At 63.2% G+C, this 57068-nt stretch carries 49 protein-coding genes and 2 pseudogenes (1 of these 51 running past the window's edge); 13 read left to right on the plus strand and 38 right to left on the minus strand.

Annotated elements, in window-relative coordinates; genetic code table 11:
- Nucleotides 1-40: 40 nt before the first annotated feature.
- From ASG79_RS08160 to ASG79_RS08190, 7 genes and pseudogenes are all read right to left on the minus strand, one after another.
- Nucleotides 41-1279: pseudogene (locus ASG79_RS08160) on the minus strand (aldehyde dehydrogenase family protein); the annotation flags it as partial.
- 52 nt (nucleotides 1280-1331) lie between these two features.
- A pseudogene (locus ASG79_RS08165) lies at nucleotides 1332-1590 on the minus strand (aldehyde dehydrogenase family protein); the annotation flags it as partial.
- A 52-nt stretch (nucleotides 1591-1642) separates the two neighbouring features.
- The gene (locus ASG79_RS08170) at nucleotides 1643-2983 is read right to left on the minus strand and encodes an aspartate aminotransferase family protein (RefSeq protein WP_056390039.1); all 1341 of its coding nucleotides are present in this window, start codon (nucleotides 2981-2983) and stop codon (nucleotides 1643-1645) included.
- A 95-nt stretch (nucleotides 2984-3078) separates the two neighbouring features.
- Nucleotides 3079-3477, minus strand: a complete 399-nt coding sequence (locus ASG79_RS08175) for a GlcG/HbpS family heme-binding protein (protein WP_018771074.1) — start codon at nucleotides 3475-3477, stop codon at nucleotides 3079-3081.
- A 95-nt stretch (nucleotides 3478-3572) separates the two neighbouring features.
- The gene (locus ASG79_RS08180) at nucleotides 3573-4526 is read right to left on the minus strand and encodes a phosphotransferase (protein ID WP_056390041.1); all 954 of its coding nucleotides are present in this window, start codon (nucleotides 4524-4526) and stop codon (nucleotides 3573-3575) included.
- A 142-nt stretch (nucleotides 4527-4668) separates the two neighbouring features.
- Nucleotides 4669-5796 (minus strand): N-methyl-L-tryptophan oxidase, encoded by a 1128-nt coding sequence (gene solA / locus ASG79_RS08185; RefSeq protein WP_082581700.1) that lies wholly within the window; start codon nucleotides 5794-5796, stop codon nucleotides 4669-4671.
- Nucleotides 5797-5833: 37 nt separating this feature from the next.
- Nucleotides 5834-6448, minus strand: a complete 615-nt coding sequence (locus ASG79_RS08190) for a TetR/AcrR family transcriptional regulator (protein ID WP_056390044.1) — start codon at nucleotides 6446-6448, stop codon at nucleotides 5834-5836.
- 218 nt (nucleotides 6449-6666) lie between these two features.
- On the opposite strand from ASG79_RS08190, the gene ASG79_RS08195 reads away from it, so the two are divergent.
- From ASG79_RS08195 to ASG79_RS08205, 3 genes are all read left to right on the plus strand, one after another.
- Entirely contained in the window at nucleotides 6667-7464 is a 798-nt protein-coding gene (locus ASG79_RS08195; RefSeq protein ID WP_081620239.1) for a tyrosine-protein phosphatase, read from the plus strand.
- A 49-nt stretch (nucleotides 7465-7513) separates the two neighbouring features.
- Nucleotides 7514-8965, plus strand: a complete 1452-nt coding sequence (locus ASG79_RS08200; RefSeq protein WP_018771069.1) for an APC family permease — start codon at nucleotides 7514-7516, stop codon at nucleotides 8963-8965.
- A gap of 188 nt (nucleotides 8966-9153) precedes the next feature.
- Nucleotides 9154-9996 (plus strand): SDR family NAD(P)-dependent oxidoreductase, encoded by an 843-nt coding sequence (locus ASG79_RS08205; RefSeq protein WP_051081424.1) that lies wholly within the window; start codon nucleotides 9154-9156, stop codon nucleotides 9994-9996.
- Between the two features lie 309 nt (nucleotides 9997-10305).
- Here the strand turns inward: ASG79_RS08205 and ASG79_RS08210 are convergent, their stop codons facing one another.
- The 20 genes from ASG79_RS08210 to ASG79_RS08305 form a co-directional block, all read right to left on the minus strand.
- The gene (locus ASG79_RS08210; RefSeq protein WP_056390047.1) at nucleotides 10306-11208 is read right to left on the minus strand and encodes a carbohydrate ABC transporter permease; all 903 of its coding nucleotides are present in this window, start codon (nucleotides 11206-11208) and stop codon (nucleotides 10306-10308) included.
- A gap of 8 nt (nucleotides 11209-11216) precedes the next feature.
- Entirely contained in the window at nucleotides 11217-12146 is a 930-nt protein-coding gene (locus ASG79_RS08215; RefSeq protein WP_056390049.1) for a carbohydrate ABC transporter permease, read from the minus strand.
- The gene (locus tag ASG79_RS08220; RefSeq protein WP_056390051.1) at nucleotides 12143-13603 is read right to left on the minus strand and encodes an extracellular solute-binding protein; all 1461 of its coding nucleotides are present in this window, start codon (nucleotides 13601-13603) and stop codon (nucleotides 12143-12145) included. The genes ASG79_RS08215 and ASG79_RS08220 overlap by 4 nt, the downstream gene beginning before the upstream one ends.
- Before the next feature lie 64 nt (nucleotides 13604-13667).
- Complete coding sequence (locus ASG79_RS08225; RefSeq protein ID WP_056390053.1) at nucleotides 13668-14639, minus strand: PfkB family carbohydrate kinase; 972 nt, start codon at nucleotides 14637-14639, stop codon at nucleotides 13668-13670.
- A gap of 34 nt (nucleotides 14640-14673) precedes the next feature.
- Complete coding sequence (locus ASG79_RS08230; protein WP_235509765.1) at nucleotides 14674-16269, minus strand: glycoside hydrolase family 32 protein; 1596 nt, start codon at nucleotides 16267-16269, stop codon at nucleotides 14674-14676.
- A gap of 75 nt (nucleotides 16270-16344) precedes the next feature.
- Entirely contained in the window at nucleotides 16345-17418 is a 1074-nt protein-coding gene (locus tag ASG79_RS08235) for an ABC transporter ATP-binding protein (protein ID WP_056390054.1), read from the minus strand.
- Nucleotides 17415-18368, minus strand: a complete 954-nt coding sequence (locus tag ASG79_RS08240; RefSeq protein WP_056390055.1) for an ABC transporter ATP-binding protein — start codon at nucleotides 18366-18368, stop codon at nucleotides 17415-17417. Before ASG79_RS08240 ends, ASG79_RS08235 begins: the two co-directional genes overlap by 4 nt.
- On the minus strand, nucleotides 18365-19291 hold the full coding sequence (locus ASG79_RS08245) for an ABC transporter permease (RefSeq protein WP_056390056.1): 927 nt from the start codon (nucleotides 19289-19291) through the stop codon (nucleotides 18365-18367). The genes ASG79_RS08240 and ASG79_RS08245 overlap by 4 nt, the downstream gene beginning before the upstream one ends.
- Nucleotides 19292-19323: 32 nt before the next feature.
- Nucleotides 19324-20301 carry an ABC transporter permease gene (locus ASG79_RS08250; RefSeq protein ID WP_056390057.1) on the minus strand — a complete coding sequence of 326 codons (978 nt, stop codon included), beginning with the start codon at nucleotides 20299-20301 and terminating at the stop codon, nucleotides 19324-19326.
- A gap of 185 nt (nucleotides 20302-20486) precedes the next feature.
- A complete protein-coding gene (locus ASG79_RS08255; RefSeq protein ID WP_056390060.1) occupies nucleotides 20487-22160 on the minus strand; it encodes an ABC transporter substrate-binding protein in 1674 nt (557 codons plus the stop codon).
- Between the two features lie 79 nt (nucleotides 22161-22239).
- Nucleotides 22240-23310, minus strand: coding sequence for a LacI family DNA-binding transcriptional regulator (locus ASG79_RS08260; protein ID WP_056390062.1), 1071 nt, complete (start codon nucleotides 23308-23310; stop codon nucleotides 22240-22242).
- Between the two features lie 156 nt (nucleotides 23311-23466).
- Nucleotides 23467-24465: an aldo/keto reductase family protein gene (locus tag ASG79_RS08265; RefSeq protein WP_056390064.1), complete on the minus strand. Its 999-nt coding sequence runs from the start codon at nucleotides 24463-24465 to the stop codon at nucleotides 23467-23469.
- Nucleotides 24465-25973, minus strand: coding sequence for a glycoside hydrolase family 32 protein (locus ASG79_RS08270; RefSeq protein WP_056390066.1), 1509 nt, complete (start codon nucleotides 25971-25973; stop codon nucleotides 24465-24467). Before ASG79_RS08270 ends, ASG79_RS08265 begins: the two co-directional genes overlap by 1 nt.
- Nucleotides 25974-26408: 435 nt before the next feature.
- Nucleotides 26409-27344 carry a carbohydrate kinase family protein gene (locus ASG79_RS08275; RefSeq protein WP_056390069.1) on the minus strand — a complete coding sequence of 312 codons (936 nt, stop codon included), beginning with the start codon at nucleotides 27342-27344 and terminating at the stop codon, nucleotides 26409-26411.
- 3 nt (nucleotides 27345-27347) lie between these two features.
- Nucleotides 27348-28841, minus strand: a complete 1494-nt coding sequence (locus tag ASG79_RS08280) for a glycoside hydrolase family 32 protein (protein ID WP_056390077.1) — start codon at nucleotides 28839-28841, stop codon at nucleotides 27348-27350.
- A 93-nt stretch (nucleotides 28842-28934) separates the two neighbouring features.
- Nucleotides 28935-30545 carry an ABC transporter substrate-binding protein gene (locus ASG79_RS08285; protein WP_056390079.1) on the minus strand — a complete coding sequence of 537 codons (1611 nt, stop codon included), beginning with the start codon at nucleotides 30543-30545 and terminating at the stop codon, nucleotides 28935-28937.
- Between the two features lie 81 nt (nucleotides 30546-30626).
- Nucleotides 30627-31607, minus strand: a complete 981-nt coding sequence (locus ASG79_RS08290) for a carbohydrate ABC transporter permease (RefSeq protein ID WP_082581701.1) — start codon at nucleotides 31605-31607, stop codon at nucleotides 30627-30629.
- 7 nt (nucleotides 31608-31614) lie between these two features.
- Complete coding sequence (locus tag ASG79_RS08295; protein ID WP_056390081.1) at nucleotides 31615-32595, minus strand: ABC transporter permease; 981 nt, start codon at nucleotides 32593-32595, stop codon at nucleotides 31615-31617.
- Nucleotides 32592-33635 carry a LacI family DNA-binding transcriptional regulator gene (locus ASG79_RS08300; RefSeq protein ID WP_235509766.1) on the minus strand — a complete coding sequence of 348 codons (1044 nt, stop codon included), beginning with the start codon at nucleotides 33633-33635 and terminating at the stop codon, nucleotides 32592-32594. Before ASG79_RS08300 ends, ASG79_RS08295 begins: the two co-directional genes overlap by 4 nt.
- Before the next feature lie 902 nt (nucleotides 33636-34537).
- Nucleotides 34538-35761: an MFS transporter gene (locus ASG79_RS08305; RefSeq protein WP_235509767.1), complete on the minus strand. Its 1224-nt coding sequence runs from the start codon at nucleotides 35759-35761 to the stop codon at nucleotides 34538-34540.
- A gap of 103 nt (nucleotides 35762-35864) precedes the next feature.
- Between ASG79_RS08305 and ASG79_RS08310 the strand changes: the two genes are divergently transcribed.
- Complete coding sequence (locus ASG79_RS08310) at nucleotides 35865-36434, plus strand: TetR/AcrR family transcriptional regulator (protein ID WP_056390089.1); 570 nt, start codon at nucleotides 35865-35867, stop codon at nucleotides 36432-36434.
- A gap of 783 nt (nucleotides 36435-37217) precedes the next feature.
- Complete coding sequence (locus ASG79_RS08315) at nucleotides 37218-38651, plus strand: DUF2254 domain-containing protein (protein WP_082581702.1); 1434 nt, start codon at nucleotides 37218-37220, stop codon at nucleotides 38649-38651.
- A gap of 364 nt (nucleotides 38652-39015) precedes the next feature.
- Here the strand turns inward: ASG79_RS08315 and ASG79_RS08320 are convergent, their stop codons facing one another.
- On the minus strand, nucleotides 39016-39378 hold the full coding sequence (locus tag ASG79_RS08320; RefSeq protein WP_377204688.1) for an SOS response-associated peptidase: 363 nt from the start codon (nucleotides 39376-39378) through the stop codon (nucleotides 39016-39018).
- A gap of 525 nt (nucleotides 39379-39903) precedes the next feature.
- On the opposite strand from ASG79_RS08320, the gene ASG79_RS08325 reads away from it, so the two are divergent.
- Complete coding sequence (locus ASG79_RS08325; RefSeq protein WP_056390092.1) at nucleotides 39904-41418, plus strand: MGDG synthase family glycosyltransferase; 1515 nt, start codon at nucleotides 39904-39906, stop codon at nucleotides 41416-41418.
- Nucleotides 41419-41646: 228 nt separating this feature from the next.
- Here ASG79_RS08325 and ASG79_RS08330 read toward each other — a convergent pair whose 3' ends face one another.
- Nucleotides 41647-41862 carry a hypothetical protein gene (locus ASG79_RS08330; protein WP_018771053.1) on the minus strand — a complete coding sequence of 72 codons (216 nt, stop codon included), beginning with the start codon at nucleotides 41860-41862 and terminating at the stop codon, nucleotides 41647-41649.
- Nucleotides 41863-42022: 160 nt separating this feature from the next.
- Between ASG79_RS08330 and ASG79_RS24295 the strand changes: the two genes are divergently transcribed.
- The 3 genes from ASG79_RS24295 (at nucleotide 42023) to ASG79_RS23830 (ending at nucleotide 45372) form a co-directional block, all read left to right on the plus strand.
- The gene (locus ASG79_RS24295) at nucleotides 42023-42157 is read left to right on the plus strand and encodes a hypothetical protein (protein WP_261377330.1); all 135 of its coding nucleotides are present in this window, start codon (nucleotides 42023-42025) and stop codon (nucleotides 42155-42157) included.
- Between the two features lie 62 nt (nucleotides 42158-42219).
- The gene (locus tag ASG79_RS08335; RefSeq protein ID WP_056390093.1) at nucleotides 42220-44361 is read left to right on the plus strand and encodes a glycogen debranching N-terminal domain-containing protein; all 2142 of its coding nucleotides are present in this window, start codon (nucleotides 42220-42222) and stop codon (nucleotides 44359-44361) included.
- 252 nt (nucleotides 44362-44613) lie between these two features.
- On the plus strand, nucleotides 44614-45372 hold the full coding sequence (locus tag ASG79_RS23830) for a response regulator transcription factor (RefSeq protein ID WP_056390096.1): 759 nt from the start codon (nucleotides 44614-44616) through the stop codon (nucleotides 45370-45372).
- A 572-nt stretch (nucleotides 45373-45944) separates the two neighbouring features.
- Here the strand turns inward: ASG79_RS23830 and ASG79_RS08345 are convergent.
- The 3 genes from ASG79_RS08345 to ASG79_RS23490 form a co-directional block, all read right to left on the minus strand.
- Nucleotides 45945-46676 (minus strand): helix-turn-helix transcriptional regulator, encoded by a 732-nt coding sequence (locus ASG79_RS08345; protein ID WP_056390097.1) that lies wholly within the window; start codon nucleotides 46674-46676, stop codon nucleotides 45945-45947.
- A 230-nt stretch (nucleotides 46677-46906) separates the two neighbouring features.
- A complete protein-coding gene (locus tag ASG79_RS08350) occupies nucleotides 46907-47110 on the minus strand; it encodes a hypothetical protein (protein WP_056390098.1) in 204 nt (67 codons plus the stop codon).
- A gap of 61 nt (nucleotides 47111-47171) precedes the next feature.
- Entirely contained in the window at nucleotides 47172-47336 is a 165-nt protein-coding gene (locus tag ASG79_RS23490) for a hypothetical protein (protein ID WP_156400189.1), read from the minus strand.
- Between the two features lie 103 nt (nucleotides 47337-47439).
- On the opposite strand from ASG79_RS23490, the gene ASG79_RS24300 reads away from it, so the two are divergent.
- Complete coding sequence (locus ASG79_RS24300; protein WP_261377355.1) at nucleotides 47440-47559, plus strand: MepB family protein; 120 nt, start codon at nucleotides 47440-47442, stop codon at nucleotides 47557-47559.
- 437 nt (nucleotides 47560-47996) lie between these two features.
- Here ASG79_RS24300 and ASG79_RS08355 read toward each other — a convergent pair whose 3' ends face one another.
- The gene (locus tag ASG79_RS08355) at nucleotides 47997-48614 is read right to left on the minus strand and encodes a TetR/AcrR family transcriptional regulator (RefSeq protein WP_056390099.1); all 618 of its coding nucleotides are present in this window, start codon (nucleotides 48612-48614) and stop codon (nucleotides 47997-47999) included.
- Between the two features lie 140 nt (nucleotides 48615-48754).
- Between ASG79_RS08355 and ASG79_RS08360 the strand changes: the two genes are divergently transcribed.
- The 3 genes from ASG79_RS08360 to ASG79_RS08370 are packed head-to-tail and all read left to right on the plus strand — an operon-like array spanning nucleotide 48755 to nucleotide 51216.
- Nucleotides 48755-49726, plus strand: coding sequence for an aldo/keto reductase (locus tag ASG79_RS08360; protein ID WP_056390781.1), 972 nt, complete (start codon nucleotides 48755-48757; stop codon nucleotides 49724-49726).
- Nucleotides 49727-49748: 22 nt separating this feature from the next.
- Nucleotides 49749-50819: an aldo/keto reductase gene (locus ASG79_RS08365; protein WP_082581705.1), complete on the plus strand. Its 1071-nt coding sequence runs from the start codon at nucleotides 49749-49751 to the stop codon at nucleotides 50817-50819.
- A 10-nt stretch (nucleotides 50820-50829) separates the two neighbouring features.
- Nucleotides 50830-51216, plus strand: coding sequence for a nuclear transport factor 2 family protein (locus ASG79_RS08370; RefSeq protein ID WP_056390100.1), 387 nt, complete (start codon nucleotides 50830-50832; stop codon nucleotides 51214-51216).
- A 613-nt stretch (nucleotides 51217-51829) separates the two neighbouring features.
- On the opposite strand, the gene ASG79_RS08375 is transcribed toward ASG79_RS08370, so the two are convergent.
- From ASG79_RS08375 to ASG79_RS08395, 5 genes are all read right to left on the minus strand, one after another.
- A complete protein-coding gene (locus ASG79_RS08375) occupies nucleotides 51830-52891 on the minus strand; it encodes a DUF4862 family protein (RefSeq protein ID WP_162256821.1) in 1062 nt (353 codons plus the stop codon).
- Nucleotides 52892-52913: 22 nt separating this feature from the next.
- Complete coding sequence (locus tag ASG79_RS08380) at nucleotides 52914-53864, minus strand: sugar kinase (protein WP_056390105.1); 951 nt, start codon at nucleotides 53862-53864, stop codon at nucleotides 52914-52916.
- Entirely contained in the window at nucleotides 53861-54547 is a 687-nt protein-coding gene (locus ASG79_RS08385) for a bifunctional 4-hydroxy-2-oxoglutarate aldolase/2-dehydro-3-deoxy-phosphogluconate aldolase (protein WP_082581707.1), read from the minus strand. Before ASG79_RS08385 ends, ASG79_RS08380 begins: the two co-directional genes overlap by 4 nt.
- 77 nt (nucleotides 54548-54624) lie before the next feature.
- A complete protein-coding gene (locus ASG79_RS08390) occupies nucleotides 54625-56019 on the minus strand; it encodes an MFS transporter (protein WP_018771039.1) in 1395 nt (464 codons plus the stop codon).
- A gap of 50 nt (nucleotides 56020-56069) precedes the next feature.
- Nucleotides 56070-57068, minus strand: partial view of an alcohol dehydrogenase catalytic domain-containing protein gene (locus tag ASG79_RS08395; RefSeq protein WP_056390106.1) — the 3' portion only. It continues 54 nt past the right edge of the window; only the last 999 of its 1053 coding nucleotides appear in the window; its start codon lies beyond the right edge, outside the window; its stop codon occupies nucleotides 56070-56072.

Below are 57068 nucleotides of genomic sequence, written 5' to 3' on the forward strand. Positions count from 1 at the left end.
CGGTTCTTCCTGCTGCAGTCCCGGCCCATCACCGCACTGGCTGGATGCGGGCGGCGACGTTGCGGGCTGTTGCCGGGTCTGAGGACCAGACGGAGGCGCCGAGTCCGACGTCGAGGGCGTTTGCTTTCTGGATTGCTTCGTCGATGGTGCTGTAGCGGATGATGGGCAGGGCGGGGCCGAATTGTTCTTCGGCGACGAGTGGGTTGTYGTTGTCGAYGTCGGCCACGAGGGTGGTGGGGTAGAAGTAGCCGGGCTGGTCAGTGTCCGGGTTTCCGCCGAGGAGGACGCGGGCTCCGGAGGCTTTGGCGGCCTCCACGAGGTTCGCGACGATYTCGTATTGTGCCTTGTTCTGCAGCGGTCCGAGGACGTTSTTTTCGTCCAGGCCGTTRCCCATYGGCATGGCCTTGGCCACGTTGGTGAGTTCGTCGCAGACGGCGTCGTAGATGTCGTCGTGGACGTAGAGGCGTTTCAGGGCGGCGCAGGTTTGGCCGGTGTTGATGAAGGCGCCCCAGAACAGGCCTTCGGCGATGGCCTTCGGGTCGGCGTCGGGCAGGAYGATGCCGGCGTCGTTTCCTCCCAGTTCCAGGGTGAGCCGCTTGACGGTGTCCGCGGAGGATTTGATGATCGCTTTGCCGGTGGCGGTGGAGCCGGTGAACATGATCTTCCCGATGGCGGGGTGGGAGGCGAGGGCTTCGCCTACATCGCGTCCGCCGGAGACTACGGTGAGGAGCCCTTCGGGCAGGGCTTCGTTGATGGTTTCAACGAGGGCAAGCACGCTGAGCGGGGTGTGTTCGGAGGGTTTGACCACTACGGCGTTGCCCATTCTCAGGGCGGGGGCGACCTGCCAGACGGTGATCATCATGGGCCAGTTCCACGGCCCGATGGCCCCGACGACGCCGATGGGCCGGTAATGCAGCTCGGCGCGTGTTTCACCGTCATCGACCAGGGTTTCGGCTTCGAGCGGTGTCCCTGCGGCGGCGCGGAGCCAGGCCGCGCAGGCGCCGACTTCGAAGCGGGCGTTGGGGCCGTTCAGCGGTTTGCCCTGCTCGCGGGAAAGCAGCTGGGCGAGTTCTTCGGCGCGGGCTTCGATGGCGTCGGCGGCCTTCAACAGTGCAGCGGACCGTGCCTCGTGGCCGAACTCGGCCCAGCCGGGCTGGGCGGCGACTGCCACGTCGATGGCGTGCTGCAGGTCCGCGACCGTATGCACCGGGGCGTCTCCGACGGGTTCACCGGTGGCGGGATTGAAGATGGTCCGGGCAGCAACGGAGCCCTCGGTCAGGACRGGYGTGGTGCATGCCGGGCGCCTTCCCGGCCGGCCCCGAAAACTTCGNTGCCCTGCTCGCGGGAAAGCAGCTGGGCGAGTTCTTCGGCGCGGGCTTCGATGGCGTCGGCGGCCTTCAACAGTGCAGCGGACCGTGCCTCGTGGCCGARCTCGGCCCAGCCGGGCTGGGCGGCGACTGCCACGTCGATGGCGTGCTGCAGGTCCGCGACCGTATGCACCGGGGCGTCTCCGACGGGTTCACCGGTGGCGGGATTGAAGATGGTCCGGGCAGCAACGGAGCCCTCGGTCAGGACAGGCGTGGTGTTCATGGCATTCTCCTCATTGAGTGGTTAGTTGTTGTTCCGCGTGAATCCGGGATGGTCACCATTGGTTTTGATCAGTAGGGCCGTCGAGTGTTTCCAGTGCCAGACGGAGTTGCTCGATCATGTGTTGGGCGTGTTCGAGTTCGAAGACGAGCGGTGGCCTCATTTTGAGGACGTTTTCGTGGCGACCGATCTTTCCGATGAGAACGCCGCGGGAACGCATCTCTTCTGTGAGTGCCTTGGTGGCGGCGGGGTCCGGCGTCGCATCGTCGGGATTGACGATTTCCAGGCCAAAGAAGAGGCCCCTGCCGCGTACGCCCTTGATCCTGGGGTTGCCCTTAGTAAGGGCTGCGAGTTCGTCAGCGATGAACTTGCCGAGTTGGTGTGCATTTTCAACAAGCCCGTTCTCTTCCATGACCTGGAGCACAGCAAGGCCGGCTGCCGACGAAACGGGGTTTCCAGCAAATGTGTTGAAGTAGGTGTTGTTTTCCCCGAATTCCTCCATCAGTGCGTGCGTGGTGATGACGCCACCTACGGGGTGGCCGTTGCCCATCGGCTTGCCAAGTGTCACCAGATCAGGGGTGGTGCCGAAAGCCTGGTGGCCCCACATGTGGTTGCCGGTCCGTCCGAAGCCTGACTGGACCTCGTCCGCGATGATCAGTCCGCCGGCAGCACGGACCCGGTCGGTGACTGCCTCGATGTAGCCGTCGGGGGTCTGCAGGAGTCCCTCGGTTGAGAACAGCGGGTCATACAGGATGGCTGAGACGCCGTAGCCTTCGGCCTGGAGCGAGGAGATGGCTGCGTCGACGTCGCGCAGCGCTTCCTGGAGGAGGCGCTTTCGTTTAGCCGGTGTCAGCCCTGCTGCGTCCGGAATACGAATGGGGCGTACGTGGGCGCCGAGGGGTTCTTTGACCTGGAGGCCGGTGGTCAGTTCGGCAAGGGTCGTGGTGTTGCCGTGGTAGCTGTGGTCCGAAATAAGGATGCCGGTGTTGCCGGTGTGTTGCCGTGCGATTCGCAGCGCGAGCTCGTTTGCTTCTGATCCGCTATTGGTGAAGAACACCCGCTCCAAGGGGGAATCGAAGAGCGCCAGCAGCTTTTCGGCGTACTCAACGACGCGTGAGTTGAGGTACCTCGTGTGGAGGTTGACGGTCTGCAGCTGGGTTGTGATTGCTTCGCGGACGACGGGGTTGGAGTGTCCGACGTGTGGAACGTTGTTGTAGACATCCAGGTAGGTCTTGCCGGTGGCGTCGTGGACCCACACGCCCTCGCCGGCCACGATTTCCAGGGGAGTGGCATAGAACAGCGGGGAGTGGCGCCCGATGGTGCGTTCGCGGCGGTTAATGAGACCTTCCTGGAGGAGTGCGTCGGGTGCCGGTTCTGTGGCTGTTTCGAGTGTCATTGCTGTCCTTGGCCGTTGGTGCGGATTTGAGTCCGGAACATGAGTCGGTGGGTGTTGCCGGGGTCGGACGGTCGATGGCCGGCCCCGGCAACCGGTTAGAGGGCTTGGGCGCCGGCAGTAGCGACCAGGTGGTCGTTTTCCACGGTGCTGCCGCTGACACCGATGGCGCCGATGGTCACCCCGTCTTTGGTCAGTGGGATGCCTCCGGGAAAGGTGATCAGGCCGCCATTGGACACTTCGATGTTGAACAGCGGTCCGCCGGGCTGCGAGATCGAGCCGATGTCTCCGGTGGGCATGTCGAAGTAACGGGCCGTGCGTGCCTTTTTGATGGCGATGTCGATACTGCCGAGCCACGCACCGTCCATGCGGGTGAAGGCCTTGAGGTTTCCGCCGGCGTCTACAACGGCAATGTTCATCAGAGTTTCCGAGGCCAGGGCTGCCTCTCGTGCCGCTTCAACTATCTTGTGTGCTTCTTGCTGTGTGATGTCGTTCATCTGTTGCTCCGAAATCTTTTTCCTGTTTATGGGCGTAGTTGTATCGACTGGTGTAGAGCCAGCCTTGGTTAGGCGCTAACGCGCGACGGGGGGTGTTAGACGAGAGCTGCCGGTTTTGCGGCTGCCTTTACTAAGTCAGGGAAGTCAGGGGCTGTTATTTCGGTGATCAGCCCTTCCCAGCATGTACGCAGTTCCCCTGCGTAGTCGGCGTCGTCGTTGGGCGCAGCGTTGCCCATTGCGGTGATCCACAGTCCACTGTTGGACCAATGGGCCACCGCCATGAAGAGCCTGGCGCGGGCCATTTTTACTGGGTCAGTGTTGCCGAAATAGGCTTCGAAGAGTGCCTGTGCCCTCTCTTTCCCGAATCCGTTTTGCGCTGCAATAAATCCGATCTCGTAGCACGGGTCCGAGTTGCCGGCGAGGTCCCAGTCGATAATGTTGTAGGTCATCGAGGAGGTGTCCTTGATGATGTTTGCATCCCAAATGTCCAGATGGCAGGGAACAAACTGGGAAGGATCCAGGGCCAGGACGGTCTCCAGGCGGTCCATCAGGGCCTGGATGGCTGACGTTCCGGGCGGCAGCTCGATACCCTGTCTTTTGGCGGCCTCCATCCTTTGTCGGGCCAGGTTGAAGGGGTTGATGTCGTTGAGGAACCGGCGGCCGGAGTGATGAAGCCGGTGAAGGGCAGGGACGAGTCGGGTGACGGAGTCATCGTCCTCGCTTAGCCTCGGGTGGCCTCCCGGAACAAAGTCGAGAGCCAGCGCCAAGGGTTCGTTTGAGACTGTTATGACGGGCGCGCCCACTCCGATCTCGGCGGCAATTCTTGTGTTTTCCAGAACCACGTGGGCGGCGGGCAGAACTCCTACCGTTTCCCAGTAGTTGTTCCAGAGCTTGACGACGCAACGACGGGAACCGTCCTCGACGAGGTAGTTCTTATGGGCCTGGCCGCCGGAGAGGGAATGTGCGGTGACGTGACAGCCAGCCCAGTCTGGGTTCGTCGAAAGCACCGCCTCAATGCTGGTGATTTCGGTATCAGGGACGATGGTCATTAGGATTGGATGTCCTTCGATGTTCGAATGCAGGTGCACTGTGTTGGGGTCGGAGGTTGTCCTGGCTGCACTGTTCGCACTGTTTCACGAGCTCCCACAAGCTCTGTAACGGTGCGGTCAGGACGTCTGCCGGTGTCACTGTTTACGCCTTTGCTATGGCGAAGCGTGAAGGCAGGAACAGGTTTGTTTCGGGGCGGGAAATGCCGTCGACATGATCGGCCAGCATTTCACCAACAACCGCTGCATAGCGGAACCCGCGGCCCATGTCTCCGGTGCCTATGACGACATCGGACGACTCCGGGTGTCCACCGATAACCCAATGGCCGTCCTCCACCTCAGACCACATGCATACGGTGGTCGATACCGGGTTGGTGTCGATGTCCGGGAGCCTGGCGCTGAGCACTTCCTGGATCCGTTCGAGGTCTCCGGGCCTGAGGTCCTGACTAAGGTCCTCGGGGTCGATCCAGTTTCCCTTCCCGGGGACAGAGAACTTCCATTCACCGTTAGGCTCGGAGCAACCGTAAGCCGGTGCCTCGTCCGATCCTGGGGGCTTGGCGAAGTAGATGGCCGGCTTCGGTAGCCCGTCCTGGCGGAAATTGGCCAGCACCTGACGGTCCACCTTGTAGGGCAGATCCAGTTGCGTCAAATGGTTGGCGCGGGCACCCACGGTGACGACGACCTTGTCGGCCGAGTAGTTACCCTGATCGGTGCTCACGACGATGCCCGAAGCGCTCTCATCCCAGCCTTGAACCGCTTCTCCCGTGCGCAGGGTTGCGCCGAGCCGGCGAGCCTCCGACTGCAGGGCCTTGATGGCGGGGTGGACGAGGGCAACGGTGCCGTTTGGCTCCCATACGGCGACTTCGTCGTCACCAATGGTGGCCCAAGGGAACCGCTTCCGTGCCGTCGACGCGTCAAGGGCATCGTACTCAAAATCGGACGCGCTTAGGGAGGCCACCGTTTTGTCGAACCACATTGATCCGGGTTCGCCGACGAACACAGTTCCCGAACGTTCCAACAGCCGGGTCCCGGTTTTCGCGGCCAACTCGTCCCACAACTCAAAGGTCCGCTTTGTGAAGGTGGTGTACTGGGCTCCTGCACTGCTGGATTGCCGGGCCAGCCGTGTGGCGCCTCCGTGCGAACCGTGCATGTGCGGTGGTGCGAACTTATCCAGGCCGAGCACGGACTTGCCGCGGGCTGCCAAGTGCCACGCCGCCGATGAGCCCCAGGGGCCCAATCCAATGACGATGACGTCGTAGTGTTGTGTTGACACAAATTCCTCCGTTAGTGGTTTTCGGACCCTTGGCGGGTCAGACAGTGGCTCGTACTAGAAGTCCGTCCATGAGCAACCGGATAGCCGCGACCGCTGGCCCGGCGTTCGCCGGCTCACGTGCTGCAGCAGCCCCGGCAGCGCGGATCGCCCCGGTTATCGTTGCAGCCAAGGCCTCAGTCGGTGCGTCCTCCGGCAAGGTGCCGCTGTCCTTGGCATCCTTCAGATCCCGCGCAATGAGCTCTTCGAAAGAGCGGGAAGTCGAGCCCATGACGTCCGATAGTGCTGACACCAGGTCCGGTCCCATCACCCCGTAGAACCGGCCCTTGGGCTCCTTTGTCGCCTCCACCAACGCCGTGGCCAGCGCCGTGATTCTTGCGCCGGGGTCCGTCAGGGGATCCCGCAAGCTGATCCCTCGTACGTACACGGCGTCGGCGATCCGCAGATAAACTTCGCGGACAATTTCGTCCCTTCCGCCGGGGAAGTGGGCATAAATGGTGCCCCTCGAAATACCCGCCTGCTGGCTGAGGACCTCGAGCGCGGTAGAGGCGTACCCCTCCGAACTCAGCAGCTCAGCTGCGGTGTCGAGAATGTCGCCGCGGGTTCTCATGCGGTTGCGTTCCCGAAGGGAGAGGGGCTTGTTGGAGGCACTCATTTCTGGTCCTTCGTGTGGGGTGCTGGTGATCTGCTTCACATGATTGCACATCAGATCCTAAAAGTGAACAGTCTGTGCAAACTTTGAAGAAGAGGTACGCGGCCGCTCCGATGCGGTTGAAAACATTGAACACTATGCCTAAGTTCTGAACTAGTCATGCAACAAACATTTAACGTGTTCTATTGCAGTACGAAACATTCAGTGTTTACCTTTTATGTATGAAACAGGTCACACCAGGCTTGGCTGGCCCTAACTCCCTTGAGGGCGTCCGGAACTTCCGAAGCCTCGGGGGACTGCCAGCGCACGGAGGATCCCGTGTGGCTGAAGGCATGGTGTACAGGAGTGGACACTTCGGATACTCGACAGCCCTGGACCGTCAGAGGCTGGAGGCGGCACGCCTGCACTTCATGGATCTGCGAAGTCCTTGGGAATCCGACGCCGAAGACCGTTGCGTGCCTGCGCTAACGGCTGTACAAACGCCACTTCAGGCTCAAGACAGCAGGGACGCGTGCCTGTGGTCTGCGGTTCGCGAAGGTCGCGTGAGCGAGCTTGGCAGGACGCTGACTGCTGCGGAGGCTGAAGAGGTAATGCACCGGCTCTATGCCCGTGACATAGCCGGCAACCCATCGGTATTTGCCAATTTCCTTCAGTCATTGGCTCGAGTTGAGCTGCCTGTCGTCGTCCACTGCTCGGCAGGGAAGGACAGAACCGGATGGGCAATAGCCATCCTTTTGACCATCCTGGGAGTACCTGAAACCGCAATCCTCGAAGACTACGTTCAGAGTTCATTGCCGGAGAACCAATACCTCATCAGAGATTCCGCAGGCAGCGTCGCGCCCATCGACAGGCACCTGCGAACAGTCATCACACCCTTGCTGGAAGCGCGGCAAGGGTACCTCGAAGCCGCATGGCACAGCGTGGAGCACGCCTGGGGATCACGTCACTCCTACTTGGAAGACGGACTCGGCATCACTCCGGCGCTCACAAACAAACTCAAGGCACGGCTCCTCGTCTGAGGAAGCCCGACCACGGCTACGGCCATTATCTGCCCGAAAGAGAAAACCCATGATTGATAATGTCAGCGAGTTGCCGGCAACGACGCCGTCCAGCACACCTGTCCCACCGCAAGCAGGCCATCTCCGCTCAAATAAACTCGGCGTCTTCGCCATCGCCTTTTTCGTCATCGCAGCGGCGGCCCCCATGGCAGCCGTCGTGGGCACCGGTCCCGTGGTCTTTGCTGCGGTTGGACCGGCAGCCCCCTTGATCTACGCGATCGCTGCCCTGCTCATCGCACTCTTCGCCGTCGGATACCTGCGCATGAGCAGGTATGTCACCAACGCCGGCGGCTTCGTCGCCTACATCGCCAAAGGCCTAGGTACACCCTGGGCCACGGCAGGAGCTGGTCTGGCGCTGCTGATGTACCTCAGCTTGCAGGTCGGGCTCTGGTCGCAGTTCGGCGTCTTCGCCGGGCAGTTGCTGGAGAGCATCACGGGACTCTCCGTGCCCCCGCTCGTCTGGATTGTCGCGTTGCTTCTGATCTCCACGGCACTCACTATGCGGGGCGTCGACACGAGCATCCGACTCTTGGCCGTCCTCATCATTGGTGAAACGCTCGTAGTGGCTGCCCTCGTTATCGTGCTCGTTGCCAGCAAGGGGCCAGGAGTCTTCACATTCTCTGGCTTCACGCCAGAAAACCTCTTCAGCCCGGGCCTGGGCATTGCATTGCTGTTCGCCTTCCTGTGCTTCACCAGCTTCGAAGCAACCGTGGTTTTCTCTGAAGAAGCAATCAACCCCCGCAAGACGATCCCGCGGGCCCTCTACGCCGTGATTGCCTTTGTCGGAATTTTTTACACGCTCTCCATCTGGGTTATCGGAGGGGCCATCGGGGTGGACAACATCCAACAGGCGGCAACGGATGACCCTGCGGGATTCATCTTCAACCTCGCCTCCGAAAGTGGAGGGAGCGTCTTGAGCATGGCCATGCAGGTTCTCGTCGTGACCAGTTACCTCGCCATGCTGCTGGGCCTGATGAACATGTTCGCCCGCTACCTTTTCGCCCTCAGCCGTGCCGGAGTCCTGCCGGCCAGGCTGGCCACCGTTTCCAAGGATGGGAGTCCCGCCACCGCAGCCCTGGCCAACGGCGTGGCCGTCGGCATCGTCGTGGTTGCCTTCCTGGTCTTCGGCGCAGATCCGCTGACCGTCGTGTTCGCCTGGTTCAGCGCCTTGGCAACGGCAGCCTTCATCACCATCCTCATCGTGGCGTCCGTATCCATCGTCGTGTTCTTCTTCCGGACCAAAGACAACACCAGTATCTGGGCGACCAAGATCGCACCCACTCTCTCCACCCTGATCCTCTCCTACATCGGCTACGTGACGGTCGAGAACTACGACTCCCTCATTGGGCCTGACAACGCTGCCGCGAAATGGCTGCTCGTCCTCATTCCCGCCGCGATGCTTGGCGGCCTGGTTTTCGGCAGGAGCAGACGCGACATCGACTACGCCAAAGAAGTAATCTGACGCGGATACCTTGCTGCCGCCCCTCTGGCGGCAGCAAGGTATCCGCCATCGTCGATGGGGAAAGCATTTCGGCATTGAAGCCACCAGAATGACGCGCAAAGGTACGCCGCACCCTTGTTTAAGTCGAAGGGTTAGTCCTTCATGAGACGGCAACAGCACACACTCCGAAACAGAACCGGGAGATCCAAATGACCCCCACACCAGTTGCAGTTATTACGGGCGGAGGAACCGGAATCGGAGCCGCCACCGCCGCAGCACTCCGGGGCCAAGGGTGGGAAGTTGTCATCTGTGGACGCCGGCGGGAAGCTATCGCCAAGGTCGCTGAAACAACCGGCGCCCACGCTATTGTCGCAGACGTCGCTTCGGTTTCCGATATGGAACGGCTGGTCGAGGACACCGTGGATCAATTCGGCACCATCAACGGCCTGGTACTGAATGCCGGAATTGTCCGTGCCGGCAGTGCCGGCGAGCTGTCCGATGAAGACTGGAACGCCATGGTCAGCACCAACCTCACCGGGCCCTTCCTACTAGTCCGTGCCGCCTTGCCGCACCTGATCAAAGCCAACGGCTCGATCGTAGGGGTGGCCTCGGCGGCCGCACTTCGGGCTACCGCTGGAATCGCCGGTTACGATGCCACGAAGGCCGGCCTTGCCATGTTGATGCAGTCCGTGGCCGTCGACTACGGACCGCGCGGGGTGCGCGCCAACGCAGTATGCCCTGGCTGGACCCGGACAGAGATGGCCGACATGGAGATGGGCGAATTCGCTGAACACAGCGGCATCGATCGCGAGGAAGCCTATAGCCTCGCCACAGCGTTCGTCCCAAGCCGGCGCCCGGCCGCATCCTCCGAGGTCGCCGATGTCATTGCCTGGCTGCTTTCCGATCAGGCCTCGTACGTCAACGCCGCCACGATCCCGGTGGATGGGGGACTGATCGCAGTCGAGCCCGGCGCCATCGCCTTCGACCCCCGGGTCAGTATCTGCACCACTGGCACCGACGGACCCACCCCGGCGATGCAAGCGATTCCCTGACTAACCACTACAGCCCGTCTTTCACGAGTTAATTGGAAAAGGAGTGTGGACTTTGTCCACACTCCTGGTCCCGGACTATCCCGTACTGCCTCCAAATGCGCCCGTATTTCCGATGTTTTCGCGGGCTCCCAGTGTTTGCAAGGGCGAGAATGTAGTTCGAGTCCCACCTCGGGCACAGCAGATCCCCTCGTCAGAGGGGTTTTTGCTTTAACGTGTTCAGATAGTTTGAGTGTCGTCGCTCTGGTCCGCCTGCGGTGTCCCGAGATGATGCACCCCACTGCGTGGACGTGTTTCTTTCCTAAAGCACCGCTACTTGCTGGCGCCTGCGGTGAGGCCTTCTCGCAGGGTTCGTTGGCCGAAGATGAAGACGACCAGAGCCGGCAGCATGGACAGGATTACGCCGGCGAGGACCACCGAGATGCTGCCGGTGCCGAGATTGCCCTGGAGCGTGACCAGGCCGAGGGGAAGGGTGAAATTCTGTTCGCTGATGGTGAGGATCAGTGGCCGGAAGAACTCGTTCCAATGGAAGTTGAAGGCGAGGATCCCGACGATCGCCATGCCGGGGACCGCCAGGGGGACGTAGACCGAACGGAAGATCCGCCACGGCCCGGCGCCGTCCAGGGCTGCTGCTTCGGCGAAGTCGTTCGGCAGGCCAAGGAAGTACTGGCGCATCAGGAAGGTGCCGAATGCTGTGGGAATGGCCGGAAGGATCAGGGCCAGCAGGGTGTCGGACAGGCCCATTCCACGGATCAGCATGAACACCGGGACGATGGTGACCTGCACCGGGACCATCATGGTGGCCAGCACCAGCGAGAAGATGGCGTTCTTACCGCGGAAGTCCAGGCGGGCGAAGGCGTAGCCGGCCAGGGTGGCCGACGCCATCTGGCCAAGTGCGATCAGGCCGGTCACCAGGGCGCTGTTCAGGACCAGGAGGCCGACGTTGATCTGCTTGAACACTTCCTGGTAGGCCGTGAAGTCAGGGTTGATGGGCAGGAAGGAGGGCGGCAGGTTGAACGATTCCGACGGCGTGCGCAGCGAGGTGGACAAGGTCCACAGGACAGGGCCGAGGGTCAGCGCCGCTGCCACGGCCAAGGCTGCGTATCTGCCGGCAGTGCCGGCTGATGGCAAGCGGCGGGGCGTACGGGTGGCGGGCGGTTCGGCGGTGGAACCGGAAGGCAAGCCGGTCCCGGTGTGCAGGGTCTGGCTGGACATGGCGGACCTCACTGGTAGAAGACGAAGCGGCGGCTAAGGCGGAACTGCAGGGCGGTGACGGCAAGGATCAGCACGGTGAGTACCAGGCCGACGGCGGAGGCTTTGCCGAACTCCAGTTGCTGGAAGGCGGATTCGAAGATGACCATGACGGCGGTCCGGGTGGAGTCGCCGGGGCCGCCGTTGGTCAGGACATAGGGCTGGTCGAAGACCTGCAGGGCGCTGATGATGGCCATGACGGACGCCACGAGCACCGTCGGGCTGATCAGCGGAAGGGTCACATTGCTGAACTGTTTCCAGCCCGTGGCACCATCCAGGTTCGCTGCTTCATGCAGTTCTTTCGGGATATTGGTCAGGGCGCCGAGGAAGAGCAGGAAGGAGAACCCGAAGTTCTGCCACACGTAGACCAGGACGACGACGGCGGCGGACGCCGCAGGGCTTGTCAGCCACGGCACAGCGGGGATCCCGACGAGCGACAGGAGCCAATTCACCACGCCGAATTGTTCGTTGAACATGTACCGCATGAAGATGGACACCGACGCGGCGGAAAGGACCAGAGGAAAGAAGAAGGTGGAACGGAGGAATACCCTCAGCCAGGACGGCATCCTGGCCTGAAGCATGGAGGCCAGGCCAAGGGCGATGCCGAGTTGAAGGACTACCGCCACAATCACAAACCCGATGGTGTTCAGGAAGGACACGCGGACGGTGGGGTCCTGTGCCAGCGAGGCGAAATTGGCGAACCCGACGAACTGTGGTGCCGAAATGATGTCCCAGCGGAAGAAAGCCAGGACCAGCGAAGCAATGATCGGCAAAAAGGTGAAAAGGGCCATCCCGATCACCGTAGGAGCAAGGAAAATCCTTGCAAGCCGCCGCTCGACAAAGGACCGGCGCACGGCCGGTGGCTTCACTGTTGGCCGCGGGACGGTGGACGTGGTGGTCATAAATTCCTCCTCAGGGCCAGTTCGAGGTCACGTTGAAGGTTGCCCATCGCTGTCCGTACATCGGCGGAGCTGCCGCTGACCGCGGTGGAGACGTTCTTCATCAGGGCAGTTTCGACGGCCGCCTGCTGCGGCGGGGCGGGGATCGGACCGGAGGTGGGGAACCTGTCCAAGGTGTCGTAGAAGACTTTCCAGTGCCGCGGCCCGGTGGCGGCGTACAAGGACTCGTTGACCATCGAACGGCGTGTGGGGGTGGTGTTCGGTTTGGGAATAGCCAGCTTCATCGCTTCGCGGCTGGAGCAGAACTTCACCCATTCCCAGGCCGCGTCCTTGTCTTTCGCAGTGCGCATGATCGCGTAGCCGGCAGCACCGAACTGGTGCCGCTGGGTCCGCCAGCGCGGGAAGAACTGCACGTCGAACTGATCGGCGGTCATCCCGGCCTCGTGCAGGCCCTGCGCCCAATAGCCACCGGCCGGCGTCGTGCCGATGCGGTTGTTGCCGAACAGGCCCACCAGGGCGTTGCCGCCCCCGGATTCGGGCCGCACGCCAAGCCCTTCGGCTACCAGTTCACGCAGATAGTCGAAGGTCTCGACCACCCGCCCGTCCTCGGCGTTGGGGGCCAGCCACTGGTACCCGCCGCCGCGGGTCCCACGGGCAGGATCGCTCGGGTAGAAGCGGTCCCAAAGCCAGTCCCCGCCGGGAGCCTTTGTTTCGGACAGGAAGCTGGTGTCATTGGCGTAAAGCCACGGGACAACCCCGCCGAAAAGCCGGTTGGTCCAGTAGTACGGGGTGAAGTCAGCCGGCCGGGCCTTGCGCAGGGCTCGCAGTGTGGCGCTGAAGTCGTCCTTGGTCCAGTCGTCCCTCGGCCGGTCAACGCCGGCCTGCGCGAAGGTGGTGGTATTCAGGTACATGTTCGCCGCGTTCCAGTCCAGGGGAAGCTGGTACAGGCTTCCCTGGTACATGAAGGCTTCCAGCAGGCTCGGATGAACGTCGTTAAAGTAGTCGCTCATCGCCGCGGCGTCCCGGCGGACATATCCATCCAGAGGCTCGGCCAGCTTGTCGGCGAACAACTGGGCGCCTTCGGTGGCGACATAGACCACATCCGGGGGCGTGCCCGCGGCCACCATGGTCAGGATCTTGGAAAAGAAGTCCTTCCAGTCCGCACCCTGAATCGCCTGCAGCCGCACTGGGATGTCGGGATGGGCGGCGGTGAAAGCCTGGATCAGGCCCTGGCGTCCCGCCGCATCCGCTGCCGTTCCCAGAATGGCGATGTTCAGGGCCTTGCTGCCGCGGCCCGGAATGTCAGCGCCGGTAAGTCGGGGCCAGGCCCCCACAGTGGCCCCCGCCACGGCGAGCCCGCCCAGGCCCAGCATGGAACGCCGGGTGAGTTGCGCAAACCTGCTGCTGGACGGCAGCGAATGCGCAGGGGCTTGGTGCCCCGGTGTCTTTTCAGACGTCATTGTTGGCTCCTCCTAACAGGGTAAACGGCGTCCTTTACTTTTGTTGCCCGCAGGGTCGTTTTGTTTATGCCTGGTCGCATGCGAAAGCCCGTGGTACGGAGGCGTGTGCTTCGACAGCAGCTGTGAGTTCGTCAAGGGTGGGCGGGTTAGCCCCGGCGCGCTGCACGGTGATGGCCGCTGCTGCGGCTGCGGTGCGTCCCAGCTGCTCCATGACGGCGGGGGCAAAGCCCTCGGTGCCGCGGGTGAGCAGGCCCAGGATCAGTGCGGCCATGTAGGAGTCGCCGGCGCCGATGGTGTCCGCCACCGTCGCTTTGACGGCGGGAATGGTGATGCTCGCGGACGGCGAGGTGAATTGGGAGCCGGCAGCACCTTTGGTTATCACCGCCAGCCCGGCGCCGAGGCGGAGGATGTGCTCAGCGGTTTCTTCCAGTGTTTTCGCGGGGTAGAGCCACTGGGCGTCCTCGTCGCTGAGTTTAACGACGTTGGTCAGTGCGCCGATTGCTTCGAAGGTTGCCTTCGCTTCGGCGTGGCTGCCAAGCAGGGATGGCCTGATGTTCGGGTCGTAGGTGATGGTGCAATGCTTGTGGGCTTGTTCGAGCAGGGTTTTGACGGCACCGGCGCCGGGGTTGAGGAAGGTGGCGATGGAACCGGTGTGCAGGATTTGGGGGAAACAGGCAGGCGTTGCTCTTGGCAGCTGCCAGCGGATGTCGAAGTCGTATGCGGCGGATCCGTCCGGTCCGAGGGTTGCGGTCGCTGTTGCGGTGCGGGTGAGGGATTTTGATCCTGGCAGAAGTGTCGCCCCTGCCCGGTGGAGGTGGATCTCTATAGTTCTTCCCCGCTCATCGGGTGCAATGGCCGTGAGCAAGCCCGTGGTGACCCCCAGGAGACCGAGGCCATAGGCGACATTGGCAGGCGATCCGCCAGGATGCTCAACCTGGCTGTTCGGGGTGGTGACCACATCGATCAACGCTTCACCGACAACGACGGCGTCAAAAGGCTTTTGGGAGTCTGGGCAGGCTGCTTTGAGGTAATCCATGTTTGTCTCTCGGACAGTGTTGATGGGGGAGCGGCTAGGTCGTCGCGTTGATCTCGTTGATCGTCAGGTCACTGAAGGTGGCCGTTCCATCGTTGGCGTAGAGCCGGATGTTGTTGTCACCTTCCAGGGGAAAAACGCGGTGTGAGTGCACCACCCGTCCGTCTCCGACGAACATTTCGACGCTGGTCCGGTCCACCAGGAGGCGGAGTGTGAGGCGCCCTGCCGAGGGATCGATAGGTGTCTGGCTTTCCCCGCCAGTGGGGTTGATGGTGGGTCGCCTGTTGACGTAGGCGAACGGGCCGCGGAGGAATGCACCGGCCGCGACGTGCCGGCCCCCACCGGATGCACGGCAGAGCTCAAGGCCGATGTTGGACGGAGGGGCCGCCGGGTCCCATACGAGCTCACAGGTCAGGTCATAGGCCAGTGAACTGATATCGAGGTCTTGGGTTCCCGTGACCTTGACGTCCCCGAGGTGGTGGGTGCGTTTGATGTGGTTGGCCAGGCCGGTGGTGGGGGTTGAGGCGAGGTGGTAGCTTCCGCCTGCCTTCTTGAGCCGGATGTCGCGCACGATCATGTCATCACCGTTGTACGCGTCGGTCGCCAGGGTGGGAGTGTTGTGGGGGTAGTCCCAGAAGTTCGCCCAGCCAAGCGCCCTGCGCAGGGTGGCATCCTCCGCGCCGGAGGAGTCGTGATGGGGGTAGGTCACTGCACCGTAGAAGTCATAGCCGTAGTCCAGCCATTCCGGCTCGGCATGGTCGGGAGTAAACGTGATTCCGTTGAAGGCTCCTGTCCAGTAGGCGTATGTTGCTGGCAGTCCACGGCCCTTGCCGTTGGCGCTGGTGCCCAGGATCCAGTGCGAAGTACCGTCGTCGGCGGTCATGCGGAAAAGGTCCGGGCACTCCAGCAACCCCAGGTCCGTCCGGACGAATTCGCCGACCCGCCGCCAGGAACGCAGGTTGGCAGATGTGTAGAAGCCGAGCTTCTGCCCTTCGGCGTTGACCATGAACCACTGCCCGCGGTCGGCGTCCCAGATGACTTTCGGGTCGCGGAAGTCCTGCACGCCTGGGTTTGGAAGTACCGGCGCCGTCCCACCAGGTTTGAACGAACGCCCACGGTCTGTTGAGTACCAGAGGTATTGCGCCTGGCGGCCCTGGGGTGCCTGGGTCACGAGGGCTATGACGGCGTTTTCACCGTAGCCGGCAGTGTTCCGTTCGTCGATGACAAGACAGCCTGACCAGCAGTCGCCGTTATCGTTGCTGAACTTAGGGATGGCAACGCCACGGTCGCGGAACGAGACGTGGTCGGTGGTGGTGGCACGGCGCCACGATGTGCCGCCGCCGCCCTGGAGGTAATCGGCGTTGTAGAGGTAGTAGTAGTGGTATTCGCCGTCAATGTAGATGGGCCGCTGGGGGTCGTTCTTCCAGTTGTCGGGGACGCTGAAGTGATAAGTCGGGCGCATACGGGTTGGTCCTTTGTAGGGCGGCTTGGCCGGTGCGTTGTCGGGGGCGTTCGGGGGTGCCGCTGCCGCTGACTGGGCGAATGGTGTTGAGAGTGCGAGCGATCCGGTGAGGGCAACGGCCCCGCTTCCGGTCAGGAGGGCACGCCGGGATACGGCGGGTGAATCTTCCATCAGTTACCTTTCGGTGGGCAGCGTCGGTGCTGCCAGTGCGTGAATGTTGATGTTTTGGACGTGGGAACGGGAACGTCAGTCTCCAGGCTCCGGTTCTGTCGCCAATGCATGGCCGCCGGCACCGGCGCGCGGGCGGTAGAGGTGGCAGCGGACCCAGTGGCGGTTGAGGGGGTCGCCCACCTGGTGCCGGACGGGTTCCCCGGATGAGCAGCGCTGCTCCGGGTCGTTCTCAAAGGCGCAGCTGGCGGAAGCCATGACGGCTTGCCGGAGCTGGCCGCGGTGGATGGGGTCGTAGGATCCCGCCCGCGCCGGGTCGGGGACGGCTGAGACGAGCAATTGGGTGTAGGGGTGGGCCGGGTTGGCGAGCAGGTCCAGTGATTCACCTTCTTCCACGATTTCGCCGGCGAACATGACTGCCGTCCGGTCCGCCAGGTACCGGGCGGAGGCGAGGTCGTGGGTGATGTAGAGCATGGAAATGCCCTGCTCATCGCGCAGTTTCCGCATCAGGTTCAGCACGCCGATGCGGACCGAAACGTCCAGCATGGAAGTCGGCTCGTCGGCGAGGATGACGTTTGGCTCCACGGCCAGGGCTCGCGCGATCGCGACCCGTTGACGTTGCCCGCCGGAGAGCTCATGGGGGTAGGAGTCGAGCATGTCGGCTTGAAGCCCGACGGTGGTCATGAGCTCCTCTAGACGGCGCCTGGTCTGCTCTTCGGAACCGCGCTGGCGGGTGCCGCCTTTGCCGTGGACGGTGAGGGACCGGCGGAGGAAGTGCTCGATTCGGTGGGCGGGGTTCAGTGAGCCAAAGGGGTCCTGGAAGACCATTTGCAGCTGGGACCGGAACTCCCGTGAGGCCTGGAAACGGTCACGTTTGAGGACGTCGACGCCGTCGACCAGGATGGCCCCTTCGCTGGGTTTTTCGAGCCGGGCGACACAGCGGGCCAGGGTGCTCTTGCCTGAGCCCGATTCGCCGACCAGTGCCACGATTTCTCCACGGCCGATGGTCAGGTCGACGCGGTGGAGCGCCCGGACCGCCTGGCTGGAGAACAGGCCGCCGATGTGGAAGGACTTACCCAGTCCGCGCACCTCCAGGGCCGGCGTCAGGGTCGAAACATCCGGCCGTGTCGGGGAGTGGACGGCGTGGCTCATTGTGCTGCTCCTTCAAGGACGGCGGCTTCGGCGTCGGCATCAAACGGTGCCACGAAGTGGCCGGGCGCAATTTCGGCGAGGTCCGGGATGTTCCGGAACTTCACGCCTTCGGGCAGGCCCTTAAGCGGGATCCGCGGGCCGGTGAGCGGCGGGAACGCGCCCATGAGGGCTTGGGTGTAGGGGTGCCCGGGGGCGGTGTAGATGTCGTGCGCTTTGGCGGTTTCCACGATCCGGCCGCCGTACATGACGGCCATCCGGTGGGAGAGTTCCACCATCAAGGACATGTCGTGCGTGATGAAGAGGACGGAGAAGCCAAGTTCGCGCTGGAGATCCTTGATCTGGGCCATGATCTCCTGTTGCACCACCACGTCCAGTGCGGTGGTGGGCTCGTCAAGGATCAGCAGTGACGGCTTCAGGGCCACAGCCATGGCGATGACGGCGCGTTGCCGCATGCCGCCGGAGAGTTGATGCGGGTACGACTTGAGGCGGGCGGGGTCCATTCTGACCAGTTCCAGCAGCTGTGCGGCGCGTCGAAGGGATTCTTTGCGCGAGTAGCCGGCGTGGGTGGTGAAGATGTCTGCCATCTGTTCCCCGACGGTGAGCACGGGGTTCAGCGAGTTCATGGCGGACTGGAACACCATGGCGACGTCCTGCCAGCGGAAACGGCGCAGCTCGTCCTGGTTCATGGCGAGCACGTCCTTGCCGCCGAAGGAGATGCTGCCGGCGGCGATCTTCGCCGGGTCCTTGAGCAGCCGCATGATGGAGTTGGCGATGGTTGATTTTCCGCAACCGGATTCGCCGGCCAGCCCGAACACCTCGCCGGCGCCGATGCTGAAGGAGACGTCGTTCACGGCCGTGGTCGAGCGGGAGTCGCCGATGTACTTGACGGTGAGGTTCTTGACGTCGAGGACCGGTTCATGGGAGCCGAAGGAGGTTTGGGAGACGGTCACTGTGCGGCGCCCCTTTCGGTGGTGGCGGGTTTGCGGATCTTCCGCAGACGGGGGTTGGTTACTTCGTCAACGGCGTAGTTGATGAGGGCCAGGGCGAACGCGACCAGTGCGATGCAGAGGCCGGAGGGGATGAAGACCCACCAGCTTCCAGTGAGCAGGGCGCCTTCGTTTCCGGCCCAGAAGAGGTTGTTGCCCCAGGAGACGGTGCTGACGTCGCCCAGTCCAAGGAATTCGAGGCCCGCCTGGGCCCCGATACCGTAGATGACGCAGGCGAGCAGCGTTCCCATCACGATCGATGCCATGTTCGGCAGGATTTCGCGGAACATGATGCGGCCGGCGCGCTCACCGGAGACGACGGCGGCAGCGACGAAGTCCTTGGAACGGATGGACAGGGCCTGTGACCGGACAACGCGCGCTGATCCGGCCCATCCCGTGACGGTGAGGACCAGGATGACCGTGCCCAGGCCTGGGGGCAGGAAGGCGGCCAGGATCACAAGCAGCGGCAGGCCGGGAAGGAGGAGGAAGACGTTAGTCAGCAGCGACAGTGCTTCGTCGATGAATTTGCCGAAATAGGCTGATGCCAGGCCGACGAGGATTCCGATGAAAGTGGATGCGAACCCGACGGTAAGCCCTACGAGCAGGGAGCTTCGGGCGCCGTGGATGGTCAAGGCGAGCACGTCCTGGCCCTTGGCGGTGGTTCCGAGCCAGTGTTCGGTGTCTGGTTCCAGTGAGGCCATCCCGGTGATCCGGGAGGGGTCGTCCGGGAACAGTACCGGCGCGGCCAGGGCCAGGACGATGAAGACGAGCATAATGGCCATGCCGGTCATGGCCTTCTTGTTGGTGATGAGTCCGTGGATGAAACCGCGGTTGGTTTTGCGGGCAGCTTTTGCTTCGGTGGGCTGCTGGAGGATAACGCTGGTCATGGTCGGTCCCTTGGTTACTGGGTACGCACTGCTCAGTTGCTGCGCACGCGGGGGTCGAGGCGGACGTAGAGGATGTCCACCAGGAAGTTCGCCAGCAGCACGGCGGCGGTGATGGTCAGGAACAGGCCCTGCATAAGCGGGTAGTCGAGGCCTTGGACGGCGTTGAGGAGCTGGTAGCCGACGCCGGGGTAGGCGAAGACGACCTCGGTCAGGAGGGCGCCGCCGACGACGAAGCCCAGGCCCATGCCGAAGCTGGTCACCGAGGGCAGCATCGCGTTCCGGGCTGCGTAGCGGAGCATGATCCGTCCGGGGCGCAGGCCTTTGGCTTCGGCCATTGTGATGTAGTCCTCGGAGTTCGTGGCAATCATGGTGTTCCGCATGCCCAACATCCAGCCACCGATGGAGACCAGCACGATGGTCAGCGCCGGTAGCACGAGGTGGGCGGCGACGTCACCGATGAACTCGGCAGTGAACGCCGGCTCCAGGCCGTCGGTGAACGCGTGGCGGATGGGGAACCAGCCGAGCACGACGCCGAACAGGTACAGGGCGCCCATTGCCAGCCAGAAGTAGGGGAACGATCCGATAAAGACCAGCACGGGGGGCAGAGCCGAGTCGAGGGCGCTGCCGCGGCGCCAGGCTGCCAGGATGCCCAGCAGGTTGCCCACGACGGCGGCAATCACCAGCGCGGTCCCGCCAAGCAGGAGGGTCCAGCCGATTTGGGATGAGATGACTTCGGTGACGGGGGTGGGGAAGCGTGTAATCGATACCCCCATCTGTCCGGTGAGGATGTTCTGGAGGTAGCCGGCGTACTGCTCCCAGATGGGCCGGTCGTCCACGCCAAGCAGCTTGCGCAGGGCTTCGAGCTGTTCGGGCTGCATTCTGTCCTGGGAGCGGGCAAACATGCGTGATACGGGGTCCCCGGGCATGAAGCGGGGGAGCAGGAAATTCAGGGTAATGGATGCCCAGAAGGCGATCAGGTAGAAACCCAGTCGGCGCAGGATGAAGCGCACGGTTTCCCTCCAATTCGGGAGTGGTCAAGATTGTGGGTACGCCCGACGGCCGGCTGATGGCATAAGCCAGGCCGTCGGGCATAGGTGGCGTGAGATCAGGTGGACCTCAAGCTCGGCGGTGGATGGGCCCACGCCGCCCTGGGTTCCCTGGCCGAAGCGCAGCGAGGTTAGGGCGGCGGTGGGGACTACTTGCGCGGTTCCAGGCTGGTCAGCACGAGAACCGTGGAGGGTGCGCGGACAGAGAGGGTGGCGTACGGGTTGTCCTGGGTGGGCCAGCCGGTGAAGCGGGTGTCGTTGTACGCACCCCATTCCGGGCCGGAGAACAGCGGCACCAGTGGTGCGACGTCGTTGTATTCTTCCTGCAGCTTGTTGGCAATATCTTTTTGCTTGGACTGGTCCGTGGCTGCGGCGAAGTCGCTCAGCAGGGCATCGGCTTTGGGGTCGCCGAAACGGTGGTAGTTGTCGGAGGCCTTAGTGCCCACCGGCTTCACCGATGCAGTGCCCATGGTGGTGTTGAAGTACTTGTAAGGGCTGGGATCGTTGGCGCTCCAGACGATGCCGGAGTCGAAGTCACCCTTTTCGTACCCTGCCACGACGGCAGCCCAGTCCGGGGAGTCCACCTTCGCGGTCACGCCGACCTCCGCCAGGTTCTGGGAGATAACGTTGGCCACGGAGAGCCAGTCGGACGAGGTAGCACCCACGGAAATCTTGAACTCGAACGGTTTGCCGTCCTTGAGCGTGCGCTTGCCGTCGGCGCCCTTGGGGTAGCCCGCCTTGTCCAGCAGGTCGTTTGCCTGCTGGACGTCGTGCTTGGTCCACGTGCAGTTGTCCTTGACCTGGGTGTTCTTCCAGGTCTCGTAGTTGCCGGAGAGGCCGGTGCAGTCGGCCGGCTGCGCGTAGCCGCTCATGCCGATCTTGGTGACCTGGTCCCGGTCCACGGCCATGCTCAGCGCCTTGCGGACATCAACATCGTTGAAGGGCGCCTTGGTGGTGTTGAGCTGCCAGTTGATCATGGCACCGGTCGGAGGGAACCAGTAGTGCCGGTGGTCCTTGTCCTTCGAGACGAAGGTCTTTTCGATATTCGGGATGTACTGGGGCGCCCAGTCCACGTCGCCGTTGGCGGCGGCGAGGTTGGCGCCGTCGTTCCCCGCGAACGCGAGCATCTTGATGCCGGCAATCTTCTGCTTATCCGGCTGCCAGTAGTTGGGGTTCTTCTTCAGCACGAAGGACTGCGCCTGGAAGTTGTCCACCTCGGTGTACGGTCCGGTGCCCACAGGTTTGGCGTTGGCATCCTTTTCCGGATCGGCCAGTGCGGACCAGATGTGCTTGGGCAGAATGCTGAGCTGGCCGACGTCGTACAGGGCGGGGGACCAGGGCTTGTTGAAGTTGAACGTGACCTTGTTGCCTTGGGCCGTGACGCCGTCGAGGTACTCGTAGCCGCCCTTAAGCTTCTTCTGAAGCTCGAAGGTGTACGCGACGTCGTCGGCAACGAAGGGCTGGCCGTCGGACCACTTCACCCCGTCACGCAGGGTGAAGGTGATGGACTTTCCGTCGTCCGCGGCCTTCCAGTCGGTGGCCAGCCACGGCACCGTATTCCCCTTGGCCGCGTTGAAGACCAGGAGGGACTCGTAAATGGACTGCTGGACCATGGGGTTGACGGTCGGCGCGAACGGGTTGAAGTTCTGCACGAACGTTCCCATGTCTTCACGGGGAATGGTGAGGAATGCGCTGGCGTTGGCCGCGGCGTCGGTGCCGCCGGACTTGTTGCCGGTGGCGGCGCAGCCGGTCAGCAGCATCGCGCCTACCGCCAGTCCGGCCGCGGCAATGCGGGCGGACTTGAGGAACTTGGTTTGTGTCATGATGGGGTTATCTCTTCCTGTCTTCATCAGCAAGGTGAAGGGTGGGTTGGGGTTTTGCTCTTCGACGTTGATTTCGCGGTCAGACCGAAGAGCGTTCTAACAGCGGACAGTCGACCAACTGCTGATTGGCAGTGATCGGCTGTCCGGCTGTAAGGGTGGCGAGCGTCTGGACTCCCAGAGCGCCCATCTTTTCGAACGGCAACGCAACAGTAGTCAGCTTGGGCCTGAGGTAGGCCGCGATGAGTTCCTGGTTGTCGAAGCCGATCACGGCGATGTCACCGGGGATGGCCAGGCCACGTTCCTTGATGGCGTCGTAAGCCCCCATGGCCATACGGTCATTGAGGCAAAACAGTGCGGTGGGCCTTTCCTTGGCCGGGTACCGGTCAAGGATCTGACACGCAGCGTCGTAGCCGCCGTCTGCCGTCGCATATCCGGCCGTCACCAGCTCCGGATCAAGCTCCAGGCCGGCGTCGGCCAAGGCCTCCCGGACGCCCTGCAAACGCCCAACAGCTGCCGGGATGCGCGGGTCCAGGTTGATCACACCGATTTTGGTGTGGCCGGCCCTGAGGAGGCGTTCGACGGCGACCCGTCCGCCCGCGCGTTCGTCAGGGACGATTGAGGGCAGCTTCCCGTCCAGGTCGAAGCAGTTGACGAGCACCGTGGGTACTTCGTGCGCGCTGCGGGGCACATGGACGCCGCGGTGGTGTGTTGCGGCGTACAGCAGGCCTTCCACCCGCTGCTCCAGCAGCTTTTCCACAGCAGCATCCTCCATCCCCTGGTTGGGGCCGGCCGCATCACCCTGGTCCGACGGGGCGATCAGGAGGAACCGGCCGTCACTCCAGGCCTGGTCCTGGGCACCTTTGATGATGTCCACGGCGAAGGGGGCGGTGACGATCTCGGTGACGATCCCGTACCAATCGCTGCGCTGGGATGCCAGCGCCCTCGCCCCGGCATTTGGGCGGTAGCCCAAAGCCTGAACCGCCTCAGCGATGCGGACTCGGGTCTCCTCCGAGATGCTGGCGTCTTCACGGTTGTTCAGCACGAATGAAACAGCTGTCCGGGATACTCCGGCATGCTTGGCTACGTCATTCATGGTGACGCCACGCTGCCGGGCAGTGCCGGGTTTGGCGGGGGAGGTGGTCTTCGCCATTGAATGCTCCAGAGGTCTTCATTGAGCTGGGGTTGCCCGTGCTAATACGGAAGCAATTGGGTGAATCTATGTTTAGTAACTCGCGTTACTTTCGGGCTGTGATCTAAGTTACCCGCGTTACTAAACGGTGTCAAGACGTTTCTTCAGCCGCTGCTGTTAGGGGCGCTGCTTGAAGGACTCGACCTTCCCGGGGTCTCTTTCAATGACGGGGCCGAGGATGTCATCGATCCTCAGGAGCATTTCCTGGTCGAGTTTGACTCCTGCGGCCCGGACATTGTCCACGAGCTGCTCGGGCCGGGATGCTCCCACGATGGCTGCCGAGACGTTGGGGTTTTGCAGTACCCATGCGACCGCGAAGGCTGCCATGGACAGTCCGGTCTCTTCGGCCAGGGGCTTCAGTTCCTGGACGCGGGTGAGGATGTCCTCGTTGAGAAAGCGGTGGTCATTCTTCAGCTCGCCGTTGTCGCCTCGGAAGCGGGAGCCGTGTGGGGGCGCCGCGCCGGGGGTGTACTTGCCGGTGAGGACTCCCTGGGCGAGCGGGGACCAGCAGATCTGGCCAATGCCCAGTTCTTCGCTCAGGGGAACGATCTCCTGCTCGATGACGCGCCACAGCATGGAATACTGCGGCTGGTTGGAGATGAGCTGGACCCCAAGGTCCTTGGCAAGGGCAACACCGGCTCGTATCTCGTCCGCCGTCCACTCCGACACCCCTATATAGTGTGCTTTCCCCGCCCGGACAATATCGGCAAAAGCCCGCATGGTCTCTTCCAGTGGGGTCTCGTAGTCATACCTGTGCGCCTGGTACAGGTCGACGTAGTCAGTCTGGAGCCGGCGCAGCGAGGAGTTAATGGACTCCATGACGTGTTTGCGGGACAGGCCGCGGTCGTTCCGGCCGTCCCCGGTGGGGAAGTAGGCCTTGGTAAAGATCTCCACGCTCTCACGGCGTGTTCCCTTGAGCGCCACACCCAAAGCTTCCTCCGCCCGGGTTCCGGCATAGGCATCGGCAGTGTCGAAGGTGGTGATGCCCAACTCCAGTGCCTGTTTGACGCATTCCGTCGCAGCCGCCTGGTCGATCTGCTCGCCGTGGGTGACCCAGTTTCCGTAGGCGATTTCACTGATGTACAGGCCGGAGGTTCCCAGTTTGCGGTATTCCATTAGGCATCATCCTTTTCGAAGTTGGTGAGTTGGAGCACTGCGTCGGCTGTGCCGCCGGTGGAGTAGAGAGTGAGGGAAGTTTGCGCTGGATCCGGGAAGATCAGTTCGGTCACCGAGACGAGCCCATCGTTCGCGAAGACCTCCACTGAGCAGTGGTCGACAAAGATCTGCAGGGTGTAGTTGCCGTCCTTGGCTGCGACAATGGGGGCGCGGCTGGTAGAGGGAAAGGCTTCGTGGAAGTCGGTGTCGCCGGAGTGGGTGCGGTCCACGATCAGGTCGCCGCTGCCGGGGTGGATCCCGATCCGTGTCCCGACCGTGCCGTCCGCTGGCCCTCTGACCACAAGCCCGAAGTCCTCGGCGTCCCCAGGGGAAAAGGTGATGTCAATAAGCTGTACCGCGGTGCCGCCCTCAACAGTTGCGGAGCCGCTCAGGGCCAGCCGCTGCTCGGGACCGGGTGTCGAAGTTGCCCTCACTTCCGGTACGGGGTGCTGCAGGAGCCGGGGTTGCCCGTTCACGGAAACGAGGGACACGTCCCGGACCAGGCTCATGGGGCTGCGCCAGGGCGAGGTGGGGATGTGGTTGGCATACTGCCAGTTGTTCATCCAGCCGATCATCAGCCGCCGGCCATCCGGGACGTTGCTGAACGAGACCGCGGCGTAGTAGTCCCGGCCCCAGTCCAGCCACTGGTAGTCGGGTACGCGCTCAGGGTCCTGCATCCCCTCGGTGAGGGTTGTCTCGGAGCTGAACGTGACGCCGTCGAACTCTCCCACAAAATACTGCCCTGCGGACCCGCCGTTGGGGCCGCCGGGGTTCATGTTCACCGTCAGGACCCATTTCATGGCTGAGGAGTCACCGTCCAGGGGCAGCTCAAAGAGGTCCGGGCATTCCCAGATCCCGCCGGTGGCGTTGGCCGGGCCGAAGGTGCTGAGATATTCCCAGATCTTGAGGTCCTGTGAGCGGTAGAGCAGGACGGTGAAATCATGGGCTTCCACCGCCACCATGACCCAATAGCTGCCCGAAGGGCCGTCGTAGCGGAAGACTTTGGGGTCCCGGAATTCCGGCGAGTTCCGGGTCAGGACCGGGTTGCCGGCGTACTTCGTCCAGGAGTATCCGCCGTCCGTGCTCCACGCGAGGGACTGCGCCTGCGTGCCCTCGTGGAGGGAGCCCGGCTTGTACGCGCTGGTGTAGATGGCCACCAGGGGAGCCTTACCGTCCGCGCCGAATCCGCTGGTGTTTTCGGCGTCCACCACAATGCTGCCGGAGTAGATTTCCTCGACGTCATCGCAGGGAATCGCTACCGGTTGCTCCGTCCAGCTGACCAGGTCAGTAGAAGTCGCATGGCCCCAGGACATGTTGGCGTGGACGTTTCCGAAGGGGTTGTTCTGGTAGTACAGGTGGTAGGTGCCCTCGTGGAAGACAAGCCCGTTCGGATCGTTGAGCCACGTGTCTTTGGCGGCGAAGTGCATTGCCGGCCTGTAGGTCTCAACGGTGGTGGTAACGCTGTTCATTCTTCTCTTTTCATGGCTGGCTGAGGTCCTCGGACCTGTGGAGCGGGCGTGTGTTGGCGTAAAGGGGCCACTGCGAAATCAACTGGCTGCAATTGCAGGAGTCGGGGTGCTCTCAGGTTCATCGCGTGGGGTGAGCGCCTGGCGAAGCAATGCCTGAGTAGTTCCGTGCCCGGCTTTGGGAGGCGGTGTCCGCCATTGGATGCTCCAGAAGTCTTCGTTGAACTGGACGTTGGCTGCTAGTGGTTTACGCTTATCGCTAGTAACTCGCGTTACCTTGTTGCGTGATCTAAGTTACCCGCGTTAGTTGGGTGGTGTCAAAGGTTTTTTAACTCGTCCGCCGTCGCCCACTACATGGAGGGTTTCGTTCAATGACGGGGCTGAGGGCGAGGACGATGCTGGCGGGGACGATTTCCCGGCCCACACGCCGCGCGCAGATCAGCTGGGGATGCTGGCCTGCTGCAGCCGTGCCGACAGTTCGCCGGCGGTAGGCGGAGCTGCGCCTTTTCGGCTGACCGTGATTGCAGCTGCGGCGGCAGCAGTTCGGCCGAGTCTTTCCTGGGCCTGGGGCGTCAGTCCGTGTGTTCCGCGCGCTAGGAGCCCGTAAATGAGGGCGGCCATGTATGAGTCCCCTGCTCCGATGGTGTCGACGACCGGTGAGGGGAATGCCGGTACGTGCACCCTGCCGTGAGGAGTCATCAGGAGTGATCCGTCTGCACCCAGTGTGGTGACCACCATCCCGGGCCCGAGGCGGAGGATTCGCTTGCCAGCCTCCTCTGCCGTCAATTCTGGGTAAAGCCAGGCGGCGTCCTCATGGCTGAGTTTGATGACGTGTGCAAACGCCGCCAGATCCTCGAACGTCGACCGTGCCTCCCATACGGAGCCCAGCAGAGCCGGCCTGATGTTTGGGTCGTAAGTGATAAGACACCGACGATGAGCCTGTGCAACGAGTTCCCTCACCACCGCGGCTCCGGGCGCCAGGAACGAAGCGAGGGATCCCGTGTGCAGGATTTGCGGCAGGATGGGCGCAGCGATCCTTAAGGGGTCCCAGGCGATATCGAACTGGTAGGACGCGGACCCATCGGCGGACAAAGTGGCGGCTGCGGTGGCCGTAGGGCTGTCGCGGTGTGCACCTGGCAGGAGTTCGACGCCGGCGCTGTTCAGGTGGGCGGCGATCGCGCGCCCCCGGGGATCTTGGCCAATCGACGTGTGGAAGCTGGTTTGGATCCCCAGGCGCCCCAGCCCGTAGGCCACGTTTGCCGGTGAGCCGCCCGGGTGTTCGGACACTCCTTCCGGTGAGTTGACGACGTCTATCAGGGCCTCCCCGACCACAAGGACGTCAGGGCCGTGCGGTTGTTTGGAGCATGTGTTCATGTTTCAGGCGAGCGGCGTCAGCTGCAGAGAAGCGGCGGCTGTTCCGCCGGTCGAGTAGAGCGCCAGCGAGGTCGCGGAGGGGTCAGGGAAGATCAGTTCGGTCACCGTCACGAGCCCGTCCTGCGCAAAGATCTCAACGGAGCAGTGGTCGATGAAGATCTGCAGGGAGTAGGTCCCATCGGGGCCCGGCTGGATTGGTGCGGTGCTGACGGAGGGGAAGGCGTCGTGGAATCCAGTGTCGCCGGAGTTGGTGCGGTCCACAAGGAGTTCGCCGGATACCGGACGGATGCCAATCCTGGTAGCGGCACCATCCTCGCCGCCCCTGACCGCAACGCCGTATTCTTCCGCTGTTCCCGGAGTGAAGGTGACCTGTATCTGCTGGACGGCCGTGCCGCCGTCGACCGCAACCGTCCCGTCCAGTTGCAGCTGCTGAGCGGAAGCGGGAACCGAATTGGTGGTGTATTCGGCGGCGGGTTGCTGGACCAGCCGCGGCTGTCCGTTGACGGAGGTGAGGGTGACGTCGCGGACGAGGCTCATGGGGCTGCGCCAGGGCGAGGTGGGGATGTGGTTGGCGTACTGCCAGTTGTTCATCCAGCCGATCATCAGCCGGCGGCCGTCCGGGACGTTGCTGAAGGAGACTGCTGCGTAGTAGTCCCGACCCCAGTCCAGCCACTGGTAGTCGGCTACGCGGCCCTCGTCCTGCATGCCCTCGGTGACCGTGGTTTCGGAGCGGAACGTGACGCCGTCGAACTGTCCCACGAAGTATTGCCCGGCGGACCCGCCGTTGGGGCCGCCGGGGTTCATGTTCACGGTCAGGACCCATCGGGTGTTCCCGGCGTCGCCGTCCAGGGGAAGTTCGAAGAGATCCGGGCATTCCCAGATGCCTCCCGTGCCGTTCGCGGGCCCGAAGGTGCTGAGGTACTCCCAGGTCTTCAGGTCGTCGGAACGGTAGAGGAGGACAGCGTAGTCGTGGGCTTCTACGGCGGCCATCACCCAGTAGCTGCCTGCGGGGCCTTCGTAGCGGAAGACCTTGGGGTCACGGAATTCGGGGGAGTCACGCGTGAGTACGGGGTTGCCGGCGTATTTGGTCCATGAGTAGCCGCCGTCTGTACTCCAGGCGAGGGACTGTGCCTGGATGCCGGGGTGGGCTGAGGCCGGCTTGTAGGCGCTGGTGTAAATGGCTACCAGCGGGTCGGCGCCGTCGTTGCTGAAACCGGAGGTGTTCCCGTGGTCCACCACGATGCTTCCGGAGAAGATCTCTTCCGTGTTATCGCATGGGATGGCCACCGGCTGCTCTTCCCAGTTCACCAGGTCTGTGGATGTTGCATGTCCCCAGGACATGTTGCTGTGGACGTTCCCGAACGGGTTGTTCTGGTAGTAGAGGTGGTAGGTGCCTTCGTGGAAGACCAGGCCGTTGGGGTCGTTGAGCCAGGTGTCCTTGGCCGTATAGTGCATGGCCGGGCGGAAGGTCTCAAGGGTGGACGTGACAGTGTTCATGGGTCTCTTTCGTGATGCCGCCGGCCGGGGCGGCGCAGGCTCGGGTGCCGGGCGCGGAGTCCGCGCCCGGCACCGGGAGGGAAAGCCGGGGGCTTAGGAGTTGCTCTTGTACCGGTCGTAGGCCTGCTGGTAGACCTCGACCATCTTGTCCACTCCGATGTTCTTAAGCTGTGAGACGTAGCCGTCCCATTCGTTCTCAATGCCGCCGGACACGATCCATTTGGCCGTTGACTGCTTGACGATGGTGGCGGCGTCGGACTCGATGGTGCTGATCTGCTGGATTTCCTCATTGGACAGCGGGACCGGCGGGTAGCCGTCGTTGGCGGCGAAGGGCTTGTAGTTCTCCTGGACCGTCTTCTGACGCTCGGCGGCGCGGGGTTCGGGCGCTACGACGTTCTTGAAGTTTTCAGCGGTGTTGGCTTTGGGACCGCCCGGGGCGACCTTTTGCCGGCGTTCGCCTTCGCTGGTGCCCGCCGGTGCGGGGATCTGGGTGAGCAGCCCGGTGGCGGGGTCCTTTTGCAGGGTTTCGCCGATGGGTCCCCAGTTGGCCTGGGCGGACTGGATGGGTTCGTAGAGGTGGTCCGCCCAGCGGATGGTGGCGGCGGGGTACTTGTCCGCCCGCGTCACGGCGAAGGCGCCGCGCGCGATCTCCTGGTTGTTGGACTGGCTGGCCCGGCGCTTGCCGTCCACTCCTTCCAGGACCGGCAGCAGCTTGTAGTCGGAGGCGCGGTCGGCGCCTACCATTTCCTTGATCTCCCACCAGGCGAATGACCCGAGGTTTTCCGTTCCGGCTTTGCCCTTGGCCAGGTAGGCTTTGTCGTCCTGGGAGAAGGATTCCGGATCGATCAGTCCTTCCTGGTACCACTGGTGCAGGGTCTGGAGCGCTTTCTTGTAACCGTCCTGGGTGGCGGTGTAGATGACCTTGCCGTCCTGGACGATCCTGTGGTCCATGTTGTCCGGAACACCGCCGAGTGCGGCGATCAGGTCCACGATGTCCCCACACCATGAGCCAGGCATGAAGCTCAGCGGGATCGTCTTGCCGGTCCCGGATGCGTCGCGGTTCTTGAAGGCCAGCAGGGCGTCGTGGAGTTCGTTGATGGTTTTGGGCATCGGGATGCCCAGCTTGTCCAACCAGGCGGTGTTGATGGCCATTTCGTTGGGGAACTGGACCAGGCCGAGCTCCTCGATGGAGGGGAGGGAGTAGATGTGCCCGTCGGAGGAGGTGATGGCTGCCTTGATGTCGGGCCGGTCCGTGAGCAGCTTTGAGAGGTTTGGAGCGTTTTTCTCGATCAGCCCTTCCAGCGGGATGAGGGTTCCGCTGGCCGAGTAAGTGGCGATTTCGGCGTCGGTCAGGCCGCTGTTGAAGAAGGCGTCGGGCAGGTCGCCGCTGGCAAGGATGAGGTTCTTCTTTTCCTTGAACACGGTTTCGGGAAGGTTCTGCCACTCGATGTGGACATTGGTGTCCTTTTCCCATTGCTGCACGAGGGACATGGTGTTGTAGTCAGGGGCCAGTGCGGTTTTCGTTCCGGAGAACTTGAGGGTCAGGGTGTCCTTGACGATCGGAAGTCCTGACTGTTGGAAGCCGAAGTCCGCGGACGAATCCTTGATCTCCGTGGTGCCCTTGGAGTTGCCTGAGCAGGCGGTGAACAGCATCGTTCCTGCCATCAGGGCGCCGGCGACGGCGAGTTTGCGGCTGGTTGCCATGGGTTTTCCTTTGCTTGTGTGGAGGGGAGGAGCACGACGGCGATGCGGGGCAACGGCGTCGGGCATTGGTTTTGCAGGGTGTCAGCTCTTGACGGCACCGATCATGGTGCCCTTGGTGAAGTGCTTTTGCATGAACGGCAGGGCGATCATCAGCGGGAGGCTGGAGACCACGATCATGGCGTATTTGGTCAGTTCGGCGATCCGCTGGGCGGCGGCGTAGGACTGGATGTCCCCGCCGGTGGTGCCGGTGGAGGAGACGTCCGATTGGATCAGGATGTTGCGCAGAACCAGTTGCAGCGGGTACTTGGTGTCATCGTTGAGGAAGATCAGGGCGTCGAAGAACGAGTTCCAGTGGGCCACCACGTGGACCATGATCATCAGCATGATGAGCGGCTTGGACAGCGGCAGGACCATCCTGAAGAAGAAGGTGAAGTCGTTGGCGCCGTCCATCTGGGCGGCTTCGCGGAGTTCGCCGGGAATGGTGTGTTCGAAAAACGAGCGGGCGATGATGAGGTTCCATACGCCCACCGCACCCGGCAGGACAACGGCCCACACTGTGTCGAGCATGCCCAGGTCGCGGACCACCAGGTACTTCGTGATGAGGCCCCCGTCGAAGAACATGGTGACCACAAAGAGCAGCATCAGGATCTTCCGGCCGGGCATGTCTTTCCGGGACAGGGCGTAGGCGCCGCACAGGATGGTGCTCACGCTGATGGCAGTCCCCAGCACGGTGTACACCAGGGTGTTGCCGAGGCCGTTCCAGATCCGGCTGTCGGCGAGTATGCGCTGGTAGCCTTCCAGCGTCACGCCGGAGGGGACCAGCCACACTTTGCCTTCATAGACGGCGTTCGGGTCGCTGACGGAGGCGATGACGATGAAGTACAGCGGGTAGACAACCGCGATGATGGACAGGGTCAGGATGGTGATGGCCGTGATGTTGAACGCTTTGTCGGCCCACTTTTCGCGGAAAGGGACAGTCCGCCCGGGGCCTGGATCGTTCGTTCCAGGCCTGTTTCGCTGGGCAGGGGCCGGAGTGGCCACAGGTTCGGTATGGAGGGTCATAGCGGCATCACCAGAGGGTTGCTTGGTTGGCCCTGCGTGCTACCCAGTTGAAGGTCAGCAGCAACACGAGGTTGAGGACGGAATTGAACAGGCCAATGGCGGCCGAATAGCTGAACTGTGCCTGCTGCAGGCCCGCATGGTAGACGTACGTCTGGATGATTTCCGACGCCGGCAGGTTCAGGTTGGTCTGCATCAGCAGGGCCTTTTCGAAACCGACGTTGAGCAGGTTCCCGATGGCCAGGATGAACAGGACGGTGACCACGGGCATGATGCCCGGAAGGTCGATGTGGCGGATGCGCTGAAGTTTGGAGGCGCCGTCCACCTTGGCTGCGTCGTGCAGCGCAGGGTCGATGCCGGAGAGAGCAGCCAGGTAAACGATCATGGAGAATCCGGCGTTTTGCCAGACGTCCGAGATCACATAGATCGGCCGGAACCACTCGGCCGAACCCATGAAGAAGATGGGCTCGCCGCCGGCCAGTTGGATGGCGTTGTTGACCAGGCCCGACCGTGGAGACAGCAGCACGAACATCATTCCCACCACCACCACCGTGGAGATGAACGCCGGCGAGTACAGCACGGTCTGCGTGAACTTCTTGAACCGTTCGCTCTGCAGTTGGTTGACCAGCAGGGCCAGGACAATCGGGATGGGGAAGGCCACAACGAGCCCGAGGATTGCGATCCAGAGGGTGTTCCCCACAACTTGGCCGAACTGGTATGAGTTGACGAACCTGATGAAGTGCTGGAGCCCCACCCACGGACTTCCTGTGAAGCCGTCAACCGGGTTGTAGTTGCGGAAGGCGATCTGCACTCCGTACATCGGCCAGTACTTGAAGACGGCGATATAGATGAGGGCCGGGGTTAGTAATACGTATAACTGCCAGGACCGGGCGACTTTCTTCAGCCGCAGTGGCAGGGGAGTGTGGCGCGTTGGTCCAGCGGGTGGAGCCGGCGGCGCTGCCGGTGTGGATCGAGCCAGGATGCGGCTCATGGCTTCTCCTTGGGATGAGTCACTGAGTTTCTTTCGATCAGGGGGCAGGTGATGAATTCCACCTGGCCGTCGGGTTCGGCGCCTTGCAGGATGAGGTCCACGGCGCGGCGTCCCATCTCCACGAACGGCAGCTCAAGGGTGGTGAGGCCGGGCCGCAGGTGCGGGGCGAGGGTTTCCTGGTTGTCGAAGCCGATGATGGATAGGTCACGCGGAATCGAAAGGTGCAGTTCCTGGGCTGCCTGATAGGCGCCCCAGGCGGTACGGTCGTTGGCGCAGAAGATGGCGGTGGGCGGCTCCGCAGCCGTAAGCAGCTCGATGGCGTGGGTGAAGCCATCCTCTTCGTTGCCCCTGCCGAAGCGCACCAGCTCCGGCTGAACGCCATGCCCCGCTTCGCTCATGGCCTGGGTGTAGCCCCGAAAGCGTCCGACGGCGGCGGGGAGTTCGCTTTCCAGGGTTTCGATGTTGATCATCGCCACCCGGGTATGGCCGGCGTCCAGGAGATGCCGGGTAGCCGTGAGGCCGCCCAATTCCTCGTCGGGAGCCACGCTGTGCAGGCGGAGCTTTCGGTCCTGGGAGTTCAGCACCACGGAAGGGACGTCCATCAGCGCCTCGGGAACGTCCAAGCGGCGGTGGTACATGCCCGCATACACCACCCCAGCCACCTTGTAGCTGAGCATGGAGTCCAGCGACGCTGCCTCGAGGGCCTTGTTTCCGCCGGTGTTCATGGTGAGCAGGAGCAGGCCGTCTTCCCATGCCCGTTCCTGCGCGCCCTCGATGATCTTCCCGGCAAAGGGAGCGGTGGCCACGGCATCCCCGAGGAATCCGATGATTCCAGAGACACCGTCACGCAAGGTTTTGGCATGGGCGTTGGTGCGGTACCCGAGCTTCTGGACGGCATCCTGCACCCGTTTCCGGGTGTCGTCCGAAAAACGCGATCCGGTGGCCGAATTCAGGACCAGGGAGACGGTGGCCTGCGAGACACCCGCTTCCGCCGCGACGTCGTGCATGGTGGGTCCTGAATGGGGGCGGGGTCGTGCCATGGGCACCTCCTTGGGCCGTTGGTTATTCGTATCAGTTATTCGTATAACTGGATTGCTGTAAACTGTAACCTGCGCCATATCGAGCCGTCAAGGGATTGCGGTGGATGCCTGGTAGACGAATTCGCTGTTGCTTGCGTTGGTTTGCCGATGAAGAGTCGTCCTGGCGGGTGATGCCGTGTTCGGCGAGGACAAGGTAGGTTCCTGCACGCTAAAGAGGAAAGCCGCCTCCATGGGGTCGGCTCGTGATCCGCCAGTGCGGCTCCGGAGGGAGATGTTCCACTCCGCGGTCTCCTTGAGTAGTTCGGCGGGATCCGCTGTGTCCGTGGTACCGGTGGCGCTGATGCGTCCGGGATTCTTGTGGTGATCTCCTGCAGGATCCAGCGGTTGCCTTCCGAATCATGGAATGATGCGTAGGAGGCATACGATCGGCCGCCGGGATCTGTCCTGGGGCCCGTCCTTCGTTTGCGATGTGGAAACCACCGCCGAGGCTGATGTGGAAACCACCGCCGAGGCTACCGTTTGGCGACTTGGAAGACCTCGCCCGGTCCATCGCCGTACTCCATCAGGGCAGTGCGGGCGGGCGTCGGTGTCATCGACCACCAGGAGCAGTCCGTCGAGACTGCCGGGTTGGGCGGAGGTGACCTGGGTGCCGAAGAGGACAGGGCGTCTGACCCGGGGGTCAGTTGCATCAGGCGGTACCCATTGCCGTCGTCGAGGTCTGCATCGATTCTCCAGCCCAGCCCCGCGTAGAAGCCCTTGGCCCGGGAGAAGTCGGCGAGGGGATGACCACCGCTTCAACCCGGCACGCCACGGGCGGGGCTTGGATGGCCGTTGTGCTGCTTGGATGTGTCGGGTTCACTGATGCTCCTGTTGTGTGGTGATTGTTCTTGGGGGTTGCTTTTTCAGGCGGCGGGGGCTGCCGGGGTGAGAGCGCTTGCGGTATCGCGCCGTTGGCGGACCAGTTGGATGACGACCGCCGGGACGGCGAAGGCCACGATGGCCGCTGCGTACCACTGGAAGGTCGGTACCGGTCCGAGGATGGGTACAAGCTGCCCGGCGATGATGACAGGAAGACCGAAGGCCAAGTACGCGACCGTGTAGATGCCGGAGAAGACGCCGGCACGCTGGTGCGGCTGGATGTGCGGGACGATCAGGCGGACCTGCCCCCCGAATGAGGCACCGAAGCCGGTCCCGCCGAGTACGGCACCGATCCAGACGGCGGCGAGCCAGGTTTGATTCACGCCGATGAGGACCACGATGACCCCGATCAGCGTGAGGGACGTACCGATGATGGTGGCCTGCCTGGCGGGGTGCCGGTTGAAGGTGAAACTTGAGACGGCAGCGGCGAAAGGACCTAGAAATGCGGTGAACCCTGCGACCAGTCCGCCGTCCAGGGCGAAATGGAGGCGGAGGATCGCAGGTGAGAGTCCAAGGAAGAAGGCCGGGAACATCCAGCCCGCGACGTGCACCGGGACGCCGGCAGCGAACTCGCTGCGGAGCGCTGCGGGCACGCCAATGCGGGGGATGAGGGAGCGTAGTGCGCCGGGCCACTTCGGAGTTGTTTCGGACGTGAAGCCCACGAACACAAGGCCCAGCGCCATGATTGCCGTAAGGGCACTAAATATCACGGTGTTGGCGTCGGAAGTGAATTGAACGGCAGCGCCGGTCACGAGCGCCCCGACACCCAGGCCGCCGGCAACGGAACCCGCAGCCAGGCCCCCGGCGAACTTCTTGAATCGGGCAGGTGCCTGCTCCGTAATGGCAGCACTGAAGGCGCTGGTCGCCAGGCCCGTGGCGATGCCTTGAAGGATGCGGGAACCGATGACCCACGTGATGCTTGGAGCGAGTACGAATCCAATCATCGCAGCGAGTTCAGCAGCAAGAGCAGCGAGCATGACGGGACGACGGCCCACGTGATCGGACAGCGAACCAGCCCCGAGCAGCGCCGCCAACAGGCCTATGGCGTACGCGGAAAAAGCGATGCCAAGGGTGCCAGTTGAAAAGTGCCACTCCTGCTGGCGCAGCGAGAGGAGTGGGGTCGGTGCACCGGCAGCGAAAAAGAACGCTGCGAATACTGCGGCGAGCCCGGGGAAGGCGAGACGCGCGGACATTTTCTTGGGGAGCAAGGTGGAAACTCCTTAGACAGATTGGTCTAACACTTCCAGTTAGACAGATCTGTACAAAGCTGTCAAGCGCTGTTTAGACCGATCTGTCTGATATGGTGGATGTATGGCCTCTGCACGGGTTTCGGCACGACAACGCCTCTTGGATGCGGCTGACAAGCTGTTCTATTCCGAGGGAGTCCATACCGTCGGTATTGACCGGCTCATTGAAGAGGCCGGGGTTGCAAAGGGATCGCTGTTCTACAACTTCACGGGCAAGGACGACGTTGTTGCCGCTTATCTTGCCGGCCGGGACCACCGGCGGCGCGACCGGATCGCTCGCCATCAGTTGGGCCTTGAGGACCCGATTGATAAGCTGCTGGCCGTCTTTGATGCCTTGGAGGAGGCAGTTCTCGCCCCGGGCTACAGGGGCTGCGCATTCGCCAACGCCAATGCCGAGGCACTCCCGGACAGCGTCGAAGCCAAGGCCTTGCGTGCCTTCCGCGACTGGCTCGCCGGCACCCTCCTGGCGTTGGCGGAAGAAGCAGGCTTTAGGGACCCCGCCGATGTCGCCGCCCGCATCTGCCTGCTCTACGACGGAGCGGTCGCGAACTCGCAACTCGACAAGCACCCGGACGCCGTCCGGATCGCCAAGGAACTCGCCCGCCTGGTCCTCGACACCTCACCCCGGGGTTAACCGTCGGGCCGGCGCAGCGGACCCTGACAGCTTTGTTTCGCGAACCCATGCACACCAACACCGTCGGGGTGGCACGGACTTGTTTCTCGTCCATCTCTGGGGGAGATGCCGACCCGGACCCGGGATGATGTCGCCCAGGCTAGTTTCACTGAAGACAATCTATTTTCCCTCCCGTCCGAATTGAGTAAGCATTCTTACCAATGGGTGGCCAATCAGTGTCCTCGAGCTCGTTGAAGTGGCACAGCGCCTGGCCACGCCGTCGCGCTTCGTTGCGACCCGGACCGCGCCGTTACGGTGGTAGTTCCGGCCCTTCCTGGGCTTTGCTTCTCCCCCCCCGCGACCGACTTTGGACGAGCAAACGCATAAACTCTGGCACCACCTGATGACCGTCATCTCGGCCTCCAGCAGTACGCGGCGCATGGTGGTGATCTCGGCGCCGGAATCACCTCGCGGCTCGGGCAGGCGTATCGTGGCGCCGTCACAGGTATCCATCTCTTGGCGGTCGCTGCCCCGCTTCACATCGACGAGGCGACAGTTACCGGTGAGGAGCGGGAGCATCTAGACAAGGTTCAGGCGTGGATCGCAGCCGAGGGCGCCTAGCAGCATCAGCAGCAGACCCGGCCCCTCACCCTCGCCCCAGCGCTGTCGGATTCGCCCGCAGGGCCTTGCAACCCCACCACGCAGCTGGGCGGAGCGGACGCGGTGTACTCGTCGCACACGGGTGGCAGAAACACCTCGGGTGGTTCGGCGGCGGCGGTATTGAGGAGACCAGCAAGGGCATGGATGCCATGGGCTTCCGTCCTGCGAAGACCAGTGACCTCCGGTGGACCGGACTCAGCACAGCGCCCCTTGACGACCGAGGACCGTCGGCAGAGAGTGGCACATGTGAAGCGTGTGGCTCTTCGGGAGTATCTGGCGAGCGCACTGTGGGCGATGCCGACATGCGCCGTCGTGCTCGCGCTCATCGCGGGGGCGAGCCTTTCCGCTGTGCAGATCGACAAGACGTCGCCTCTTGCAGTCCTCCTCTTCCAGGGGACATCCGATGACGCCCGGAACCTGCTCGTGAGCATCGCCAGCACGATGGTCACGGTCATCGCCCTCGTCCTGGGACTTACCGTGGTGGCCCTGCAGCTCGCGTCGACGCAGTTCAGCCCTCGGCTCCTGCGGAATTTCCTCCGCGACATCCCCAACCAGCTGACCCTGAGCGCCTTCGTCGCGACCTTCGCGTACAGCACGGCGGGGCTCTACACGGTGGGCATCGCAGGCGGCCAACGCATCGAGGAGTACCCCCGACTCGCCGTTAGCGGCGCGCTGATGCTGCTGTTCGTGAGCATGGTGATGCTCGTGTTCTTCGTCCACCATCTATCGCATTCGATCCAGGTGGACCAAGTCATGAAGGGCGTCGAGACGGCGACGCTGAAGGTGATCGAGCAGTCATACGTCCCCGGCGACCCTGGGATCCCCATGCCGGACGTGCCGCAGGGTGCCACCGCCCTGCCGGCACCGGCATCGGGATACGTCCAGGCCTTCCATGTCGGGCCATTCGTCGGTGCACTCGCGGAGCGGGGCCTGAAGGCACTGATGGTGCCCATGGTGGGCCGGCACGTGGTTGCCGGAGCACCCATCGCCTGGGTATGGGACGTCGCTGACGGCAGCGGGAGACCGTATGTGCCCGAGGCTTCCGCCCCGCTTCGGCGTGCACTAGCGCAGAGTGTACGCATCGGCTACGAACGGACCCTGGAGCAGGACGTCGCGTTCGGGATCCGACAGCTCGCGGACGTCGCGTCCAAGGCGCTCTCGCCAGCTATTAATGACCCATACACGGCGAACCAGGCGGTCGACCATCTGGGCACGATCCTCGCCGCGCTTACACTCAGGCAGCACGGCCCGCGAGCAGTGACAGACGCCCAAGGTACGGTCAGGCTCCACATCCCGGCCCGCGACTTCGCCTATCTCGTCGATCTGGCCCTCGGACAGGTTCGGCGTTACGGATCGAACGAACCCCGCGTCGTCAGGGCGTTGCTGCGGGTGTGCCGTGATCTCGCCTGGTTCGGAGACGCCGCGCACCGCGCCGTCGTTCGGCAGTATGTGCAGACCCTTATGAGCGACGTAACCCGGCTCGTGGCGCAGACAGCCGATCGCGACCCCCTGCTGGAGGAGGGCGCAGCGGTCCTTGACCTCTTCGACATGGCGGACGGCCCTCCGGGCACCTCTTAACTCCATCCTCCTCCCGCCGCAGAGACGGCCGGAGAGCGGAGGCAGCCAGTGGCCTGGTGCCACGCTATTTCAAGTTCAAACGCAGGAAGGTCAGAGGGCACGAAGAAGGCGCGCCCCGTTCGCTGAGCGCGCGCCCTTCCCGTATAGAACTGTTACTCCTTGAAGGCATCCTTGACCTTCAATGCCGGCCAATTTCGCCAGGCAAAAACAATTACATGGGACGCGAAGCCTGCCAGCCATAAGCCACATCGGGGCATGCGGGAACGGCATCGTGGTGCTCTACGCCTCGATCACCCGGCCCGCTCGACATGCTCAGGTCCGTTGTTACGGACGCTGTTTACCCTCGTGCTGACAACCCGGGGTGTCAGGGTTGGCTCCGGCAGAGAGCCCAGCAGGTGCTCTGCCACTCAAAGTATCCGTCAGCCGGGAGGATTGCGCTTCGTTTGACCGCCGCTTTGCGGAAAGACGGCTTCTCCAGTTCACTGCGGGCATTGATCAGCTTTTTGCCGATCTTGATGTCTTTCGCCCAAGAGGGGACCAGACCCCAGTGGGCCACGAGCAGATGCCGCTCGATGGAACCCTCGTCCAGGCGCTCAGCCACGATATGCACGCTCTGTGTCGGCGCCACATTCCAGCTCGGAGGAGGCGGGTCACCTTCTACCTCTTTGGCATCAAAGTAGCTCAGAAGGTCGCCGGTGGCCTTGGACATCACGTATCTGCCGCACATGACGCCATTGTGCCTGAAGGCTGTAGTCAGTAGGCGTCGAAGCGAACCAACAATGTTTGTGCCACCTTTCAGAAGTGCATACGGGCTCTCCCTGGCCGTTCATGACCGAATCGTTCCGCCTGCTGCGGGCGTACCTGCCGTTCGGTGCGAGTGAATCCTAATTGGAGCAGTTAGGCCCCAACGGTTCTGTCCAGGGCCTAACTGATATTCGGATATGTCACGCGTTGAACAGGTCAGGTAGCTGTTTCGCTTACTGGAGGGCACCTCACTTCGCCTATAGGTTCAGCACCAGAAATAACGACTTTTTGAGATTCACAGACACGTTCAGAAAGCAGAAAGCAATCGCTCAAGTTGTGGCAGACGTGAGAGGGCTAGGTCATGGACCGTGCTTCCAACACTACTCCTGCCGGAAAGCCTGAGGGGCCAAGGATTCCAGGGCCGCCAACAGGAGAACCAAGCCATGCCGATCGAGTACTAGTTGGGGTCAGGCGGTGGTGATAGGGCCGGGCCGGTTAGACTCGTTTCATGCGCACAACCTCGGCACGAGGCCCCGACGCCGCTGGGAGCGAGCGCGTACTTATCTTGTCAGCAGGGGTAGGAGCGGGGCACAACAGCGCCGCGGCGGCGCTGCGGCAGGCGTGTGCCGCGCGCGCCGACATTGATGAGGTGCAGGTGCTCGACGTGCTGCAGGTGAGCAGCGTGCTCTACCGCTCACTGCTGGGCAAGGGTTACTTCGTCCTTGTCAAGGACTTGCCCTGGCTGGTCGAGTGGGGCTACGACATCAACGACCGTCCGTTCCGGCGCCGGGTCCCAGTTGATCCCTGGACACGGGTAAACGCTCTTCCGGTGATCGGTGCGATCAAGCGATTCCGGCCGACCGCAATCCTGTGCACGCACTTCCTGCCAGCCCAACTGCTGGCGTCGCTGCTCCTTCGCGGCGTGATTGACGCGCGGACCGCCGTCGTCATGACGGACTACGACTTCCAGGGCCTATGGCTTACGGGGGCGTTCCATGCGCTCTTCCTGGCCAGGGAAGAGGGCAGGGTGGAGCTGATAGCGCTGGGTTTGCCCCCCGACCGCGTCGCGGCCACGGGCATCCCGATCGCCAGCCAGCTGGATGTAGCGCCTGCGCGCGATGTAAACGAGCCCCCGATGCTGCTGATCTCGGCGGGCGCGACTGGCGGAGACTATGCCGTCTCGGTCGTGCGGCAGACGCTGCACATGCGCTCATCCTTCACGGCCACGGTTCTGTGCGGACGCAACGATGCCCTGCGGCAGCGTATCGAACAGCTAGTGGCGCCCGCTGGCGACCGCTACCGCGTGCTCGGCTTCACGGCGGAGATGCCCGAGTTGCTGCGCCGCGCCGACCTGTTTGTGGGCAAGCCGGGCGGTCTGGCGGCGGCGGAGTGCATGGCTGCAGGGCTGCCCATGGTGCTTGTGAACCCCATTCCGGGGCAGGAGGTTCGCAACGGGGATTACCTGATGGAGCAGGGGGCGGCGGTCCGTTGCAACACTCCCGCGACGATCGGGTGGAAGATCGACGAGCTGCTGCGGGAGCCGGGCCGCCTGCAGCGGATGCAGGCGGCGGCGCGGAGAACGGGCCGCCCTGACGCTGCAGCGGACGTGCTGACCGGGCTGTTGGACGGCCCGTCCCGTCCCCTCGTCGTGACACGCGCAGCGCAAAAGACAATCCTCGCCGAGAGCGAGCGGCGAGTCGTTTCGACCGATCTGACGGGACCTTCGTCGCTTGTCAGCATGATCGACTCGGCGGCTGGCAGCACGGTCGCGCTGCTGCGAGCCGAGGAGCTGGGAGATCTGCAGAAGTGGTACGCCACCCCGAACGGGGGTCTGCTACTGCGGCGCGGTCACGCGCTCAGGTCGCTCAGATGGGAGGAGCGGCGGCTGCTCCGCGCCATTCTGCGCGCGGACAACGAGCTGCACGTCCGTGTCGAAGGGCCCTCGCCACCGCCTCGCATCCGCCCCTCCCGGTCGCCAGCAGCGGCAAAGAGCCAGGCAGTCGACCCCGAATCAAAAAGCTGAACAGCGAACAGCCGGCTTCGTTTCCGGCTGTGTCGGGTTGGTTCGGGATGGCCAGCACCGGTGCATGGGCCGGGGGGGAGCGGGCACAACAAGACTTTGCTGATTGTGGTGGGAAACTTCCTCGGACTGCTACTTTCTTCGGCGCGGGAGATGGGGCACCTGTCTGTCCTGCCAAAGTTTGCTCCCATCCGGCGGGGACGAGCCGGTAGAAAGACTGAGGAGCAGCGCTTAGCGCTTCCCGTACTTGCGGTGGACGGCTTGTTTGCTTACGCCCAGGCACAGGGCAATGGCTTCCCAAGAAAGGCCGGCCTGCCGGGCCTTCCTGACCAGGGACGCTTCGGTGCGCCCAACCTCCTTCTGCAGCTCAGCGACCGCGCGCAACGCGTCAGCGGGGCCCTTGCCGTCCATTGATGCAACCAATGTCTTCATCCGGTCCACCTCCATGCGTCAACATTAGTTGACGGAAATCGCCAGCGTCAACATTTATTGACAATTCACAAGGTCCTGCAGACGGGTGTGAAGTCAGCAGTCCTCCAATACTCACGGGACAGCCACATGCCCCAGCCTCACCCGGACCAGTCTGAAACGGCTGGGGCTCGTCCCCATGAACTCGCGTCCCGCCGGCGATGCCGTCCGGGGGAGTTCCATCCAGGTCTTCATGCGGTCGACGTCGCTCCAGTCCGTTGTCGAGGATGTGCGGGATGACGCCCTGCCACTCCTGCCGATGGCCCTTTCATGAGCCCTGGCGGCGGCGTATCGTCTATTCCGCCGGGAACGGTCGTAGCCGTCAGAGGAGCGGACATGGCTGGATGGAATGCGGACACAGCGGCGGGGCCGGTGGGGGCGGGAACCGTAACGCTGGTGGAAGGCTCATGTTTCTGCATCTCCGCCGCCAACGGCGACATCCATTCGGAACTTCCCCACGGTGTATTCCACGAGGACACCCGGATCCTGTCCGAGTGGAGCATGACAGTGAACGGCCAGTCGCTTGAGCCGCTGGCCGCGGAAACGAAAGAACCCTACCGGGCACTGTTCATCGGCCGCGTTCCGCGCGGGGACGGATACGCGGACAGCCCTCTGATCGTGGAGCGCCTGCGGGAAGTCGCTGACGGCGTGATAGAGGAAATCACCATTCGCAACTACTCCGGAAACCCTGTGGAGTGCAGCGTCTCCGTTGGCGTCGATTCGGATTTCGCGGACCTGTTCGAGGTGAAGGAGGCGAGGGTCCAGCGGCGCTGGGAGGTCGCCCGTGGAGCCGACGGTGATTCCCTGATTATCAGCGCGGCATGGCAGGACCTGCGGAAGGCTGTCCTGGTGCGGGGACGCGGGGCCGTGGCCACCGCCGGCGCACTCACGTACCAGGCGGTGGTGCCCGCTTACGGCCACTGGACAACGCGGCTAAGCGTTGCACCGGCCGGGCAAAAGGACGTTTCACGCCCTGTCCGGCACGGCACCTCACAGAGTGATCGGCGGCACCAGGAATGGGTCGCGAAGATACCCAGGCTGCAGATGACCAACCGGTCCATCGAACGGACGCTGCGGCGCAGCTACGACGACCTCGGCGCACTTCGGATCGAGGACCCTGCGTATCCGGAGCGGATTGTGGTGGCCGCAGGAGCGCCATGGTTCATGACCCTTTTTGGGCGTGATTCGCTGTGGGCTTCAGAAATGGCCCTTCCTGTGGATCCGTCACTGGCTCTTGGCACCTTGCAGACCCTGGCTGACCGCCAGGGCAAGGTGGTGGACCCGGTGAGTGAGGAGGAACCCGGGAAGATCCTCCACGAAGTACGGCTTGGGGTATCTTCCGGGCTGGCCCTGGGCGGAAAGTCGGTCTATTACGGCAGCGTGGACGCCACTCCGCAGTTCGTGATGACTTTGGCCTCCGTAAGCCGCTGGGGTTTCGCCAAGCAAACCATCGCAGCCCTCTTGCCCAACGCGGACCGCGCCCTGGACTGGGTCCGGAACTACGGCGATAAGGACGGCGACGGCTTCGTCGAGTACTCCCGCCTCAATGACCACGGCCTGCTAAACCAGGGATGGAAGGACTCGTGGGACGGCATCAACTTCGCTGACGGCAACCTTGCCGAGCCGCCGATAGCCCTTTGCGAGGTGCAGGCGCTGGTGTACTCCGCGCTGCAGGCACGGGCGTGGATGGCGTACGACGGCGGCGACGCGGGTTTGGCCGCGCAGCTCACCGACGAGGCGGCGGCGCTGAAGAAGAAGTTCAACGAGGCGTTTTGGCTGCCGGAACGCGGCTACTTCGCGGTAGCGCTGGACGGCAGGAAACGCCCGGTGGATGCCTGTGCCTCAAACATGGGCCAGTGCCTGTGGCACGGCATCATTGATGATGACAAGGTGCCGATGGTGGCCGAGCGGCTGATGTCGCCTGAAATGTTCAGTGGATGGGGCGTGCGGACCCTTGCCACGAACATGGGCGCCTACAATCCGGCAAGCTACCACAACGGGTCTGTTTGGCCCCACGACAATGCCATTATCGCGGCGGGCCTCATGCGCTACGGCTTCGTGGAGGAGGCGCAACGGATCGCCACGGCCCTGCTTGAAGCGGCGGACTACTCCGACGGGCGGCTCCCGGAACTGTTCTGCGGTTTCAGCCGGGAACAGGTAGCCGAACCGGTGCCGTACCCCACGGCCTGCTCACCCCAGGCGTGGGCGGCCACCACACCCATCATGCTGATCACCAGCCTGATGCGGTATGACGCCCACGTGTCGCGGGGCGGCTTCTGGATGGACCCTGCTCTGCCGGCATCCTACGGGGATCTGCACATTACCAACGCGCCCCTGGCCGGGGGCCGCATCACCATTGACATCACCCCCTCTGGCCCATCGGTGCAGGGCCTGCCGGAGGGCATCACCTTCCACCGCGAACACCGTCCGTGGCTGAGCGAGCTAATTTCGCAGGCCGGACTCGACGCCAAAAGCTGAGCGTCCAGCCGGCGTCGTCTTTCAAGCGGCGGTGTCTCAGCGCAAGTCCTCTGACGCAGACTTGCCGGTGGATTCTGTGCCAGGTGCCACGTACCGAATATAGGACTCTTCGGGGCCGCCTTGTATACGTAATTTTGCGTAGCCAGGGGATTGGCAGAAAGGGTGGTTGAGCTACGTCTGATGCCTTGAAACGCGGTAATCCACGCGTCTAGCCTTGTATGACCGGGCTTTCGCTATCAGGGTGGGCAGAAAATGGATGCCGTAGGTGATCTCGCCAGCCAGTTGATCCGGTTGCCGGACCGGGAGACGTACTTGAGAGCGGCCAGCGAACTTCTCTCAAAGCTTTTCCCCTGCGATGGGCTAGCGTGGAATGAGCTGGATACGAAAGCTGCGAAAGCGGAAGTGTTCGCCCGCCCCGCCGACCACCCATTCGGTGACCTTGCCCCGAGATTGCTTGAGAGCCGAAGCTACCATCCACTCGTCACAAGCGACTTGAGCGATTCCCTGTCGGGCGTTTGGCGTCCCCGGCGTCTTAGTGACATTCTTTCGGAACGCGAATTCTATGGGTCCCGGCTCTACTGTGAGGGCTATCGAGAGCTGCGAATTAACCGTCAATTATCGATCCGGACTGCGCAGCACGGGCAAGGAAGCGTACACAGCTGGGTGATGAACCGCTGGAATCACGACTTCAGTGACGGGGAAATGGAGCTTGCCCAGGCAGTCCAGCCTGTACTGCGTTTGCTCGATGCGGCATACGCAAATTTCGACTTGCTGCCGGGCAACGTTTCTCATGGCGACGGCTTGGGGCTGACCGATCGGGAGAATGAAATCATGCGGCTCGTGTCCCGGGGCTTGACGAGCACTGCAATGGGCCATCTTTTGGGAATAAGCCCCAGAACGGTGTCAAAGCATCTTGAGCACAGCTACGCAAAACTGGGATGCAGTAACCGGATAGATGCCATCAGGGTCTTCACTTCGGGAGCGGCCGGCGGTGCGACTATAAGCATCTAGGATGCTCGGTGTCAGCGCCCCCTCGTGAGTCGAAACTTCCAGAGTTCGCGGGATTCGATTGGCAGCTGGCTCCAGGAAGCACCCGGGTGCGCGTTCGCCATCTCACGGGATGCGGGAGTGGTTTCGCTGTCGACGGCGTGATTGGCCTGGCTTGAGGTATCAGGGCCGACAAGCAACACGGCGCCAAAGACAACTGCCGTGAATAATGTCCGGAACCGGACAAAACCGTTTGAAATGCCGTAGGCGTGCATGGAAGCCTCAAATTATTCGTGAAAACTTGCGTGCTGTAACGCCCTGACGCCCTGTGCGCCTGGCTGAGATGCTGGCCGGTCAGGGGGTCGGGTCAACTAAAAACCGTCTAGTGCGGATCTCGAATCCCATGCGCCAGTGACGGGTACGAACCTATCGCCAACACCAAATCGATGGTGCCCAAGGGCGCTCTCCTTGTTCGATCTTCCATACCCTCGATGGTCCGCGCTTTGCCTTATATGAGCCATACGTATTAGTGCGTATGTCCGGGGAGGCTCCTCACGTCCTGTGCCGAAAGCTCTGAGCTGACGAGACCGGTAGCATCATTCGCCTCTTAGCCGTCGAAGTGCGTCGACTCGGTTGGTGCATCCGAGTTTGGTGTAGGAGTGTTCAAGATGCTTGGCAACTGTCCTCGGGCTGATCCCGAGCAGATGGCTGATGGCTTTCGCGGTGAGGCCCTGACCGACCAGTCGGAGGATCTCCTGTTCCCGGGCAGACAGCCCATGCACGTGGGCTGCCGTCGCCCACCTTATGTCAGGATGTTTTTCGTGATGGGATGCCTCGAGGAGCCTGAGTACCGGCTGGATATAGCCCGCAAGGTGAACCTCAAAATCCGTGAAGTCCTGGTGAACTCGGTTTATCGCCCACCCTGTGAGAGTAAAAGGAGTGGGCTGCGTCACCAGAAAGGCAAGCTCCCTGTTGGAACCCAGTGGCGCAAGCGTTTCATGGTATGCGTGGCTCCGGTACAGCTGCGTGTCAGTCACAAGGTCGCTGAGCCGTCGAGGAGTCCAGATGCCGTCACCGGTGTCATGCTGGTAGCTGAGGACCAGCGGGTGGTCATTCCAGATCTCAGGCAGAATATCGGCGGCGTGAGTGGGGAACGGATAGGCAGGAAAGACGCGGACGTCAGCCGCGGGCGCTCGCACGTCAAGAACGTTGTATACGACGTTTTCACAGGGAAAGAGCTTCAGCAGAAGCTCGCCGGCAGCCTGCAGGTATTCTTCAGGGTCACGGAGTCCGATGAGCTCCGCCGCAAGCTTGGTGGCTGGCTCCATCACGCGCCTCCGGACTCTCGGAACAATCCGTTCCCCGCAGCGCCCGGGGCGCTGTTCGAAGCCCTCGTACGCAGTGACGCGCACTGGCATCAGAAGGATGCGTGCCGACCCCTTAGCTGTGGAGATCAACCAAGGTTAGCTCCCGCGGGAAGATCCAAACAACAGCTGTTCGGTTCCGGATTTACTTTTGTATTTGCCTGCTGGTCAGCTGTTACCACTGGGGCCTTCCCCTAGCCGCGGCTTGGGTGGTGTCTCTGCCGGAGGCCTTGTGCCAGACGATCTGCGACCGGTTCTGCGACGCGTGCCGACGGGTGAAATTCGGTCCGCAGCAGCAGTACCAGGGCCACCAGCGTGACGGCCGCGTAGCCAGTCAGGAACCGTGAGAAGAACAGCCCCAAGGCAACATGGAATGCGATAGTGAGGACAAGCCCCATTTGAGTGGCCTTCCGCCGGTGAACACCGGAACAGGCGCGTCGACGAAGAACTGCGGAGCGTTCACCGCCCGGAGAATTCATTCCAGGCGCAGGGGCCGGCAAACGCGCCAACAGCCACTGCGGTCAACGTTCCCGGCCGCCATTCACGGGCCACGAGAAATGCCAGAACCAGCGCAGCAAGCGCCGACAGCGCCGCTCCGTACAAGATCGTAAGCCACTCCAGCATGGTTGCCTCCTCAAGAACACCGCCCCAGGACGCGCAGTGGACCCTAACCGATGTGCCCCGCAGTGGTCCAGGGGCGTGGCGGGTGGCGTAAGAATGGCAACGTATAGGCGACGGCAAGCGCGGCTTCCGCGTCTACCCCGCATGGTGCACCGATCTGATTTCCCAAGCGTCACGTACCCAGCGCGCACAGGCGGCTGCGTTCTCCGAGCTTCCTCCCGGGTAATGAGGGCCAATTTAGGTTGACACACTCAGTTGCCCGCATCGGCAAGGAGCAGTGGCGAATCCGCACCGCCCGGATCACACCGGCGAAGCCGGGCGCCTTCGTCCCCGGTAGGACGTGTATTTTTGGCCCCAGCAGTCTGATGACGTCGGTTCGCTGCTGCCGGACGTGCAATCGAATCAGTCCTGTTGGGGGAACACGTCAACTATGAGCCCACTTAGGTTTGGGTTCGTTCCATGGTGCTGGCCTTGACGTTGTCGCGACTCGCGCGGTTGTTTTCAGCAGGGCGAACCGCTATTCCTTGGTCGTGCTGCCCTTGGCGTTGGCTCTACCGGCCGTGTGGTCCTGCGCATCGGTGGTCGTGGCGCAAGCCCTCGTGGAGCTGATCGCCATGGTGTTCCGGTTCCTGCCGATGGTCGTAAACAAGACGGGAAGGGGAATCACTGGCCTTCCCATGAGGCGATGGCGCGTTCGACATAGGTTGCGACAGTGGCGCGTATGTCGGTTGTCGGATCGAGGAGCCATTGCAACCCGATGCCGTCCAGCATCGCCGTAAGCAGCCGCGCCTCGATCTCGATCTGCGCAGGGGAAAGGGGAGCGATGTCACCGATGCGGGCAGCTTCGCCCAAATGTGCGGCGAGGGTTGCCAGGTTCGATGTGTAGCGCTCGGTGATGAAAGCGTGTGCTGGGTGGGTCGGACTGGAGGCTTCGGCCGCGATGGTGGTGAACAGTTCGAGCAGGCCGCGGTTGTCCTGGTGGGCGGCCATGACCTCTGGCAGCCGCCGGAAATAGTCCAATCCACTGACATCCGTGAGGCCGTTCTCCACGGTCCGTCGGTCCCATTCTTCCAGCACGGCCGTGAGCAGGCCTTCCTTGCTGCCGAAGTGCTGGATCAGGGTGGCGTGGTTGACGCCGGCCTGCTCGGCGATCGTGCGGAGGGAGCCGCCGGCGAAGCCGTGTTCGCCGAAGACGTCCGTCGCGATGCCGATGAGCTGCTCGCGTCGGCGGACCCCTGTGCGGTAAGGGCCCCGAGTTTTGGTCTGCGTGCTTTCTGGCATGCCACTACTTTCTCATGACCATTGCCGAAATATAACCATTCGGTTAGGGTTAACTTCCACGGCCGGTAGCCGCACGGGACCTCCTGACTGGCCGCTGCCTGTCAGCCCAGTCCCGAAACTCGCAGATGGGAATCCTTGAGATGAAGTACTCAGTTCTCGGCCCGACCGGCGTACGCGTGTCCCGCATCTGCGTGGGCACTGCGACCTTCGGCGTGGCACCGGGCCCACAGGAAGCCGATGGCGTCGTGGGGGCGGCATTGGATCTGGGCATCAACTTCTTCGACACCGCGGATGTCTACGGTTCGACCTCGACGTTCGACCGCCCCGGCGCTCCGCCGGCCGCAGAGCGCGAGTCCGCTGAGGAGATCCTCGGCCGCTCACTGGCCGGCCGGCGGGATGAGGTGGTGCTGGCGACCAAGTCCGGGGAGCGGAGGTTCGATCCGGATGCCGGTCTTTCGCGCCGGTACATCATCCAGCAGGTCGAACAGAGTCTGCGCCGGCTGCGCACTGACCGTATCGACGTCTATTACGCGCATTTCCCGGATCCGAACACGCCCTTGGGGCAGACACTTGCCGTCTACGACGATCTGATCCGGCAGGGGAAGCTGCGGTATGTCGCTTTGTCCAATCACACGGCCTGGCAGATGACCGAGGCCCTGTGGATCGCCGATGACCGCCGGCTGGTCTCTGCCCCCGTGGCCGCGCAGGTGATGTACAGCTTGCTGGACCGAAGCGCCGAAATGGAGCTCGCCGCCGCGTGCGTGCGGTTCGGTATGTCGATCATTCCCTATGCGCCGCTGCACGGCGGTCTTCTGGCCGACTTGTCCGTGCTGGACCGTGAGATCGCAGGGGGCAAGCGTTATTGCGGCCCCGGCTTTACTGCGTCCGAGATCGCGGTCGCCCGCAAGCTCGACCGGCTGGCCCGCGGGTGGGGACTGGGGATGCAGCAGGTCTCGCTGGCCTGGCTGTTGTCCCGCCCGGCCGTGGCGTCGGTGATCGTTGGAGCCGAGACGGCCGAGGAGCTCCGCGCCAACGCCGCCGCTGCAGATGTCGAGCTCACCCAGGAACAGTTGGATGCGGTCTCGGCGCTGACTGCCGGGACCACCTCCTGACCGGAAGATACGAGGAACGCTGATGAAGTACTCATTTCTTGGCCAGACCGGTGTCAGGGTTTCGCGGATTGCGCTGGGCACTGCCACCTTCGGGGTAGCCCCGAGCGCGGAAGACGCAGAGCGTGTCGTCGGTGGTGCGCTTGACCTGGGCATCAACTTCGTCGATACGGCCGACGTCTACGGCAACATGCCCGTATTCGACCGGCCTGGAGCCAAACCTGCCGCGGAGCGCGAACCGGCCGAGCAGATTCTCGGCCGTGCCCTGCAGGGACGCCGTGACGAGATGGTGATCGCCACCAAGTCCAATGGCATCGTCGGGCTCGGCGTCAATGACCGGGGGCTGTCACGCCGGCACATCATTACCCAGGTCGAGACGAGCCTTCGGCGTTTGCAGACTGATTACATCGATCTCTACTACGCCCACGACGTCGACCCGGACACACCGCCGGAACAGACTCTGGCGGTCTATGACGATCTGATCAGGCAGGGCAAGATCCGCTACGTCGGCCTATCCAACCACCCTGCCTGGCACGTCACCCGCGCGCTGTGGATCGCTGATGACCGCCGCCTGCAGGCTCCTGTCGCCGCGCAGGTGAAGTACAACCTCATCGACCGCGCCGCCGAGCGGGAGCTCGCGCCGGCGTGCGGGCAGTTCGGTCTGTCGATCATTCCTTACGCCCCGCTGCATGGCGGACTTCTCGCCGATCTCGCGGTCCTGGATCGTGAGGTCTCCGGCGACGAACGATTCGGCGCACCTGGGTTCTCCGAGGCGGAAGTTTCCCTTGGCCGCGAGGTGGATCGACTCAGCCGTGAATGGGCTTTGGGCACTTACCAGGTCGCCCTGGCATGGCTGCTGTCCCGCCCCGCCGTCGCCTCGGTGATCGTGGGGCCGGAGACTGTCGATGAGCTTCGCGCAAACGCCACCGCGGCGGACATCATGCTGGAGCCGGGCCAGTTGGATGCCCTGACGGCTTTGGCTAGCGAACCACCGGCTTTCCACCATCGCGCCGGTGACGGTCCGCTCAGCTCGCCTGTCAGAGACGGTCGCATGAGCCCACATTCCTTCAAACCTTCCTTAACCACCAAACAGTAAGGACCCAACCATGTCCCGTGCAGAGCAGAGCACCGTCGACTTCCTGACCGAATACTTCGCGGTCATGGAGAAGAAGGATTACGAACGTCTCGGCGACTACTTTGCTGACGACATCACCCTCACCTTCGCCAACGCACCGACCGTCAAAGGTAAGGACGCGGTGCTGGCACAAATGGCCGAGATCGGCGGCAAGGTCGGGTCCTTGGCCCACCCACTGGTCAACGTCTGGCAGGAGGAAGGCGGCATCGTCGCCCTAGAGGTCGACAGCGCCTGGCACTTCCTCGACGGGGTTGAGGTGACGCTCAGGGCCTGCTCAATCTTCACCATTGCCGACCGGAAGTTCACCGACCAGCGCATCTACGTCGATAATGGCCCCATCAACTCTTACCTCAGCTGAACCCAGCAGCGAGAACGAGCCATTCGAACGTTCACTTATGAGCGGCATGCCAAATGGCCAGAAACATTGGAAGCGCGGGGGGACCGCTACTGCGTGTGGGAGTCTCAAGTCGATCCTGAACGCACATTTTATCTGAATAGCGTGATCACCGTAGGCACCGGCTCAGGCTGATTGTTGCTTCCGTGTGGTGGCCAACTCGGGCGTCCCTTCGGATCTGCGCGAACAACTCCACTCTCGACTCCATCCAGACCAGCCCTCCGCCGCATCCATCCAGTGATGAATCCAACGTTGAAGGCGGGGCCACGTATAACCGTCACAGATGCCCGGCGAGTCACGAAGTGGGGCCAGAAATAACCGTTCTACCGGGGCCATCCAAACCTGTCACAGTCAGGCAACCCCGGATTCGTAGTCACCGTTCTGTTCTTCTACCTGGGTGACAGCCTGTGCGGCGGCACCAGGATCCGAAAGGTCGAGGAAGCGCTTGAATCCCTGGAACTTCACCCTCTGACTTTATTCGCTCAAGGATCCGGCCTGAGTCACAACACAGCCCGCTGCCCCAAGCCACCGCTTCTGAGGACAGCGGCGACCTCACCGAGGTCACGTCCAGCCGGGGTCAGGCGCTTCCCGCAGATAGGGTCAAGTCTGTGGGGTCCGGAGTAACCTGCTGCGCGACCGCCAGGCTCTGTGCAATGGCGGTAACGCGCTGCTCCACGCTGGCCTTTGGGGGTGCTGCCACCTTGATTGCCCGGAAGCCTGTTTCGTGCAGGGGGCCGGCTGCCTGCAGGCACTCTTCCATCCGCTCAATGGTCAGGAGCGAGCCAGGTTCGAGGAGCCCATCAGAAGGTACGCCCAGATCGGAAGTCCTGGCCTGGGCTGGTTCTGGTGGGGCGGCCGGTACGTGGACGTCGGCCCAGGCTGGACCGTACTTCGTGTCGATGCTGGAGCATCCGGAAAGCACAACCCCGCCCAGAATTCCGCGGTCACGAAGGTAGGTTATGTGTTCGCGCCCGGCTTCTGGTCGTCGCTGTTCGATCACCGACCGCCCCCAGTTGACGACCATGCCGAAAGGATAACCTGTGGCGTCGCACGCCCGCTGGACTGCTTCTGCCTCCGCTTCCAGGCTGAGGAAGCCTTTGGCCGGTGTTTGGCCTGGCATCAGGGCGTCGCAGTGTTCCAGGACGAGGCGGGCGCCGCCCGTGTCCCGGCCGGCCAGCTCGGTCAGCGAGGCTTCAAGTGCGGCAGCCGACGCGGCATCCTCAATGGCTATCGGGGCGGCATGCAACTCCAGGGCGGCGACGCCGGGCCTCCCCACCTGCCGGTTGAGCCGCTTCACGGACTCCAGCGCATCCTGGACGAAATCCAGTGCTGACCGCCGGCCGGACGCAGACGTCGAGGCAAGGCCGAAGCCCGGGTCAGCCTGCAGCCTGGCCATGGTGCCGGGGATCGTCGTGACCACGAAGCGTGCATTTTCCGGAAGCTGTCGCAGGAACCATGCTTCGTCCTCTTTGTGCAGCTTTCCGGTGAAGGGTATTTCCAGTCCGGCCACGCCATCCAGGGCCAGGACGGAGGCCAGGAACTTTCCTTCAGCCACGGGATCCCATCCCAAGAGGCTGGGCGCGGCCGCATAGGCCCCAATGAAGTAGGGGGCCCTGTCCGGGCTCGTTAAAGGCATCATGGTCTCCATTGGTTTGTGGCCGTCAACGGCTGACGGGCTCACGTGTCTGCAGCATCGCCAATTCGTGGCGGCGGGGGAGCCCTTCCCAGTCGCCTTGGACCAGGCAGGCGAAGGCCCCGGTAATGGTGGCGGTGATGAGTCTGTCCTGCGGTTCCCGGCCTGCTACGAGTTCGGCAAGGTAGCCGGCGACGAATGCGTCGCCGGCTCCCACGGTGTCCACGGCGTCGACGGGCACTGCCTCTTGGCGGAATATCGTGCCGTCGATGAGGGCCAGCGCGCCGTCCGCGCCCAGCTTGACGACGGCCTGGCTTGGACCCAGTGCGGTGATGCGCCGGGCCGCCTCCTCCGGATGGCCGGCTCCGACGGCGATCGCGGCTTCATCGTCGCCCGCGAACACGACGTCGGCGAGCGGGATGATGTCCTGGTAGACACGTTGTGCAGCTTCCGGTGACCACAGGGTTGCGCGATAGTTCAGGTCAAAGGAGACCGTCACGTGGTGGGCACGCGCCAGGTCCACTGCGTATCTCAGGGTCGCTTCCGCACGAGAGGAAAGCGCGGGTGTGATGCCGGTGACGTGCAGCAGGGTCGCTCCTGACACCAGTTGTTCGTCGATGTCCTCCGGCGCGATTCTGGATCCGGCGCTGCCGGACCGGTAGTAGCTGACGCGCTGGGTGGCGGGAGTCCGGCGTTCCTTGATCATCAACCCGGTAGGGGCGGAACGGTCGACGGCGGCCCTGACGTCAACGCCTTCGGCGCGGATTTCCCGCGCCACCAGGCTGCCCAGTGAGTCAGCGCCCACGCGTCCGCACCAGACAGTCTGCACGCCGAGTCGTTGGAGCCCGATGGCGACATTGGATTCCGAGCCGCCGATGCCCAGGCTCAGTGTGGATGTGTGGGCGAGCGGCCCCACCTGCTCCGTGCGCATCAGCGCCATGGTTTCGCCGAAAGTGAGCACGTAAGGCGCGCCGTTCATTGGGTTGCTCCAAGCTGGGCCGCGGTCTGGTCCACCAGGGCGCGGACGCGCCGGGCCCGGGCCGTAAGTTCCTGGAGGTCGCCGCCCTTGAAGGCATCACCCAGCAACGGGCCGCCCAGGCTGACCGCAAGTACTCCTGCCCGGATCCAGGCGGGGACGTCGTCGATGTCCACGCCGCCGGAAGGTATGACCTGGATGTCAGGGAACGGGCCGCGCAGCTGGGAGACGTAGCCGGCACCCACAGTGGAGGCGGGGAAAACCTTTACGGCGGTCGCGCCCAGCTTCCATCCGGCGTGGAGTTCGGTGGGCGTCAGGCCTCCTGGGTAGACGGGGATACCGCGGCGGACGCAGGCTGTGATGATGTCCGGGTCGGTGACGGGGGTGACGATGTACGCCGCGCCAAGGTCCATGGCCGTTTCTGCTTCGTCGGCTGCGGTGACGGTTCCCACGCCGATTTCCAGGGTGTCGCCAAACCTCTCCTGCAGGCGGGGCAGCTCGTCCCAGACTCCTGGCGTGCTCAGGGTCAATTCGATGCTCAGCACTCCGCCGAGCTGAAGTGCTTCGATGACGGGAGCGTAATCGGAGGCGTGGCAGGCACGGAGGACGGCCACAACCCGGGTTGCGCCGAGGATTGCGGATGGGTGCGGGCGCTGAAGCGTGCCTTGGTCATCGAGGCGCTGCATTGAAGGTCCTTCTGCTCTGGTGTGCGGTGGTGACGTGCCCGACGGCGGCGCGTGCCGCCGTCGGGCGTTTAGTCGGTCTATTTGACGTGCTGGGCGGTGGTTGCGTTGGCAGCCCCAGCGGCTGCGGCCGTAACGATTTCGCTGTGGTGCCGGGCATCCTCGGGGTCGGTGAGGTCGCGGTTGAGTGTTTCGGGCGTGAGCCGGGTGGCGATGAAGCTGACCACCATGGTCAGGGACATGTAGATGGCAACCGGGATCCAGGAATTGCTGAAGAGCCCCAGCAGCCCTGCGCAGATCATCGGTGCCACGCCACCGCCGATGATGGAGGAGAACTCGCGTCCCAGGGTGACGCCGGCGTAGCGGTAGCGGCTGCCGAAGATTTCGGGGAAGTAGCTCATGTGGACGCCGACGACGCCCTGGCAGGCAAGCATGAAGCCCACGATGATCACCAGGACGATGGCCACGGGGGACCCGGTGGTGAGGAGCATGAAGGCCGGTGCCGGGAAGAGGATCAGTGCCCCGGTGATGAGCGACACGACGCGCCGGCGGCCGATTTTGTCGGACAGTATCCCGAAGGAGACGGCGGCGACGCCGCCGCACAGTGCGCCGATGAGGAGGACCGGGGGGATGAACTTGGGGTCGGTTCCGACGACGGTGATCAGGTAGGAGGCCATGAACACCTGGATGGTGTACGACTGTGTGCTGACGCCGAGGTTCATGAGGATGACGCGCAGGACGTTGGCCTTGCCGTTTTTGGCGACTTCCTTCAGCGGGGCCGGCGGTACGGTACGGGCCTGCTTGATTTCTTCGAAGACGGGGGACTCATCCAGCTTGCGCCGGATGACCAAGGCTGCAATGGTGACGAAGATGCTGGATAGGAAGACAAGCCGCCAGCCCCAGGTCAGCATGTCGTTAGGGGCGAGGGACTGGGCCGCGATCCACACGAGGGCACCGAGGGCGGTGCCGGCGGCTGCGCCGACCATGATGAGTGAGGCGAGCTTGCCGCGGGTGCCGGGGGCAGCGGATTCGGTGAGCAGGGTTGCGCCGCCGGACTGTTCGGCGCCGGCGCCGAAGCCCTGGGCTGCGCGGCAAACGCAGAGCAGGACCGGGGCAAAGATGCCGATCTGGTCGAAAGTGGGCAGCAGGCCGATGGCCAGGGTGGCGCCACCCATCAGGAGCAGGGTGACCACAAGGACCCATTTGCGGCCGAGCCGGTCGCCGAAGTGGGAGAAGAAGACGCCGCCGAGGGGCCTGAACAGGAAGCCGACGGCGAAGGTGGTGAAGCTGGCGATCAGCGCCGCCGCGGGGGAGACATTGGGGAAGAACAGTTTGCTGAAGACGAGGGCCGAGGCGGTGCCGTAGATGACGAAGTCATACAATTCGAGGGTTGTACCGATGAGGCCGGCGACGGCGGCCTTCCGGACTTTGCTTTGGTCAACGTTCCCCGGGGGAACGTGCGCTGCTGTGGTCATTTCCATACTCCTTTGAATGGATGTCCTGCTGTGCTTCTGGTGGTGCTGAATCAGTAGGTGATGAGGACTTTGAGGTTGGTCGGGTCAACCACCGGTGCCGTAAGGGCCGCCGCGGTATTTTCGAGCGGGTAGGTGCTGGTGATGATGGACTGCAGGTCTACGACGCCGGAGGCCGCGAGGTCGATCGCGGCCGGGAATGCGTTGGCGTAGCGGAAAGCGGTGACGAGGTCGATCTCGTAGCGCTGGAGGAAGCCGAGCGGGATTCCGTCCACGGTGGGTTTGGCCTGGCCGACGACGGTGGCGCGGGTTGCCGGTGCCAGGGTCTGGATGCCTTCAGCGAGGGCGCGGGTGTTCCCGGAGCATTCGATCAGCCGGTCCATGCCTGCAAGGTCAAGTGGTGTGGTGGCGGTGTTGATGGTGCGGGTGGCGCCGAATTTGGTGGCGACGGCGAGGCGGTCGTCGTTCACGTCCGTCACGACGATCTCGGCGGCGCCTTGGGCTGCCGCAACCTGGGCGACGAGGAGCCCGATGGGTCCGGCGCCGGTGATCAGGACGCGCTGGCCTTTGTGGACCTGCGCCCGTTCGACGGCCCAGACGGCGACGGCGAGTGGTTCGATCGCGGCGCCGATTTCCGCCGGGATGGTGTCCGGCAGGGGGTGCACGGCGGCCTCGGGGACCACTACGTGGCGGGCGAAGAGCCCATCGGTCGGTGGGGAACCGAAGCAGGTACCGGTGGGGCAGAGGTTGTAGCGTCCGGACAGGCAGGTGGGACATTCACTGCATGGCAGGGCGGGCTCGATGACCACGGGGGTGCCGCTGGTGATGCCGGCCTGCGGACCTGCGGCAATGACTACGCCGGCGCCTTCATGCCCCAGGACCGTGGGCTGCCGCAGTACGTTGGTGCCGTTGCGTCCCTCGGCGAAGTAGTGCATGTCGGATCCGCAGATTCCGCCGGAGCGCATTTCGACCAGGAGGTCATTCGGGCCCAGGGGCGTTAGTGGTATGTGCTCGATGCGCAGGTCCCGGGCGCCGTGCAGTACGGCGGCCTG

This window comes from Arthrobacter sp. Soil761 (assembly GCF_001428325.1).
GTDB lineage: Bacteria > Actinomycetota > Actinomycetes > Actinomycetales > Micrococcaceae > Arthrobacter.

Coding starts and splice junctions, on each gene's coding strand:
- ASG79_RS08170 (WP_056390039.1), bottom strand. CDS start 2,983: ATGACACTCGAAACAGCCACAGAACCGGCACCCGACGCACTCCTCCAG.
- ASG79_RS08175 (WP_018771074.1), bottom strand. CDS start 3,477: ATGAACGACATCACACAGCAAGAAGCACACAAGATAGTTGAAGCGGCA.
- ASG79_RS08180 (WP_056390041.1), bottom strand. CDS start 4,526: ATGACCATCGTCCCTGATACCGAAATCACCAGCATTGAGGCGGTGCTT.
- ASG79_RS08190 (WP_056390044.1), bottom strand. CDS start 6,448: ATGAGTGCCTCCAACAAGCCCCTCTCCCTTCGGGAACGCAACCGCATG.
- ASG79_RS08195 (WP_081620239.1), top strand. CDS start 6,667: ATGAAACAGGTCACACCAGGCTTGGCTGGCCCTAACTCCCTTGAGGGC.
- ASG79_RS08200 (WP_018771069.1), top strand. CDS start 7,514: ATGATTGATAATGTCAGCGAGTTGCCGGCAACGACGCCGTCCAGCACA.
- ASG79_RS08205 (WP_051081424.1), top strand. CDS start 9,154: ATGACCCCCACACCAGTTGCAGTTATTACGGGCGGAGGAACCGGAATC.
- ASG79_RS08210 (WP_056390047.1), bottom strand. CDS start 11,208: ATGTCCAGCCAGACCCTGCACACCGGGACCGGCTTGCCTTCCGGTTCC.
- ASG79_RS08215 (WP_056390049.1), bottom strand. CDS start 12,146: ATGACCACCACGTCCACCGTCCCGCGGCCAACAGTGAAGCCACCGGCC.
- ASG79_RS08220 (WP_056390051.1), bottom strand. CDS start 13,603: ATGACGTCTGAAAAGACACCGGGGCACCAAGCCCCTGCGCATTCGCTG.
- ASG79_RS08225 (WP_056390053.1), bottom strand. CDS start 14,639: ATGGATTACCTCAAAGCAGCCTGCCCAGACTCCCAAAAGCCTTTTGAC.
- ASG79_RS08230 (WP_235509765.1), bottom strand. CDS start 16,269: ATGGAAGATTCACCCGCCGTATCCCGGCGTGCCCTCCTGACCGGAAGC.
- ASG79_RS08235 (WP_056390054.1), bottom strand. CDS start 17,418: ATGAGCCACGCCGTCCACTCCCCGACACGGCCGGATGTTTCGACCCTG.
- ASG79_RS08245 (WP_056390056.1), bottom strand. CDS start 19,291: ATGACCAGCGTTATCCTCCAGCAGCCCACCGAAGCAAAAGCTGCCCGC.
- ASG79_RS08255 (WP_056390060.1), bottom strand. CDS start 22,160: ATGACACAAACCAAGTTCCTCAAGTCCGCCCGCATTGCCGCGGCCGGA.
- ASG79_RS08260 (WP_056390062.1), bottom strand. CDS start 23,310: ATGGCGAAGACCACCTCCCCCGCCAAACCCGGCACTGCCCGGCAGCGT.
- ASG79_RS08265 (WP_056390064.1), bottom strand. CDS start 24,465: ATGGAATACCGCAAACTGGGAACCTCCGGCCTGTACATCAGTGAAATC.
- ASG79_RS08270 (WP_056390066.1), bottom strand. CDS start 25,973: ATGAACAGCGTTACCACCACCGTTGAGACCTACAGGCCGGCAATGCAC.
- ASG79_RS08275 (WP_056390069.1), bottom strand. CDS start 27,344: ATGAACACATGCTCCAAACAACCGCACGGCCCTGACGTCCTTGTGGTC.
- ASG79_RS08280 (WP_056390077.1), bottom strand. CDS start 28,841: ATGAACACTGTCACGTCCACCCTTGAGACCTTCCGCCCGGCCATGCAC.
- ASG79_RS08285 (WP_056390079.1), bottom strand. CDS start 30,545: ATGGCAACCAGCCGCAAACTCGCCGTCGCCGGCGCCCTGATGGCAGGA.
- ASG79_RS08290 (WP_082581701.1), bottom strand. CDS start 31,607: ATGACCCTCCATACCGAACCTGTGGCCACTCCGGCCCCTGCCCAGCGA.
- ASG79_RS08295 (WP_056390081.1), bottom strand. CDS start 32,595: ATGAGCCGCATCCTGGCTCGATCCACACCGGCAGCGCCGCCGGCTCCA.
- ASG79_RS08300 (WP_235509766.1), bottom strand. CDS start 33,635: ATGGCACGACCCCGCCCCCATTCAGGACCCACCATGCACGACGTCGCG.
- ASG79_RS08310 (WP_056390089.1), top strand. CDS start 35,865: ATGGCCTCTGCACGGGTTTCGGCACGACAACGCCTCTTGGATGCGGCT.
- ASG79_RS08315 (WP_082581702.1), top strand. CDS start 37,218: ATGCCATGGGCTTCCGTCCTGCGAAGACCAGTGACCTCCGGTGGACCG.
- ASG79_RS08320 (WP_377204688.1), bottom strand. CDS start 39,378: ATGTGCGGCAGATACGTGATGTCCAAGGCCACCGGCGACCTTCTGAGC.
- ASG79_RS08325 (WP_056390092.1), top strand. CDS start 39,904: ATGCGCACAACCTCGGCACGAGGCCCCGACGCCGCTGGGAGCGAGCGC.
- ASG79_RS08330 (WP_018771053.1), bottom strand. CDS start 41,862: ATGGAGGTGGACCGGATGAAGACATTGGTTGCATCAATGGACGGCAAG.
- ASG79_RS24295 (WP_261377330.1), top strand. CDS start 42,023: ATGAACTCGCGTCCCGCCGGCGATGCCGTCCGGGGGAGTTCCATCCAG.
- ASG79_RS08335 (WP_056390093.1), top strand. CDS start 42,220: ATGGCTGGATGGAATGCGGACACAGCGGCGGGGCCGGTGGGGGCGGGA.
- ASG79_RS23830 (WP_056390096.1), top strand. CDS start 44,614: ATGGATGCCGTAGGTGATCTCGCCAGCCAGTTGATCCGGTTGCCGGAC.
- ASG79_RS08345 (WP_056390097.1), bottom strand. CDS start 46,676: ATGGAGCCAGCCACCAAGCTTGCGGCGGAGCTCATCGGACTCCGTGAC.
- ASG79_RS08350 (WP_056390098.1), bottom strand. CDS start 47,110: ATGGGGCTTGTCCTCACTATCGCATTCCATGTTGCCTTGGGGCTGTTC.
- ASG79_RS23490 (WP_156400189.1), bottom strand. CDS start 47,336: ATGCTGGAGTGGCTTACGATCTTGTACGGAGCGGCGCTGTCGGCGCTT.
- ASG79_RS08355 (WP_056390099.1), bottom strand. CDS start 48,614: ATGCCAGAAAGCACGCAGACCAAAACTCGGGGCCCTTACCGCACAGGG.
- ASG79_RS08360 (WP_056390781.1), top strand. CDS start 48,755: ATGAAGTACTCAGTTCTCGGCCCGACCGGCGTACGCGTGTCCCGCATC.
- ASG79_RS08365 (WP_082581705.1), top strand. CDS start 49,749: ATGAAGTACTCATTTCTTGGCCAGACCGGTGTCAGGGTTTCGCGGATT.
- ASG79_RS08370 (WP_056390100.1), top strand. CDS start 50,830: ATGTCCCGTGCAGAGCAGAGCACCGTCGACTTCCTGACCGAATACTTC.
- ASG79_RS08375 (WP_162256821.1), bottom strand. CDS start 52,891: ATGATGCCTTTAACGAGCCCGGACAGGGCCCCCTACTTCATTGGGGCC.
- ASG79_RS08380 (WP_056390105.1), bottom strand. CDS start 53,864: ATGAACGGCGCGCCTTACGTGCTCACTTTCGGCGAAACCATGGCGCTG.
- ASG79_RS08385 (WP_082581707.1), bottom strand. CDS start 54,547: ATGCAGCGCCTCGATGACCAAGGCACGCTTCAGCGCCCGCACCCATCC.
- ASG79_RS08390 (WP_018771039.1), bottom strand. CDS start 56,019: ATGACCACAGCAGCGCACGTTCCCCCGGGGAACGTTGACCAAAGCAAA.